At 66.9% G+C, this 55987-nt stretch carries 51 protein-coding genes, 4 tRNA genes and 1 pseudogene (1 of these 56 only partly in view); 25 read left to right on the top strand and 31 right to left on the bottom strand.

The genetic code is table 11. From position 1 onward, the window contains the following. The 5 genes from CAL29_RS10485 to CAL29_RS10465 all read left to right on the top strand — a co-directional run. Positions 1-135, top strand: partial view of an amidohydrolase family protein gene (locus CAL29_RS10485; protein WP_094852986.1) — the 3' end only. The gene continues 894 nt to the left of window position 1, outside the view; only the last 135 of its 1029 coding nucleotides appear in the window; its start codon lies beyond the left edge, outside the window; the stop codon is at positions 133-135. Positions 136-198: 63 nt separating this feature from the next. After that, complete coding sequence (locus CAL29_RS10480; RefSeq protein ID WP_094852985.1) at positions 199-1185, top strand: Bug family tripartite tricarboxylate transporter substrate binding protein; 987 nt, start codon at positions 199-201, stop codon at positions 1183-1185. A gap of 23 nt (positions 1186-1208) precedes the next feature. Continuing rightward, complete coding sequence (locus CAL29_RS10475) at positions 1209-2561, top strand: cation:dicarboxylate symporter family transporter (protein WP_256977341.1); 1353 nt, start codon at positions 1209-1211, stop codon at positions 2559-2561. Between the two features lie 37 nt (positions 2562-2598). Continuing rightward, positions 2599-3510 (top strand): NAD(P)-dependent oxidoreductase, encoded by a 912-nt coding sequence (locus CAL29_RS10470; RefSeq protein WP_094852984.1) that lies wholly within the window; start codon positions 2599-2601, stop codon positions 3508-3510. Positions 3511-3594: 84 nt separating this feature from the next. Next, a complete protein-coding gene (locus tag CAL29_RS10465; RefSeq protein ID WP_094852983.1) occupies positions 3595-4125 on the top strand; it encodes a GNAT family N-acetyltransferase in 531 nt (176 codons plus the stop codon). Between the two features lie 91 nt (positions 4126-4216). On the opposite strand, the gene CAL29_RS10460 is transcribed toward CAL29_RS10465, so the two are convergent. Next, positions 4217-5197 carry a Bug family tripartite tricarboxylate transporter substrate binding protein gene (locus CAL29_RS10460; RefSeq protein WP_094852982.1) on the bottom strand — a complete coding sequence of 327 codons (981 nt, stop codon included), beginning with the start codon at positions 5195-5197 and terminating at the stop codon, positions 4217-4219. A gap of 187 nt (positions 5198-5384) precedes the next feature. Between CAL29_RS10460 and CAL29_RS10455 the strand changes: the two genes are divergently transcribed. Then, positions 5385-6065 (top strand): GntR family transcriptional regulator, encoded by a 681-nt coding sequence (locus tag CAL29_RS10455; RefSeq protein ID WP_256977340.1) that lies wholly within the window; start codon positions 5385-5387, stop codon positions 6063-6065. A gap of 55 nt (positions 6066-6120) precedes the next feature. Here CAL29_RS10455 and CAL29_RS10450 read toward each other — a convergent pair. The 6 genes from CAL29_RS10450 to rnr form a co-directional block, all read right to left on the bottom strand. After that, positions 6121-6196 (bottom strand) — tRNA-Val (locus CAL29_RS10450). A 359-nt stretch (positions 6197-6555) separates the two neighbouring features. Beyond that, positions 6556-6828, bottom strand: a complete 273-nt coding sequence (locus CAL29_RS10445) for an HU family DNA-binding protein (RefSeq protein WP_057650488.1) — start codon at positions 6826-6828, stop codon at positions 6556-6558. Between the two features lie 303 nt (positions 6829-7131). Beyond that, the gene (locus CAL29_RS10440; RefSeq protein WP_094852981.1) at positions 7132-8373 is read right to left on the bottom strand and encodes a cystathionine gamma-synthase family protein; all 1242 of its coding nucleotides are present in this window, start codon (positions 8371-8373) and stop codon (positions 7132-7134) included. 172 nt (positions 8374-8545) lie between these two features. Continuing rightward, positions 8546-10561: a hypothetical protein gene (locus CAL29_RS10435; RefSeq protein WP_143277654.1), complete on the bottom strand. Its 2016-nt coding sequence runs from the start codon at positions 10559-10561 to the stop codon at positions 8546-8548. 191 nt (positions 10562-10752) lie between these two features. Continuing rightward, on the bottom strand, positions 10753-11493 hold the full coding sequence (rlmB, locus tag CAL29_RS10430) for a 23S rRNA (guanosine(2251)-2'-O)-methyltransferase RlmB (protein ID WP_094852979.1): 741 nt from the start codon (positions 11491-11493) through the stop codon (positions 10753-10755). Between the two features lie 278 nt (positions 11494-11771). Then, positions 11772-14222, bottom strand: a complete 2451-nt coding sequence (gene rnr, locus CAL29_RS10425) for a ribonuclease R (RefSeq protein ID WP_094852978.1) — start codon at positions 14220-14222, stop codon at positions 11772-11774. Between the two features lie 94 nt (positions 14223-14316). Here rnr and CAL29_RS10420 point away from each other — a divergent pair. After that, positions 14317-14401, top strand: a tRNA-Leu gene (locus CAL29_RS10420). Between the two features lie 271 nt (positions 14402-14672). Further along, positions 14673-14757 (top strand) — tRNA-Leu (locus tag CAL29_RS10415). 181 nt (positions 14758-14938) lie between these two features. Here the strand turns inward: CAL29_RS10415 and CAL29_RS10410 are convergent. After that, on the bottom strand, positions 14939-15373 hold the full coding sequence (locus CAL29_RS10410) for a GNAT family N-acetyltransferase (RefSeq protein ID WP_094852977.1): 435 nt from the start codon (positions 15371-15373) through the stop codon (positions 14939-14941). Positions 15374-15519: 146 nt separating this feature from the next. On the opposite strand from CAL29_RS10410, the gene CAL29_RS10405 reads away from it, so the two are divergent. From CAL29_RS10405 to CAL29_RS10390, 4 genes are all read left to right on the top strand, one after another. Further along, positions 15520-16470: an AEC family transporter gene (locus tag CAL29_RS10405; protein WP_094852976.1), complete on the top strand. Its 951-nt coding sequence runs from the start codon at positions 15520-15522 to the stop codon at positions 16468-16470. Between the two features lie 62 nt (positions 16471-16532). Then, entirely contained in the window at positions 16533-17810 is a 1278-nt protein-coding gene (locus CAL29_RS10400; RefSeq protein WP_094852975.1) for an arsenic transporter, read from the top strand. 248 nt (positions 17811-18058) lie between these two features. Continuing rightward, positions 18059-19285 (top strand): YeeE/YedE family protein, encoded by a 1227-nt coding sequence (locus tag CAL29_RS10395; RefSeq protein WP_094852974.1) that lies wholly within the window; start codon positions 18059-18061, stop codon positions 19283-19285. A 204-nt stretch (positions 19286-19489) separates the two neighbouring features. Beyond that, on the top strand, positions 19490-21151 hold the full coding sequence (locus tag CAL29_RS10390) for an FMN-binding glutamate synthase family protein (protein WP_094852973.1): 1662 nt from the start codon (positions 19490-19492) through the stop codon (positions 21149-21151). 96 nt (positions 21152-21247) lie between these two features. Here CAL29_RS10390 and CAL29_RS10385 read toward each other — a convergent pair whose 3' ends face one another. After that, positions 21248-22198 carry a LysR family transcriptional regulator gene (locus CAL29_RS10385; protein ID WP_094852972.1) on the bottom strand — a complete coding sequence of 317 codons (951 nt, stop codon included), beginning with the start codon at positions 22196-22198 and terminating at the stop codon, positions 21248-21250. A gap of 140 nt (positions 22199-22338) precedes the next feature. On the opposite strand from CAL29_RS10385, the gene CAL29_RS10380 reads away from it, so the two are divergent. From CAL29_RS10380 to CAL29_RS10370, 3 genes are all read left to right on the top strand, one after another. Next, positions 22339-23427, top strand: a complete 1089-nt coding sequence (locus CAL29_RS10380) for a tartrate dehydrogenase (protein WP_094852971.1) — start codon at positions 22339-22341, stop codon at positions 23425-23427. Between the two features lie 105 nt (positions 23428-23532). Continuing rightward, a complete protein-coding gene (locus CAL29_RS10375; RefSeq protein WP_094852970.1) occupies positions 23533-24534 on the top strand; it encodes a tripartite tricarboxylate transporter substrate binding protein in 1002 nt (333 codons plus the stop codon). Positions 24535-24693: 159 nt separating this feature from the next. Beyond that, the gene (locus CAL29_RS10370; protein WP_256977339.1) at positions 24694-25077 is read left to right on the top strand and encodes a hypothetical protein; all 384 of its coding nucleotides are present in this window, start codon (positions 24694-24696) and stop codon (positions 25075-25077) included. A gap of 37 nt (positions 25078-25114) precedes the next feature. Here CAL29_RS10370 and CAL29_RS10365 read toward each other — a convergent pair whose 3' ends face one another. Further along, positions 25115-25669: a type 1 glutamine amidotransferase domain-containing protein gene (locus tag CAL29_RS10365; protein ID WP_094852969.1), complete on the bottom strand. Its 555-nt coding sequence runs from the start codon at positions 25667-25669 to the stop codon at positions 25115-25117. A 173-nt stretch (positions 25670-25842) separates the two neighbouring features. Continuing rightward, positions 25843-27234 (bottom strand): sigma-54-dependent transcriptional regulator, encoded by a 1392-nt coding sequence (locus CAL29_RS10360; protein WP_094852968.1) that lies wholly within the window; start codon positions 27232-27234, stop codon positions 25843-25845. Between the two features lie 317 nt (positions 27235-27551). Between CAL29_RS10360 and CAL29_RS10355 the strand changes: the two genes are divergently transcribed. Beyond that, positions 27552-28559, top strand: coding sequence for a sigma-54 interaction domain-containing protein (locus CAL29_RS10355; RefSeq protein WP_094852967.1), 1008 nt, complete (start codon positions 27552-27554; stop codon positions 28557-28559). Between the two features lie 49 nt (positions 28560-28608). Here CAL29_RS10355 and CAL29_RS10350 read toward each other — a convergent pair whose 3' ends face one another. Further along, the gene (locus CAL29_RS10350) at positions 28609-29112 is read right to left on the bottom strand and encodes a PRC-barrel domain-containing protein (protein WP_094852966.1); all 504 of its coding nucleotides are present in this window, start codon (positions 29110-29112) and stop codon (positions 28609-28611) included. A gap of 295 nt (positions 29113-29407) precedes the next feature. On the opposite strand from CAL29_RS10350, the gene CAL29_RS10345 reads away from it, so the two are divergent. Together CAL29_RS10345 and CAL29_RS10340 are read left to right on the top strand one after the other, a co-directional pair. Next, positions 29408-30895 carry an RNA polymerase factor sigma-54 gene (locus CAL29_RS10345; RefSeq protein ID WP_256977338.1) on the top strand — a complete coding sequence of 496 codons (1488 nt, stop codon included), beginning with the start codon at positions 29408-29410 and terminating at the stop codon, positions 30893-30895. Between the two features lie 284 nt (positions 30896-31179). Further along, on the top strand, positions 31180-31542 hold the full coding sequence (locus CAL29_RS10340) for a hypothetical protein (protein WP_094852964.1): 363 nt from the start codon (positions 31180-31182) through the stop codon (positions 31540-31542). A 136-nt stretch (positions 31543-31678) separates the two neighbouring features. On the opposite strand, the gene CAL29_RS10335 is transcribed toward CAL29_RS10340, so the two are convergent. The 4 genes from CAL29_RS10335 to CAL29_RS10320 all read right to left on the bottom strand — a co-directional run bounded on the left by CAL29_RS10335 (position 31679) and on the right by CAL29_RS10320 (position 34516). Next, positions 31679-33115 carry a phospholipase D-like domain-containing protein gene (locus tag CAL29_RS10335; RefSeq protein WP_256977337.1) on the bottom strand — a complete coding sequence of 479 codons (1437 nt, stop codon included), beginning with the start codon at positions 33113-33115 and terminating at the stop codon, positions 31679-31681. Positions 33116-33232: 117 nt separating this feature from the next. Further along, positions 33233-33550 carry a hypothetical protein gene (locus CAL29_RS10330; protein ID WP_094852963.1) on the bottom strand — a complete coding sequence of 106 codons (318 nt, stop codon included), beginning with the start codon at positions 33548-33550 and terminating at the stop codon, positions 33233-33235. A gap of 1 nt (position 33551) precedes the next feature. Next, entirely contained in the window at positions 33552-34091 is a 540-nt protein-coding gene (locus tag CAL29_RS10325; RefSeq protein ID WP_094852962.1) for a hypothetical protein, read from the bottom strand. 89 nt (positions 34092-34180) lie between these two features. Beyond that, on the bottom strand, positions 34181-34516 hold the full coding sequence (locus tag CAL29_RS10320) for a DUF883 family protein (protein ID WP_094852961.1): 336 nt from the start codon (positions 34514-34516) through the stop codon (positions 34181-34183). Between the two features lie 326 nt (positions 34517-34842). Here CAL29_RS10320 and egtD point away from each other — a divergent pair, with 326 nt between their 5' ends. The 5 genes from egtD (at position 34843) to CAL29_RS10295 (ending at position 40354) form a co-directional block, all read left to right on the top strand. Then, positions 34843-35850 (top strand): L-histidine N(alpha)-methyltransferase, encoded by a 1008-nt coding sequence (gene egtD / locus CAL29_RS10315; RefSeq protein ID WP_094852960.1) that lies wholly within the window; start codon positions 34843-34845, stop codon positions 35848-35850. Positions 35851-36009: 159 nt separating this feature from the next. Next, positions 36010-36086, top strand: a tRNA-Met gene (locus CAL29_RS10310). A gap of 175 nt (positions 36087-36261) precedes the next feature. Next, on the top strand, positions 36262-36762 hold the full coding sequence (locus CAL29_RS10305; RefSeq protein WP_094852959.1) for a sigma-70 family RNA polymerase sigma factor: 501 nt from the start codon (positions 36262-36264) through the stop codon (positions 36760-36762). A gap of 24 nt (positions 36763-36786) precedes the next feature. Continuing rightward, positions 36787-37785, top strand: a complete 999-nt coding sequence (locus tag CAL29_RS10300; protein ID WP_143277653.1) for a FecR domain-containing protein — start codon at positions 36787-36789, stop codon at positions 37783-37785. Between the two features lie 103 nt (positions 37786-37888). Further along, the gene (locus CAL29_RS10295; protein ID WP_094852957.1) at positions 37889-40354 is read left to right on the top strand and encodes a TonB-dependent siderophore receptor; all 2466 of its coding nucleotides are present in this window, start codon (positions 37889-37891) and stop codon (positions 40352-40354) included. A 208-nt stretch (positions 40355-40562) separates the two neighbouring features. Here the strand turns inward: CAL29_RS10295 and CAL29_RS10285 are convergent, their stop codons facing one another. The 11 genes and pseudogenes from CAL29_RS10285 to CAL29_RS10240 all read right to left on the bottom strand — a co-directional run bounded on the left by CAL29_RS10285 (position 40563) and on the right by CAL29_RS10240 (position 51394). Beyond that, on the bottom strand, positions 40563-41372 hold the full coding sequence (locus CAL29_RS10285; RefSeq protein WP_094852955.1) for an amino acid ABC transporter ATP-binding protein: 810 nt from the start codon (positions 41370-41372) through the stop codon (positions 40563-40565). Further along, a complete protein-coding gene (locus CAL29_RS10280; RefSeq protein ID WP_094852954.1) occupies positions 41353-42285 on the bottom strand; it encodes an amino acid ABC transporter permease in 933 nt (310 codons plus the stop codon). Before CAL29_RS10280 ends, CAL29_RS10285 begins: the two co-directional genes overlap by 20 nt. Beyond that, positions 42285-43211 (bottom strand): ABC transporter substrate-binding protein, encoded by a 927-nt coding sequence (locus CAL29_RS10275; protein ID WP_094852953.1) that lies wholly within the window; start codon positions 43209-43211, stop codon positions 42285-42287. The genes CAL29_RS10280 and CAL29_RS10275 overlap by 1 nt, the downstream gene beginning before the upstream one ends. 254 nt (positions 43212-43465) lie before the next feature. Then, the gene (locus tag CAL29_RS10270) at positions 43466-43786 is read right to left on the bottom strand and encodes a DUF3325 domain-containing protein (RefSeq protein WP_094852952.1); all 321 of its coding nucleotides are present in this window, start codon (positions 43784-43786) and stop codon (positions 43466-43468) included. After that, positions 43779-45506 (bottom strand): PepSY-associated TM helix domain-containing protein, encoded by a 1728-nt coding sequence (locus tag CAL29_RS10265; protein ID WP_094852951.1) that lies wholly within the window; start codon positions 45504-45506, stop codon positions 43779-43781. Before CAL29_RS10265 ends, CAL29_RS10270 begins: the two co-directional genes overlap by 8 nt. Continuing rightward, positions 45503-45868: a hypothetical protein gene (locus tag CAL29_RS10260; protein ID WP_094852950.1), complete on the bottom strand. Its 366-nt coding sequence runs from the start codon at positions 45866-45868 to the stop codon at positions 45503-45505. The genes CAL29_RS10265 and CAL29_RS10260 overlap by 4 nt, the downstream gene beginning before the upstream one ends. Positions 45869-45897: 29 nt before the next feature. Next, positions 45898-48354, bottom strand: a complete 2457-nt coding sequence (locus CAL29_RS10255) for a TonB-dependent receptor domain-containing protein (protein WP_094852949.1) — start codon at positions 48352-48354, stop codon at positions 45898-45900. 343 nt (positions 48355-48697) lie between these two features. Then, entirely contained in the window at positions 48698-49288 is a 591-nt protein-coding gene (locus CAL29_RS32185; protein WP_306430682.1) for a FecR family protein, read from the bottom strand. Further along, a pseudogene (locus CAL29_RS32180) lies at positions 49278-49724 on the bottom strand (DUF4880 domain-containing protein); the annotation flags it as partial. The pseudogene CAL29_RS32180 and the gene CAL29_RS32185, both read right to left, overlap by 11 nt. Before the next feature lie 41 nt (positions 49725-49765). After that, entirely contained in the window at positions 49766-50353 is a 588-nt protein-coding gene (locus CAL29_RS10245; protein ID WP_179283976.1) for a sigma-70 family RNA polymerase sigma factor, read from the bottom strand. A 123-nt stretch (positions 50354-50476) separates the two neighbouring features. Beyond that, a complete protein-coding gene (locus CAL29_RS10240) occupies positions 50477-51394 on the bottom strand; it encodes a bifunctional helix-turn-helix transcriptional regulator/GNAT family N-acetyltransferase (protein WP_094852948.1) in 918 nt (305 codons plus the stop codon). Positions 51395-51673: 279 nt separating this feature from the next. Between CAL29_RS10240 and CAL29_RS10235 the strand changes: the two genes are divergently transcribed. Then, positions 51674-53221 (top strand): methyl-accepting chemotaxis protein, encoded by a 1548-nt coding sequence (locus tag CAL29_RS10235; protein WP_094852947.1) that lies wholly within the window; start codon positions 51674-51676, stop codon positions 53219-53221. A gap of 260 nt (positions 53222-53481) precedes the next feature. On the opposite strand, the gene CAL29_RS10230 is transcribed toward CAL29_RS10235, so the two are convergent. Continuing rightward, positions 53482-53811, bottom strand: a complete 330-nt coding sequence (locus CAL29_RS10230) for a hypothetical protein (RefSeq protein WP_143277652.1) — start codon at positions 53809-53811, stop codon at positions 53482-53484. Positions 53812-54065: 254 nt separating this feature from the next. Beyond that, positions 54066-54272 (bottom strand): cold-shock protein, encoded by a 207-nt coding sequence (locus CAL29_RS10225; RefSeq protein WP_179283975.1) that lies wholly within the window; start codon positions 54270-54272, stop codon positions 54066-54068. Positions 54273-54636: 364 nt separating this feature from the next. On the opposite strand from CAL29_RS10225, the gene CAL29_RS10220 reads away from it, so the two are divergent. After that, positions 54637-54972 (top strand): hypothetical protein, encoded by a 336-nt coding sequence (locus tag CAL29_RS10220; protein ID WP_094852944.1) that lies wholly within the window; start codon positions 54637-54639, stop codon positions 54970-54972. Between the two features lie 397 nt (positions 54973-55369). Here CAL29_RS10220 and CAL29_RS10215 read toward each other — a convergent pair whose 3' ends face one another. Both CAL29_RS10215 and CAL29_RS10210 read right to left on the bottom strand, forming a co-directional pair. Beyond that, a complete protein-coding gene (locus CAL29_RS10215; protein ID WP_256977333.1) occupies positions 55370-55675 on the bottom strand; it encodes a hypothetical protein in 306 nt (101 codons plus the stop codon). A 94-nt stretch (positions 55676-55769) separates the two neighbouring features. Beyond that, positions 55770-55949: a hypothetical protein gene (locus CAL29_RS10210; protein ID WP_143277651.1), complete on the bottom strand. Its 180-nt coding sequence runs from the start codon at positions 55947-55949 to the stop codon at positions 55770-55772. Positions 55950-55987 lie beyond the last annotated feature (38 nt).

Genomic DNA, 55987 nt, shown 5'->3' with positions numbered 1-55987 from the left:
CACTACGACGATACGCGGCGCTACATCGACGCGGCGCCGCATCTCACCGACGCCGACCGGCGCCTGATCTACGAAGGCAACGCGCGGCGCGTCTACCCGCGCCTGGACGCCGCGCTCAAGGCCAGAGGCAGATAACGCCCACCGAAGCACCGAAGCACCGGCACACCCGCACACGCCGGAACGACAAAGGAAGAGACAATGAAAACATCCCGCCGCGAATTCGTCCTCGGCGCGGCCGGCGCCTTGGCCGCCGCCCTGCTGCCCCCCCTGGCCCGGGCCGCCGGCTTCCCCGACCGCCCGCTACGCCTGATCGTCCCCTTCGCCCCGGGCGGCAACGTCGACGCCACCGCGCGCGTGGTCGGCGCGGGGCTGACGCAAGCCCTGGGCGTGTCGGCCGTGGTGGAAAACAAGCCCGGCGCGGGTGGCAGCATCGGCGCGGACATGGTCGCGCGCGCGCCCGCCGACGGCTACACGCTGCTGGTCGGGTCCAACGGTCCCCTGACGGTCAATCCCTTCATCCAGGCCCGCCTGCCGTACGACCCGCTGCGCGACTTCGCGCCGGTCGCCCTGTTCGGCTACGTGCCGCACGTGATCGTGGTCAATCCCTCGATACCCGCGCACACCCTGGCCGAGCTCGTCGCCCTGTCCAGGCAGCGGCGCATCAACACCGGCACCTCCGGCATCGGCAGCGCCACGCACCTGAGCCTGATGCGCCTGAACGCGCTGTCCGGCGCCAAACTGGTCCACGTGCCCTATCGGGGCGGCGGCGCGCTGATCCCGGACCTGCTGGGCGGCAGCCTGGACGCCACCATGACGGAATTCTCCACCGTGCTCCCGCTGCTGCGCGCCGGCAAGGTCCGCGTCATCGCCGTCGCGGCCAGGCAGCGCATGGCGCTGGCGCCCGCCATTCCCTCCTTCATCGAGGCGGGCGTGCCCGACTTCGTCGCCTCCAGCTACGTCGGCCTGCTGGCGCCCGCGAAGACGCCGGAGCCGGTGGTCGCGTCCTTGCAGCAAGGCGTATCGGCCAGCCTCGCCAGCGCCGCCGTCGCCGGCAAGCTCGCCGACCTCGGCGTGGTCGTCGCGTCCGGGCAGCAGAGAACCGCCGGCGGCTTCGGCGAATTCCTGCGCGCCGAATACGAAAACGCCAGGCAGGCGGTGGCGCTCGCGGGCATCAAGCCCGAGTGATCCGCCGCGCCCATGAATCGACGATGAACGCCGTGAAAACGCTTGGCAAACTCTACGTCCAGGTGCTCATCGCCATCGCCCTGGCCATCGTGTTCGGACTGCTCTCGCCGCGCCACGCGGTGCAGATGAAGCCCCTGGGCGAAGGCTTCATCGCCCTGCTGAAAATGATGCTGGGGCCGATCATCTTCTGCACGGTCGTGCACGGCGTCGGGCACGTCAAGGACTTTCGCCGGCTGGGCCGGCTCGGCGTGAAGACGCTGCTTTATTTCGAGGTCGTCAGCACCCTGGCCATGCTGGTGGGTTTCATCGTCGTCAACGTCCTGCGCCCGGGCGACGGCCTGCATGCCTCGGCCCTGGACGCGGCGGGGGCGGGACACGCCACGGACAGCATCCTGAAGGCGAGCAGCGCGGACTTCTCGTTGACGCACTTCCTGCTATCCATCATCCCGCGCACGCTGTTCTCGGCCTTCACGTCGGGCGACATCCTGCCGGTGCTGTTCGTTTCCCTGCTGGTCGGCGCCGCGCTGAGCCTGGCCGGCAAGCCCGACTGGATCGCCTACAAGCTGCTCGACGAGGCGCAGGCCATCGTCTTCCGGATACTCGGCTTCATCATGCGCCTGTCGCCCCTCGGCGCCTTCGGCGCCATGGCCGCCGCCGTCGGCAGCTATGGCGGCGCGACGCTGCTGTACCTGCTGCGCTACATCCTCACCTATTACGCCAGCGCCGTGATCTTCATCCTGCTGGTCCTGGGGTCGGTGGCCGCCCTCGCCGGCCTGTCCATCTTCCGCATCCTCTCGGTGATCAAGGACGAGGCCGTCATCGCCATGGGCACGGCCGCCAGCGAAGCCGCGTTTCCGCGCCTGGTGGCCAAGCTGGGCCAGGCGGGCTGCGACGAGGCCGTGGTCGGCTTCGTGCTGCCGGCGGGCTACAGCTTCAACATCGACGGCGCCTGCCTCTACATGGCCTGCGGCGTCGGCTTCATTGCGCAGGCCACCGACACGCCGCTGCCGCTGTCGCAGCAACTGGCCCTGCTGGCGGTGATGCTGGTGACGTCCAAGGGTGGCGCCGGCGCGGCAGGCGGCGCCCTGGTCAAGCTGACGGCCACGCTGCAGTCGACGCGCGCGCTGCCGCTGAGCGGCGTGGGCCTGCTGTTCGGCATCGACCGCATCCTCGCCATCGCCACCTCGACCACCAACGTGATCGGCAACAGCGTGGCGGTGTTCGTGCTGTCCAGATGGGAAGGCATGTTCGACCGCCGCCGCTTCGACGCCTACGGGCGCGAGGAAGGCCCCTCGCCCGCGTCGCCCACGCCACCCGAGCCGGCGCCGGCCCAGGCGCGCGCCATCGAAGCGCCCGCCGGCGACCGCCTGACCTGATTCCCATCCGTCTCATCCCGCATTCCGGAGAACCCTCATGCAACGACACCCCTCGAACGCCGCGCACGCCATCGCCATCATCGGTTTCGGCGAGGTCGGCCCCATCCTCGCGCAAGCGCTCGTCGAGCAAGGCTGCGCGGTGACGGCCTACGACACCAAGCTCGGCCACGCCGCCACGCGGGCGCAGATCCAGGCGCGCGCCGAACGCAGCGGCGCCCGGCTCGCCGACACGCTGGCCGGCGCGCTGGCGGACGCGCAATGGGTGCTGTCGGCGGTCACCGCCAGCCAGGCCGAAGCCGTGGCGACGGCGGCCGCCCCGCTCATGAAGCCGGGCCAGACTTTCATCGACCTGAACTCCGTATCGCCCAAGGTCAAGCAGCGCAATTGCGCGCACATCGAACGCGCCGGCGCCGACTATGTCGAAGCGGCCGTCATGGCGCCGGTGCCGCCGCAAGGCATACGCGTGCCCATGCTGCTGGGCGGCCGCCGCGCGCGCGCGATCTCCGAAGAACTCAACGCGCTGGGCCTGCGCACGCAGGCCGTCGCCGACGACGTCGGCCTGGCCTCGGCCATCAAGCTCTGCCGCAGCATCATGATCAAGGGCACCGAAGCGCTGTGCGTGCAATCCATGCTCGCGGCCCGCCATTTCGGCGTCGACGACCACGTGCTGGCCTCGCTCGCCGCGACCTTCCCGGGCGTGGGCTGGGACCAGGGCTACGAGGCATACCTGATCGGCCGCGTCGCCGAACATGGGCAGCGCCGTTCGGAAGAAATGCGCGAAGCCGCCGCGATGCTGGGCGAGCTCGGCATGGACGGCAGCCTGGCCACCGCCATCGCCGACGTGCAGGAAAAGCTGGCGCGCAAGGGCCTGTCGCTGCGCGGCGACCTGGACGAACAGGGCCGGCTGCCCGAGTGGCGCACGCTGCTGGCGAACGCCGATATCGGGTGAGCGAAACCCGCCGGGGAATCCACGGCAAGGCCGGCATGGCGATCCTTGTATCATCGGAAGATGAATCGGCACGAGGAATCGGCAATGTCGCCCATGACTTTCGAAGGATTGGTTTTCCGTGGCTTTCGCGACAGCGACGCAACAGAGTACGCCAGCGCGGTGCGCGCCTCCGTCGACACGGTAGGACGATGGATGTCGTGGTGCACGCCCGCGTTTTCCGAACGCGATGCGCTCGCCTGGTTCAAGGAATGCCGCGCCAGCAGGCGAGCCAGGACAGGATACGAGGTGGGCGTGTTTTCACAGGAAACGGGCGAACTCCTCGGCGGCGCGGGGCTCAACGCGATCAATCGCCAGAATCTCTTCTGCAACCTGGGATACTGGGTAAAACAGTCGGCCCAGCGGCAGCACGTCGCGCTGCGCACGGTGCGGGCCCTGGTGCCCTACGCGTTCAATACGCTGGGCATGCAACGCGTCGAAATCGTGATCGCCGCGGGCAACGCGGCAAGCGAGGCCGTGGCCCGCAAATATGGCGCGGAATTCGAAGGCGTGGCGCGCAATCGCATCCAGTTGCATGGGGCGCCGGTTCCCGCGTTGATGTTCTCGATCGTGCCCTGATCCGATTCACGCGCGGCGGCGCCCCTTGCCGCCGGAAGCCCCCGCGTCCCGCGTGGCCGCGGAGGCGCGGGGCGCGACATTCGCCGCCGGCTTACTGCATCGTCACGCCGGACTGCTTGATCAACTGCTCGGTGCGGGGAATTTCGCTCTTGATGTAGGCGGCGAACTCCGCGCGCGTGCCGCCCTGGGGCTCGGCGCCCGCCTCGGCCAGCTTGTCGCGCAGCTTGGGATCGGCCAGCGCCTTGTTCACGGCCGCATTCAGCTTGTCGACGATGGCCTGCGGGGTGCCGTGCGGCGCCACCAGGCCATACCACGGGGCGATGTCGTAGCCGGGATAGCCCTGCTCGGCGATGGTCGGGATGTTGGGCGCCAGCGCCGAACGCTTGCTGTTGGACATGCCCAGCGCCACCAGCGCGCCGCTCTTGACCTGCGGCAGGCCCGTCATGATGGTGTCGAAGTACATCGTCACCTGCCCGCCCAGCAAGGCGGGAATGGCCTCGCCCGCGCCCTTGTAGGGAACGTGCACCAGCTCGATGCCCGCCGTCTTCTTCAGCAGTTCGCCCGCCAGGTGCGAGGTGGTGCCGGTGCCGAAGGACGCATAGGTCAGCACGCCCGGATGAGCCTTGGCGTAGGCGACCATTTCCGGCAAGGTCTTGAAGGGCTGGTTGGGCGTGGTCAGCAGCACGTTCGGCGTGATGGCGACCATGGAGATCAGCTCGAACTTGTCCGGGTCGTAGCTGAGGTTCTTCTGCATGAAGCGGTTGGTGACCAGCGCCGCCGGCCCGCCCATCAACAGCGTGTAGCCGTCGGCTTCCGCGCGCGCCACCACCGTCGAGCCGATGGCCGCCGCCGCGCCGGGACGCGCCTCCACCACGAAGGACTGGCCCAGCTCGGTGGACAGGGCCGCGCCCAATTGGCGCGAGATCAGGTCCGTCGCCGACCCCGCCTGGAACGGCACGACGATCTTGACGGGACGCTGCGGCCAGGAGGCGGCGTCTTCCGCATGGGCGGCGCCGGTGGCGGCGACGGCCAGCGCGCCCAGGCCCAGCAAGGATTTGAGAATACGGTTCATGCGTTCCCCTTGGTTCGGATCGATGGAAGGCGCGGCCCGTGTCCGAATCGGGCCGGCGCGAAGCCGCCATTTAAAGCGTCATTGCGGCGGCGCACCATAGGGGTTTGCATTAGTGGATAATTGGATCCAATTTTTTATATGCTCACGCCTGCGGGTGGAAAAGGTATCCTCACCGCCGGCGGTCACGATGACGCCGCACCCGAACCAGGACGACGGCGGCATGGCGTACAACAAGGTGGCGGTTTCCGCCGAAGAAGAAGCCTATCAATATGTCCAACAGGAAATCCGCCTGGGACGGCTGCTGCCCGGCCAACGCGTCGTCACCGAGACCATCGCCGCGCGCATCGGCACCAGCCGCATGCCGGTGCGGGGCGCCCTGCGCCGCCTGGCGTCCGAAGGCCTGCTGGACATCCGCGCCAACCGCGGCGCGGTGGTGCGCAGCCTGAACGCGCAGGAGTTGCGCGAGGTCTTCGAGATCCGTTCCGTGCTGGAGGGGCTGGCGGTGCGCAATGCCGTGCGCAACATGGAGCCGGGCCACCTGCGCAGGCTGGCGGGCATGATCGACCATATCGAACGGGGCAGCGGCGATTACCTGGACTGGACGACCTCGCACCGCGAATTCCACGAGTACCTCTGCGGCTTCTGCGGACAACCGCGCCTGCTGGCGCAATTGGCCGACCTGCATTCCGTGATGGAGCCGTACATGCGCATGTGGGCCACGCAGCCCGGCCGGGTCCCGCGCATGCGCGAGGCGCACGAAGAACTGGTCACGGCCTTGCAGACGGGCGATCCCGATCTCTGCGAGGCGACGATGCGCCGGCACGTGATGAATACCGTCGACGCCCTGCTGCCCTACCTGCCGGCATGACGCGAGCAAGGACAAGGGCAACGGTTCAGGAGACCGCTTTGTAACGAGGGAGGTGTGGTGGGTGCTACAGGGGTCGAACCTGTGACCTACGCCTTGTAAGGGCGCCGCTCTACCAACTGAGCTAAGCACCCGGATCCGTGCGGGATGCAATGCGATGCTTGCACTGCTGCACGACTGCGCGGGTAGCCACGCCTTGATTTCGATGTCGCGCCGGGGACGCAGGCGCTGGGTCGAACAAGAAGAGGCGCATTATATCTGCCCGCGTCGGCCACTGCAAACCGCGCGCCGCGGCATATCAGGACCTGAATGAGCTATATGACCTGGATGGTCCAAATGGTCTGAATGGCCTGGAATAGCTCACATGCCCCGGACGGCCCGAATGGTCCCGACGGCCCGAATGGTCCCACGGCTCAAATGAAAATGGCGAGCATCTTATTGCTCGCCATTGTGCCGTCTCGATGACGGCGTCCTTCAGGACCTTCCAGAGGACTCAGTTCACGGCGTCCTTCAGGGCCTTGCCCGGACGGAACTTCGGCACCTTGCCCTTCTTGATCTTGATCGCTTCACCCGTGCGCGGGTTGCGGCCCGTGCGAGCGGCGCGCGTGGTCACGGCGAAAGTGCCGAAACCGACCAGCGTGACCGTGCCACCCTTCTTCAGCGTGCCCTTGACGGCGCCGATCAGCGCATCCAAGGCACGACCGGCGGCGGCCTTCGAAATGTCGGCCTTGCCGGCGATGTGGTCGATGAGCTCAGTCTTATTCATTCAGTTCTACCCCTCACAGGTAAATAGAAGTCCACCGGCCTGCGGCTGGCAATGCGGCCGGCAAAACATTCGAACGGGTTTCTTCAAGCGAGTTTGCACTGCAAAGCACTACATTCAGTGCCACGCCGCCTGGTCTGCACGCGCTGATCAACCGCAAAGGGAGCGCCGACGGCGTAGAGGCGTATTAGGCCTCGCTGCGCATGGACTGTCAAGGGTGATCACCCCTCAAAAGCCGCGTCGTTACTAGGTTTGCCGGGCATTCATTGACGTCGCGACATCCTTGTGCCTAATACATACAAGTGATTACTTCAGACAGCCGCGCAGGGCCTGGTCGAAGTCGCCCAGCAGATCCTCTTCGTCCTCGATGCCGACGGAGATCCGCAGGAAGCTGTCGGCGATGCCCATTTGCGCGCGGCGCGCCGGACCCATTTCGTAATAGATCGTGTGCGCGGCCGGCAAGGCCAGCGTGCGGGTGTCGCCCAGGTGCGTCGCCAGGATCACCACGTCGAGCCGGTTCAGGAAGTCGAAACAATCGATGCCGTCGACCAGCTCCACGCCCATCAATGCGCCGTAGTGGCCGCCGAACAGATCCTTGGCGCGCGCATGCTGGGGATGATCTTCCAGGCCCGGGTAGTACACCTTGGAAACGCCGTCGTGGGCTTGCAGGAAACGCGCCAGCGCCAGCGCGTTGTCGCAATGCTTGCGCATGCGCAGCGCCAGCGTCTCGGCGCCCATCGCGATGCGGTGGGCGGGCTCGGCCGCCAGCGTCCCGCCCATGTCGCGCAGGCCCTTCTTCTTGATCTGCAACAAACCCCAGCTCGTCGGCGCGCCCTTCTTGTAGGCGTCGTGGATGGCCGGGTATTGCGACCAGTCATAAAGGCCGGTGTCCGTCACCGTACCGCCCAGCGCATTGCCATGGCCGCCGATGTATTTCGACAGCGAGTTCATCACCAGCGAAGCGCCGGCGTCGATGCCGCGGAACAGCCAGGGCGAGGTCAGGGTATTGTCGATGACGTAGACCAGGCCGTGCTGCTTGCACAACGCGCCGATGCCGCGCAGGTCCGCCACCTGGGTGCCGGGATTCGCCACGGTCTCGGTAAAGACCATGCGGGTATTGGGCCGCAGCGCGGCGCGCACCTGCTCGACGTCGGTGGCGTCGACGAAGCTCACTTCCACGCCCAGCGCGGCCATGGTGCCCAGCAGGCTGGTCGTATTGCCGAAGACGAACTGGCTGGAAACCAGATGGTCGCCGGCGCGCAGCAAGGTGCCGAAGATGGCCGACAGCGCCGCCATGCCGGTGGCGAAGCTGACCGTGGAGACGCCGCCTTCCATGCCGGTGATCTTGGCCTCGAGCGCCGTGGTCGTCGGCGTGCCCTGGCGCGCATAGGTAAAGCCCGCCTTGCCCTGGAACACCGCGGCCAGCTCGCGCGCGTCTTCGTAACCGTATTCCGATGCGGTGTGCATGGGCTTGTGCACGGCGCCGTGTTCGATGGGGCTGCGTCGGTCGGAATGCAGGATGGAAGTGGTGAAGCCGTTCTTTTTCATGGTGCGGTATGGGACGGTAGCTGCGGGGGGAATGGCCACGGAGGCCGAAGACAGCGGCCAGGGCGGCGCGCGGAAGAACCGCGGCCCGGAAAGGCCTAGGCATTCTACCGCCGACGCCGCCTTCCCGTCGCCTGCCGCGCCGCGCGCGCCGGCGGGCGTCGTGGCGGCCGGATCAATTGCCGGTGCGGAACATGGCCTGCAACGCCAGGTCGCGCGTGGCCGGCGGCTGCTTGAGCAAGGTTTCGTAGAAGGCGATATTGGCGTCGCAGCGCAGGCTGTCGCGGTCCGCCTGGGCCTGCTGCCCGCCCTTGTCTTCGTCCTGCTCGTCCGCAAGCGCGGCGCGCAGCGGCGGCGGCATGGTGCCCACGACGGCGCTCAAGGCCTGATGCGCTTTCCGGACGTCGGGCGGCGGCGTGGTGGTCGGCGGCGCGGCCAGCAGTTGCGTCACCACGGTCATTTCCTCTTGCATGATGGCCGGCGGCAGCGCCCGCGTGATGTCCAGCGTGCCTTCCGACGCCTGGATGCACGCCCGCGGGCTGACGGCGCGGGCCGCGTTCAATTCCGTCAGCACCAGGCGGGCGAAGCGCGCGAGCCCCGGCGTGTCCGTCTCGCGCAGCAAGGCCGGCAGGGTCGAAGCCACCACGCCGCGCATCGCCGTCATGATCTCGCCGTCGTTGCCGCCGCGCTGCTGCACGGCCCACCCCTGGTCCACGGCCTTGTCGATGGTGCCCGGGAAGCGCCGCTCATAGGCCATGAAGATGGGCTCGCGCCGCGTGGACTGCAGCAGGCCGTCCCGGTCCTTGAAAAAGGCGAGACGGCTGGCTTCGCTGCCCAGCGACACGCGCGTCACCACCTTGGCGTCGGCCAACTGCTGCTCGGTCGGATACCAGACCGATTCGCTCGGCGTCTTCTCGACCTGCTTGATGAACCAGTCGGGCAGCCCGGCTTCGCGATAGCGTTTCATCATGTCCTCGCTGGCGAGGAGGCCGATGGTCTGCCCGCCGAACGGCGAATACGGGCGATGGAATCCGATGCGCGCATTGGGCGTGGCCGCGCGCTCGCGGCCGGCCAGGAAGGCATAGGTGCATGCGCTGGCGCAATACTCGTCGACGTAGGTGTCCAGGCCCCGCGCGCGCACCAGGTTGGCGAGCAGTTCGCCTTCCTGCAACCGTCCCCCCGGCGAAGTCAGCACCAGCGTCCTGGCTTGCGGCGCCGTATCGAGCGCCTGGCGCACACGCTCGGCCGCGCCCTGGTGCAGGAAACCGGTGAGGATCACGGACTTGCCGTCCGGCGATGCCGCGACGGCCAGGTCGCCGCCCAGCACGTCCTTGCCGATGGCCAGCATGGCCAGGTCCTTGAGCGGCCCCAGCGGCGCCGTGGTCACGATTTCCAGCGTGGTCCAGGCCAGGCACACCAGCATGACCTGCACCGCGACGGCCCGCTTCCTGGCCCGGCCGGCCGCGAGACGGATATCGGCGCAACGCCACAGGCCCACGACCCACCAGACCAGTCCGAGCAAGGCGAGCGCCAGGGCGACCACGCTTTCCAGGGACAGCAATTGCAGGGAGGAATGGCCCTTCAGCCTCAGGGAGAGATAGCCGTGCGCGAACAGGAACAGCAGGCCGAACACGACGCCGTTGATCCAGAACGTCAGCCACAACGGCAACTGGCCGCGCCAATGACGCAGGAAGTAATTGCCGCGCCGGGGCGGGACCGGCATGGCGTCCGAGATGGCGGGCGCGCCAGTCTCGGTCACCGCCGGCGTCGGCGCGCCTGTCTCATCGACCGGCGCCGGATGCGCGACCTGCTGCGTCCGGAGGCCGGCACGGCGCAATGCCCAGGTATTGAAGACCCCCAGCACGCCGCACACGACCACGAAGGCCAACCCCACCCAGGACGTGATTTTCGCCGCGGCCTGCGGCGAAAGCAGCAGCACCACGCAGTCCAGGAGAACGAACATCGTCACCGCCAGATTGGCGGCCACGGCGGCCCTTCGCAAGCCGGGCCGCGCGGCGGGACGCAATCCCGCCCACGCGGTGAGCGCCGCCAGTCCGCAGAACACCGCGTCGCTCATCGAATTCCAGGCCTGGCCACCCCGCAGGGACACCCAGATCGAAAGCGCCACCATGAAAACCAGATTCAGCGCATCGAGGCGCCGCATGAGACGGACAAACCGGGATTCCAGCATGCTGTGCTGCCTGTTCTTGTGATTTCTTACAGGGGAGCTTACCGCAATGCCTGACTGCGATGTCTTACCGTAATGTCATATCCGTAACGTCATATCCGTAACGCCCTGCCGGAGCGCCCCTGCCGCGATGCGATGCCGCATCGCCTTATCCCTATCGCGCCCCGAGGGACCGGCCCGCCGGCCGCAGTCCCCTACTTCGCGCCGCGCTGCCGCACCGATTCGTAGAGGCACACGGCGCTCGCCACGCTGACGTTCAGGCTCTCCACCGAACCCAGCATGGGAATGTGCACCAACTGATCGCAGGTCTCGCGGGTCAGCCGGCGCATGCCTTCGCCTTCGGCGCCCATCACCCAGGCCATGGATTGCCGGGCGTCGACGGCATGCATCGGCTCGCCGGCCTGGTCGTCGGTGCCCACCAGCCAGACGCCGCGGTCCTTCAGGCCGCGCATGGTGCGCGCCAGGTTCGTGACCATCAGGTAGGGCACGGTATCGGCGGCGCCGCAGGCGACGCGCTGCACGGTCGTGTTCAGGCCGACGGCGCGGTCGCGCGGCGCGATCACCGCATGCACGCCCGCCGCGTCGGCGGTGCGCAGGCAGGCGCCGAGGTTGTGCGGATCGGTCACGCCGTCGAGGATCAGCAGCAGCGCCGGCCCTTCGATCACATCCAGCACCTCGTCGACGTCGACCGCCAACTGGCGTTGTTCGGCCAGCGCCACCACGCCCTGGTGCCGGGTGCCGCGCGCCAGGCCTTCCAGCCGGTCCACGGCCACCGGGTGCACCTTGCAGCCCGCGTTGCCGGCCTGCTCGATCAGCGCGGCCATGCGCTTGTCGCGGCGGTTGGCCTCGACGTAGATATCCTTGATGGAATCCGGCGCGTGGCGCAGACGCGCCACCACTGCGTGAAACCCCGCGAGAACCTGGGTTGACGCCATATACGAACCTCTCGAAAAAATGTCTTTGTGCCGCTTGGCGACCGCCGCTTCCGACGGCTGCCGCCCGCGCCGCAAGAAAAGCTTTCCGCCCTGGCGGAAATTCAGTCTTGCCCTTGCGCGCCCCGCAAGACGGGGGGCGCATTATTCATCATTTGGCCGGGGACGCCTAGTTGGGGACGCCCAGTCGGGGACGCCCGGTCGGGGGCGCCCAGGCGCGAGCGGCCAGGCGTGGGGCGACGCGCCCCCTTACGCCCGAGCGCGCTCAAGCCCCGCCTGCCTCAACGCCGCTTGCGCGCCGCCGACGCCGGCCGCGCGGCCGCCTGGCTGGCCTTCTTGGCCTCGGCGCGCCGCACCTTGGCGGTCTGGCCCTTCAATGCCGCGGGCTTGGTGCCGGCCGCCTTCTTGATGCGGCGCGGCGGCTCTTCCGGCCCGCGCGCGGCGGCCTTGCGCAAGGAATCGAAGCTGGTGCCCTTGACCAGGCGGAACTCGATGCGGCGCGCCTCCAGGTCGACGCGCGCCACCTGCACCTGGACCTTGTCGGTCAGGCGATAGCGCATGCCGGTCCGCTCGCCGCGCAGCTCGTGCAATGCATCGTTGAACTGGAAGTACTCACCGCCCAGTTCGGAGACGTGCACCAGGCCTTCGACGTGCAGCGTATCCAGCGTCACGAAAATGCCGAAGCTGGCCACGCCGGTGACCGTCCCGCTGAAGTCCTCGCCCACGCGTTCCTTGACGAACCAGCACTTGAGCCAGGCCTCGACGTCGCGCGAGGCTTCGTCCGCGCGGCGCTCGGTGGCCGAAAGAAGCAGCCCCAGCTTCTCCCAGATGGCGTGTTCCTGTTCCTTGTGCGAGCGCCCCACCGCCACCGGCTGGTCCTCCAGCGTGGGCACGTAGCGCTTGCCTTCCAGCAGGCTCTTGATGACGCGGTGCGTCAGCAGGTCCGGGTAGCGCCGGATCGGCGACGTAAAGTGCGTGTAGGCCGGATAGGCCAGGCCGAAGTGGCCGACGTTGTCGGGGCTGTACATCGCCTGCTGCATGGAGCGCAGGCACATGGTCTGCAACAGCGGATAGTCCGGCCGCGCCCGCACGCTATCGAGGAATTCGCCGTAGTCCTTGGCCGTCGGCTCGTCGCCGCCGCCCAGCGACAGGCCCATGGTGCGCAGGAATTCGCGCAGCGACTGCAGGCGGTCGAAGGTCGGCCCTTCGTGGATGCGGTACAGGCCGGGATGCTTGCTGCGCGCCATGAAATCCGCGGCGCAGGTATTGGCCGCCAGCATGCATTCCTCGATCAGCTTGTGGGCGTCGTTGCGCACCACGCCGACGATCTGCTCGATGCGCCCCAGCTCGTTGCAGACGATCTTGGTCTCGACGGTATCGAAATCGATGGCGCCGCGCTTGCGGCGCGCCTGCGCCAGCAACTGGAACAGCTCGTACAGATGCTGGACCTGCGGCATGACCGCGCGCATGGCCTGCGCCGTCGGCCCCGTGGGCTGCTGCAAGGCGGCCCACACGTTGGTGTAGGTCGTGCGCGCATGCGAATGCATGACGGCGTTGTAGAACTGGTAGGCCGTGACCGTGCCGGCCTTGGCCCCGGTGGCGGGGATGACCATGTCGCACACCAGCACCAGGCGGTCCACATTGGGATTGAGCGAACACAATCCATTGGACAGCGATTCCGGCAGCATGGGGATGACCCGGCGCGGGAAGTAGACGCTGGTGCCGCGTTCGACGGCGTCGTCGTCCAGGGCGTCGTTGGGCGTGACGTAATGGCTGACGTCGGCGATGGCCACCAGCAGGCGCCAGGCCGGGCGCTTGCGCTGCCCCGCCCCCAGCTCCACCGGCTCGCAGTAGACGGCGTCGTCGAAGTCGCGCGCGTCCTCGCCGTCGATGGTGATCAGCGGCACGTCGCGCAGGTCGATGCGGTCTTTCAGGTCGCTCTTGCGCACCACCTCGGGCAGGCGCGCGGCCTGCTTGCGCGCGGGCTCCGAGAACTCGACGGGCACGTCGAACTTGCGCACGGCGATCTCGATTTCCATGCCCGGATCGTCGATCTCGCCCAGCACCTCGTCGACGCGGCCCAGCGGCTGCGTGTGGCGGGTCGGCTGCTCCATGATCTGCACCGACACCACCTGCCCGTGCTGCGCCCCATTGGTGTCGCCGGGCGGAATCAGGATGTCGTGCTTGATGCGCTGGTCCTCGGGCACCACGATGGACAGGCCGTGTTCATGCAAAAAGCGGCCCACCAGCTTGTTGGTGCGCCGCTCGATGACTTCGACGATGACCCCTTCCGGCTTGCCGCGATACTCGCCGCCCGGCTTGACCAGGACGCGGTCGCCGTGCAGCACCTTGAGCATTTCGCGCGGCGACAGGAAGATGTCCGGACCGCCGTCGTCGCGCAGCAGGAAACCGAAGCCGTCCCGATGCCCCTGGACGCGGCCCGGCACGAAGTCCAGCTTGGTGGCCAGCAGCAGCACGCCCTTGCGATTCGGCAGCAATTGGCCATCGCGTTCCATGGCGCCCAGGCGCCGTTCGAAACCCACCAGGGTGGAGTCGCGCTCGACGCCCATGCGTTCGGCCAGCTCGGAGGGCGACAAGGGGCTGCCCGCGGAACGCAGGGCGCGCAGTATCGCTTCGCGGCTGGGAACATCCGGATCGAAGTCGGGGGGCGCCTGTGGCACGACAGCAGGTCTGTTCTTGTTATTGGAGTCGTTGCTTGATCGTTTTGCCAAAGCTAAAAATCCTGTTTATAATGCGCAGCTTCTGTGGCTCGCCCACTGGATGTGCTGCAAAGCGGTATTCTAACTAAATACGGCTTTAAATAGTGCCCAGGTGGCGGAATTGGTAGACGCGCATGGTTCAGGTCCATGTGCCGCAAGGTGTGGAGGTTCGAGTCCTCTCCTGGGCACCACGGAATATAGAAACCCCCGTTGGCGGAAACGCCTGCGGGGGTTTCGCTTTTGGCGGGGTTTCGCGTACGGCAGGTTTCGCTTTTCTGCCGCGAGACCCGACCTTGCCGTCCAACCGCTTACCCGCGAGAAGACGGCAGGAGAAATCGTCGCCTGCAATCGCCGCCGGCCGGGTTGGCATAAAAAAGTTGTGTCGAACTTGCACAGCTTTAAAAAAGTGTGCATAATTCAATTCTTCGCTGAACGACGCGCAAGCAACGAGATAGCGATAGTGCCCAGGTGGCGGAATTGGTAGACGCGCATGGTTCAGGTCCATGTGCCGCAAGGTGTGGAGGTTCGAGTCCTCTCCTGGGCACCATAGTTTTCCGCAAGCAGTACACGGTAGTAATAAGCAGAGACCCAAGCAGAGACCCCGTAAACCATGCGTTTCCGGGGTTTTTTGTCGCCGGGCCGCCCCAAGGCAAAAAAGCCCCCTTGGGGGGCAGCAAGCGGCGATAGCCGCGCGGCGTGGGGGCTTTTTTGTTTGGCGAACGCCGCCGCTATACCAGCCGCAACCGCATGGCCACGTGAGGGATGCCGGCATCCTGGAAGGTGTCGCCGAAGGCGACGAAGCCCTGCGCTTCGTAGAAGCCGGTGGCGTGGACCTGCGCGTTGAGCAGCAGCTCCCCGTGCCCGGCGTCGCGCCCCATTTCGATCAACGCGCCCAGAATGGCGCCGCCGACACCGGCGCCGCGGGCGCGCTTGTGCACGGCCATGCGGCCGATATGGCCGTCGGGCAGCAGGCGGCCCGTGCCGAGCGGCGCGTCGTCCGGACCATAGGCGACGACGTGCACGCAACGCGCGTCCTCGTCGTCCATCTCCAGCTCGGGCGGCACGCCCTGCTCCTCCACGAAGACCGCCTGGCGCACCGACGAGGCATCGCGCGCGAGGCCGGCCCAGTCGCCGATTTCGATGCGTAGCGGGATTTCCTTCATGGTCGCGTCCTTCCTTGCTTATTTATGTCGATGTCAGGCGCCATTCTGACAGGCCCGCGCGACGCGAGCCAAGTCCCGGGCGCGCGGCCCGCATCGCCGCCGCCCTGCAAGTAGAATGTGCAGCTTTCGCCCACGACACACATTCCATGCTGGCCGTCATCAATGCCACCCTGCCCGTCTTCGCACTGATCCTGGCGGGCTGGCTGTCCGCGCGCCGGCAGCTCCTGGGCCCCGCCGGCGGCGACGTCCTCAACCGCTTCGTCATCTACCTGGCGCTGCCCGCGCTGCTCTTTCACGCCATGACGCAAGTGCAGCCCGAGCAATTGGCGCATGGCGGCTACGTGCTGTCGGTGATCGCCGGCATCGTGGTTCCCTTCGCCATCGCCTTTTGCGTGAAGCGCCCGCGCGACGCGCGCCGCACCGACGTGGCCATCGAGGCCCTGGCCAATGCCTACGCCAATTCCGGCTTCATGGGCATTCCCCTCTGCCTGGTCGTGCTGGGCCCCGAGAGCCTGGCGCCCGCCATCATCGCCGTGCTGATGACGGCCTGCGTCCTGTTCGGCGTCACCATCACCCTCATCGAATTCGACCAGCACCAGGGCCAGCACCCGCTGCGCACCGTCCTGAAGACCGGCCGCGCCCTCCTGCGCAATCCGCTGCTCATCGCGCCGGTGCTGGGGCTGGCCTGGAGCTTCACCGGCCTGCAACTGCCGCAGGCGGCGGACCGCTTCATCGTGCTCCTGGGCAACGCCGCCAGCCCTTGCGCGCTGGTCGCCATCGGCCTGTTCCTGGCGCAGGCCGGCGCGGGCGGGGCGCCGGCGACGGTGGCGCGCATCGTGTTCGCCAAGCTCGCCGTGCAGCCCGTGGTGACGGCCGTCCTGGTCCTGTACGTCTTCGACATGCCGCCCGTCTGGGCGTGGACGGCCATACTCATGGGCGCCCTGCCGATCGGCACCGGTCCCTTCATGCTGGCGCAGATGTACCGCCGCGACGCGCAGGCGGCGTCGCGCGCCATCCTGGTGTCCACGGTCATTTCGGTGCTGACGATTTCCCTGCTGATCGCGCTGATCCAGCATCAGGGCATGCTGCGGCCATAACGTCTTTCACGTCTTCACGTCTTTCGCGCCTTTCCTTTTCCCTCGCCCCCCACCCACACCCCATGCTCGCCCTCGCCATCTTCATCGCTACCCTGGCGCTCGTCGTCATCCAGCCGCGCGGCCTGGGCGTGGGCTGGAGCGCCAGCGCCGGCGCCATCGTCGCGCTGCTGCTGGGCGTGGTGCACCTGGCCGACGTGGTCGCCGTCTGGCGCATCGTATGGAACGCCACCGCCACCTTCATCGCCATCATCGTCACCAGCCTGATCCTGGACGAGGCCGGCTTCTTCAAATGGTGCGCGCTGCACGTGGCGCGCTGGGGGCGCGGCCACGGCCTGCGCCTGTTCACGCTGATCGTGCTGCTCGGCGCGGCGGTGACCGCCCTGTTCGCCAACGACGGCGCGGCCCTCATCCTCACGCCCATCGTCATGGAAATGCTGCTGGCGCTGGGCCTGTCGCGTCCGGCCATGCTGGCCTTCGTGATGGCCGCCGGCTTCATCGCCGACACGGGCAGCCTGCCGCTGATCGTCTCCAATCTCGTGAACATCGTGTCGGCGGACTACTTCCACATCGGCTTCGAGCGCTATGCCGCCGTCATGGTGCCGGTCAATTTCATGGCGGTGGCGGCCTCGCTGGGCATGCTGCTGCTGGTATTCCGCCGCGACATCCCCAAGACCTACGAGGACGGCAACCTGCCGGACCCGGCCAGCGCCATCCGCGATCCCCTCACCTTCAAGGCCGGCTGGATCGTGCTGACGCTGTTGCTCGCCGGCTTCTTCCTGCTGGAGCCCCTGGGCGTGCCGGTCTGCGCGATCGCCGCCGCCGGCGCGCTGGGCCTGCTGCTGGTGGCCGGACGCTCGCACATCGTGGGCACGCGCCGCATCATGAAGCATGCCCCCTGGAACATCGTCGTCTTCTCGCTGGGCATGTACCTGGTGGTCTACGGCCTGCGCAATGCCGGCCTGACCGAGTACCTGGCGCGCTTCCTGGCCTGGTGCGCCCAGGGCGGCGTGTGGGGCGCCGCGTTCGGCGCGGGCGGCGCGGCGGCCCTGCTGTCCTCCGTCATGAACAACCTGCCCGCCGTGCTGGTCGGCGCCTTGTCCATCGCCGACGCGCACGTCAGCGGGGCGGTCAAGGATGCCATGATCTACGCCAACGTCATCGGCAGCGACCTCGGCCCCAAGATCACGCCCATCGGCAGCCTGGCGACCCTGCTGTGGCTGCACGTCCTGGCGCGCAAGGGCCTGGCCATCGGATGGGGCTATTACTTCCGTATCGGCATCGCGCTGACCCTGCCCGTGCTGGCGGCGACCCTGGCCGCGCTGGCGTGGCGGCTGTCGTAGAGGGCCACGCCGGGGCGGCGGCCATCGTCCCCGCCGGCACGGCATAGGGCACGGAACAGGGCCCGAACCGCGGCGCGGCACACGGCGGCCTATCTATATATCTAAAAGAAATTAAAAAATGACTATCAATTTCTTTTATTAATTTTGAATTCCCACTACATTGCCGGTTTTCTCCCCCGGTTTCATGCGGGCGCCGCGCGAAGGTCCACGCCGACGCGCCTCCCGCCGACTCCCCCACTTCCCCCATCATGTCCGCCAACGCCTCCTCCCTGGATTTCGCCCCGGCCGTCCCGCCCGTGCGCACGAACCGCGCGCCGCTCTGGCTTTCCCTCCTGCTGCTGCTCGCCGGCGTTTTCTACTTCAATGACCTGGCCGGCTGGCGCCAGGCGGCGCTCTGGATCGTCGGCGCGCTGCTCGGCGTCACGCTGTATCACGCCTCCTTCGGCTTCACCCAGGCCTGGCGCGTCTTCGTCTCCGACCGCCGCGCCGCCGGCCTGCGCGCGCAGATGCTGATGCTGGGCGTCGGCGTGCTGCTGTTCTTCCCCGTCCTCTCGCAGGGCACGCTGTTCGGCCATTCCGTCGTCGGCCTGGTCTCGCCGGCCGGCGTCTCGGTGCTGCTGGGCGCCTTCCTGTTCGGCATCGGCATGCAACTGGGCGGCGGCTGCGCGTCCGGCACCCTGTTCGCGGTCGGCGGCGGCAACACCCGCATGGTGGTGACGCTGCTGTTCTTCGTGATCGGTTCGGTCCTCGGGACCTACTTCTTCCCGTGGTGGTCGGCCCTGCCCGCCATCAAGCCGACGTCCATGGTGCTGGCCTGGGGTCCCCTGCCCGCCATCGCGGCCAACCTCGCGGTGTTCGCCCTGATCGCCTGGATCGCCACCCGCCTCGAACGCCGCCGCCACGGCGCCGTGGTGTCCTTCGCCAGCCGCACGGCGCGGCCCGCCAGCCTGCTGCGCGGCCCCTGGCCGCTGGTGTGGGGCGGCATCGCCCTGGTCGTGTTGAACTTCGCCACCCTGGCGCTTTCCGGCCGCCCCTGGGGCATCACCTCGGCCTTCGCGCTGTGGGGCGCCAAGGCGGTGGCCGCCTTCGGCGTCGACGTCGGTAGCTGGGCCTACTGGGTCAAGCAGCAAAAGGCCCTGGCCGCGCCGGTGGGCATGGACGTCACCAGCGTCATGGACATCGGCCTGATGCTGGGCGCATTGGCCGCCGCGTCGGTCGCGGGCAAGTTCGCCCCCGTGTGGAAACTGCCGCTGCGTTCGCTGCTGGGCGCCATCGTCGGCGGCCTCCTGCTGGGCTTCGGCGCCCGCATGGCCTACGGCTGCAACATCGGCGCGTACTTCAGCGGCATCGTGTCGGGCAGCCTGCACGCCTGGCTGTGGCTGCCGGCCGCCTTCGCGGGCAGCGCCCTGGGCGTGCACCTGCGCCCGTGGTTCGGCCTGAACGTGGAAAAGTCCGCCGCGCCGACGGTCTGCTGATCATCCCACGCCTTGCCGCGGCCTTCCCGGCCGCGGCACTCCTGCCACGCGGTCACTTGCCCTCCCGGCGCAAACAGGAACATCCCCGCCGTCCGGGGAAAACAGACCGCCGCCTCCCCCCGTATTTCCCGTCATTGCTTTCTGGTATGGTTGCCGGCGACACATGAACGGCCGCGCGCCGGCCCGGGTTCCGGAGATCCGCCTATGCATTGGTTGGCAATACGCTTTTCGACACTGGCCCTGGTGGCGCTCGGCTTCGTCGTCACCGCAATCCTGTCCGTCACGGACTCGGCCTGGTGGCTGTGGGCCGCGGCGCCCCTGCTGGCCCTGCTCTGCCTGGGCGTCTACGACCTGATCCAGACCCGCCACGCGATCCGCCGCAACTATCCCATCCTCGGCAACCTGCGCTTCCTCTTCGAAGCCATCCGCCCGGAAATCCGCCAGTACTTCCTCGAAGACGACACCCAGGCCGCGCCCTTCTCGCGCGCCCAGCGCTCCATCGTCTACCAGCGCGCGAAGAAGGAAATAGACAAGCGCCCCTTCGGCACGCAGAAAGACGTCTACGACGACCGCTACGAATGGATCAACCATTCGCTGGCGCCAGCCCACGTGGCCGACAGCGACTTCCGCATCACGGTCGGCGGCCCGGACTGCACTCAGCCCTATTCGCTGTCCGCCTTCAATATTTCCGCGATGAGCTTCGGCGCCCTGTCCGCCAATGCCGTCCTGGCCCTGAACGAGGGCGCGCGCCTGGGCAACTTCGCGCACGACACCGGCGAAGGCGGCATCAGCAGCTACCATCGCAAACCGGGCGGCGCGCTGATCTGGAATATCGGCTCGGGCTACTTCGGCTGCCGGGACGAGCAAGGCCATTTCTCGCCCGAGGCCTTCGTCCGCAATGCCTGTACGCCGCAGGTGAAGATGATAGAAATCAAGCTGTCGCAAGGCGCCAAGCCCGGCCACGGCGGCATCCTGCCCGGCGCCAAGGTCACGCCGGAAATCGCCGCCGCGCGCGGCGTGGCCGTCGGCCAGGACTGCAATTCGCCCGCCGGCCACAGCGCCTTCGACAGCCCCATCGGCCTGATGCATTTCGTCGCCCGCCTGCGCGAGCTGTCCGAGGGCAAGCCGGTGGGATTCAAGATGTGCGTGGGCCATCCGTGGGAATGGTTCGCCATCGTCAAGGCCATGCTCGAAACCGGGATCACGCCCGACTTCATCGTGGTCGACGGCGCCGAGGGCGGCACCGGCGCGGCGCCGGTGGAATTCGTCGACCACGTGGGCACGCCCTTGCGGGAAGCGCTGCGCCTGGTCCACAACACGCTGGTCGGCGTCAACCTGCGCGAACGCATCCGCATCGGCGCGTCGGGCAAGATCATCACCGCCTTCGACATGGCGCGCGCCATGGCCATGGGCGCCGACTGGTGCAATGCCGCGCGCGGCTTCATGTTCGCGGTCGGCTGCATCCAGGCGCAGGCCTGCCACACCGACAAGTGCCCCACCGGCGTGACCACCCAGGATCCCCTGCGCCAGCGCGCGCTGGTGGTGCCGGACAAGGCGCGCCGCGTCGCCAACTTCCACGACAACACCCTGCACGCCCTGGCCGAGCTGCTGGGCGCCGCCGGCCTCACCCACCCCAGCGAACTGCGGCCGCACCACATCGCGCGCCGCATCTCGCCGTCCGAGGTGCGCCTGCTGTCCTCGCTCTTCCCCGAGCTGGCGCCGGGCGAATTGCTGGAAGGCAAGTTTCGCCACCAGGTCTTCGAAGTCAACTGGGCCATGGCGCGCGCGGACTCCTTCCAGCCCGCGCGGGACATCACCGCCAGCATCGCACGCGAATCGCAGCCGCCCGAGCCCGTGCCGGCCTGATCGCGCGCCGGCTCGCGCGGGCTCTTGCCGCTCATGCGCCGCGGACGTTCATGCCACCCATGAAACCGGCGCATGCGCGCGCGGCGCCGGCCTCCTTCAGCCGCGCCGCCCCAGCTCCCGAAAGCGTTCGCCCAGGAAATCGACGAAGCTGCGCACCCGCGACACCATCTGGTGCCGCGGGTGGTACACCGCATAGATATCCGCCTCCGGCGTGGCGTAGTTCGGCAGCACCGGCACCAGCCGGCCGCTGGCCAGGTAGCGCTGGATGTCCCACTCCGCCCGCATGACGATGCCGTGCCCGTCCAGGGCCCAACTGACGGCGATCTCCCCGTCGTTGGTCGTGAGATTGCCGCGCACGCGCACCGTCTCCGCGCGCGGCGCGGCGCCGCCGGCCCTGGCGCGCGCGCGCCGCGCCGGCGTCAGGCGCCACACGCCGTAGGCGTCGCTGCCCTGCCGGATGCCGATGCAGTTGTGCCGCGCCAGGTCGGACGGCGTCTGCGGCACGCCATGCTCGCGCAGATACCTGGGCGAGGCGCACAACAGGCGCCGGTTGGGCGCCAGCGACCGGGCCACGCAGCGCGCGTCGGGCGGCGCGCCGAAACGCACGCAGACGTCGAAGGCGTCGTCCACCAGGGCCGGCGGGTCGGCCGACAACTGCAACTGCACCTCGACTTCCGGGTAGCGCTTGCTGTAGTCGGAGATGACGGGCGCCACGTGCATGCGCCCGAAGCCCAGCGTGGCGTTGACCCGCAGCAGGCCGCTCGGCCTGTCCTTGGCCCGCCCCAGCAACTGCCGCAGATCGTCGATCTCGCCCAGGATGGCGCGCGACCGTTCCAGCAGCACCTCGCCTTCGGGCGTCACGCCGCTGCGGCGCGTGGTCCGCACCAGCAAGGGCAGGCCCAGCCGGTTTTCCATCAGGGCCAGGCGCTTGCTCACGGCGGCGGTGGTGATGCCCAGGTCGCGCGCCGCCGCGCTGAGGCTGCCGGCCGTCGCCACCGCCACGAAAAATCCCAGGTCCGCGGGCTGGATTCCGGCGCCATGATTCATGGATGTCTCCGAACGATCGTCGACTTGGATCGTCGACTTCAGATTGTCAACTTCAGGTTAATGATGGTTCAACTTTAGCCCCGTCCGTAAACGCCGTCCACGCGACAGAATCGAGGCCGGTCATTCATCGGGAGCTGAACATGAAGACGTACAAGATCGCCACCATCCCCGGCGACGGCATCGGCAAGGAAGTCGTGCCCGCCGGGCGCATCGTCATGGAGGCGGTGGCCGCCACGCAGGGCGGCCTGCGCTTCGAATTCGAGGATTTCGACTGGGGCGGCGACTACTATCGCAAGCATGGCGTGATGATGCCGGAAGACGGCCTGGACGCCCTGCGCGGCAAGGACGCCATCCTGTTCGGCTCGGCGGGCGACGCCGATATCCCGGACCACGTCACCCTGTGGGGCCTGCGCCTGAAAATCTGCCAGGGCCTGGACCAATACGCCAACGTGCGTCCCACCCGCATCCTGCCGGGCATCGACGGTCCCTTGAAGCGCTGCGCGCCGGAGGACCTGGACTGGGTCATCGTGCGCGAGAACTCCGAAGGCGAGTATTCGGGCGTGGGGGGCCGCGTCCACCAGGGCCATCCCATCGAAGCCGCCACCGACGTTTCCATCATGACGCGGGTCGGCGTCGAACGCATCCTGCGCTTCGCCTTCCGCCTGGCGCAATCGCGGCCGCGCAAGCAGTTGACGGTGATCACCAAGTCCAACGCCCAGCGCCACGCCATGGTGATGTGGGACGAAGTCGCCGCGCAGGTCGCGCGCGAATTCCCCGACGTCGCCTGGGACAAGGAACTGGTCGACGCCGCCACGGCGCGCATGGTCAACCGCCCGCGCACCCTGGACACCATCGTGGCCACCAACCTGCACGCCGACATCCTCAGCGACCTGGCGGCGGCGCTGGCCGGCAGCCTGGGCATCGCGCCCACCGGCAACATCGACCCGGAACGGCGCTATCCCTCCATGTTCGAGCCCATCCACGGCTCGGCCTTCGACATCATGGGCAAGGGCTGGGCCAATCCCGTGGGCACGTTCTGGTCGGTGGTCATGCTGCTGGAACACCTGGGCGAGACCGCCGCCGCGCGCCGCGTCATGGCCGCCATCGAGGCCGTCACCGCCAACCCCGCCCTGCACACCCGCGACCTCGGCGGCCAGGCCGGCACCGACGACGTCACCCGCGCCGTCTGCGCGCACCTGGCGCAAAACGACGCCGCGCGCGCCGCCTGAAGAACCGGACGAAAACCGGACCAAAGCCGGACCAAAGCGGCCAGAACCAGCCGAACCCCCGGCGTCCCGCATCGGACGCCGGATAACGATAACGAGGAGACCCCGATGCGCCTGTCCCTACCCCTATCCCTGTTCCGGCGGACCTGCGCCGTCGCCCTGCTGGGCGCAAGCCTGGCCGGCGGCGCGGCCGGCGCGGCCGGCCAGGCCGATTGGCCCACGCACCCCATCACCCTGATCGTGCCCTTCCCGACCGGCGGCACCACCGACGTGCTGGCGCGCGCCCTGGGCGACGAATTGTCCCGCAAGCTGGGACAGCCCGTCATCGTCGAGAACCGGCCCGGCGCGGGCGCCACCATCGGGGCGGACTACGTCGCCAAGTCCAAACCGGATGGCTACACCCTGCTGATGGGTGCCGTCCACCACACCATCGCCACCAGCGTCTACAAGTCGCTGGGCTACGACTTCCAGAAGGACCTGGCGCCGATCGCCCCCATCGCCATGGTGCCCAACGTCCTGACCGTCAACCCGGCCTATACGCCGGCGCGCGACGTGGCGGAGCTGGTGAAGCTGGCCAAGCAGGCCCCGCACGGCCTGACCTACGGCTCGAACGGCTACGGCACCGCCCAGCACCTGATCGGCACGCAATTCCAGGCCGCCACCGGCGCGCCGCTGCTGCACGTTCCCTACAAAGGCAGCGGCCCCCTGACCACCGACCTGCTCGGCGGCCAGGTGGCGATGTCCTTCGACACCATCACCACGGTGCTGCCCCACATCAAGGCCGGCAAGCTGCGCGCCCTGGCCGTGACCACCGCGCGGCGCAGCGACGCGCTGCCCGACGTGCCGACCCTGCAACAGGCCGGCCTGGCGGGTTTCGACATCGGCACCTGGTTCGGCGTCTTCGCGCCCGCGGCCACGCCCCAGCCCGTGCTGGCGCGCCTGAGCAGCGAGGTCGAAGGGATCACTTCCAGACCGACGTTCCGGCAACGCATGGCCGCCGCCGGCGCCGAACCGATGAACGAAACGCCGGCGCAATTCGGCCAGCGCATCGCCGAGGAAACCCGCAAGTTCGCCAAGCTGGTCAAGGAAGGAAACGTGACCGTCGAGTAGGCCTTCCGGCATCGAGGCGAGAGGGTCCTGCCGCCCCGGGCGCCGCGACAGGACATGCTGTCGCCGCCCCCCGGGGCATAGGTCTTGCTGGGGCAAAAACGACCCCGGCCCGCGCGCCGGCCCTCAATGACCGCGGCCCCGCGCCGCAGGAAGGCAGCCATGGCACCCCGCAAACCCATCTACCAGGCCAACCCGGACCAGGACAACGACGCCCAGGACAACGACGAGGAGTTATACGACGACGATCCCGTGGGCGTGGTCGATCCGCTGGACACGGCGGACATCGCCGACGCCGCGGCCGGCCTGCCGCCGGGCCACGGCAACCGGGCGCTCGGTCCCGGCGACTCCTCGGATTCGGGCAGCGACCTCGGCCCCGATGCGCCCGATACCGACACCGACTCCATGGGCACGGGCGAACGCGCCGACGTCGAGAACGACCAGGGCGACAGCCCGGCCCGCGACATCGGCATGGACCGGGTGGTCGGCGACGAGGACGCCGGCCTGGCCCATACGCGGCCCAATCCCGTGCGCAACGGCGGTTGAGCCACTGAACGGGAACGGGAACGGGAGCGGGGACGGCTCAGGCCGCCTGCGCCGCTCCCTGCAACTGCTTGAGCAATTCCCGGTTGAACGCCGGCAGGTCATCGGGCTTGCGGCTGCTGATCCAGTTCCCGTCGACCACCACTTCCTTGTCTTCCCACTTCGCGCCGGCATTGCGCAGGTCGTCCTGCAGCGAGGGCCAGCTCGTCAGGGTGCGGCCGCGCACCAGATCCGCCGAGACCAGCAGCCAGGCCCCGTGGCAGATCACGGCCAGCGGCTTGCCCGTGTCCTGCATGCGCTTCACGAAGTCCCGCGCCTTGGGATCCATGCGGATGGCGTCCGCGTTGACCACGCCGCCCGGCAGCACCACCGCCGCGAACCGGTCGGGGTCGGCCTCCGCGAAGGTCTGGTCGACCTCGACCTGCTCGCCCTTGTCGGTGTGCCGGAAACCCTGGATCTTGCCCTTGCCGGCGGAAATCACCGCCACGCGCGCGCCGGCCGCCTGCAGCGCCTTGCGCGGCTCCAGCAATTCCGCCTGTTCGAAACCGTCCACCGCCAGAATGGCGACGGCCACGTTGTTCAATGCTTCGGCCATGTTGCACCTCCGTTGTGCGTTCGTGCGGGCCGCCGCGCGCGTCATGGCGCGGCGGCTGGAGGTGGGAAAACAGCAAGCGGGATGCCGGCGCCGGAAACGAACGGGGCGGCCATCGAGCCGCCCCGCGATCCAGTTTCAGCGCCGTACGCCTTGCCCGCCTGTACGCGGCCGGGCTATTTCGACTCGCTCAACGCGGTCTCGCCCTTGCCGGCGCCGTCGGACACCTTGGGGAAGTAGCCGGCCGCCGCATACTCTTCCAGGCGGTTGTAGAGGGTCTTCAGGCTGATGCCCAGGATCTCCGCGGCGTGCTTCTTGACCCCGCCGCACTGCTCCAGCGTGGCGAAAATCAACTGGCGGTCGGCATCGGCCAGGGGCACGCCCACCGGCACGGTGATCTGCGTGCCCGCCGACGCCTTTTCCGGCGCCATCTGCAAGGGCACGACATTGGCGCGGATCTCGTTGTCATCGGCCAGGATGAAGGCGCGATGCACGTAGTTCTTCAGTTCCCGCACGTTGCCCGGCCAGGCGTGCCGGCGCATGGCGTCCAGCGTGCCCGAGGTGAACTTCTTATCCGCGCCGCGCTCCTTGTTGAGGATGTCCAGGTAGCGCTGCGCGATGAGCAGGACGTCGTCGCCGCGCTCGCGCAACGGCGGCAATTCCACCGGAAACACATTCAGGCGGTGATAGAGGTCCTCCCGCAGCTTGCCTTCGGCCACGGCTTCCTCGGGATTGCGGTTGGTCGCCGCCACCACGCGCACGTCGCTGGCGATCTCCCGGTTGGTGCCGACGCGCATGAACAGCCCGGTCTCCAGCACCCGCAGCAGCTTGACCTGCAGGTCGACCGGCATTTCGGTGATCTCGTCCAGGAACAGGGTGCCGCCCGCGGCCCTTTCGAAATATCCCTTGTGCTGCCGGTCGGCGCCCGTGAAACTGCCGCGCTCGTGGCCGAACATCTCGCTTTCGATCAGGTTGGGCGAAATGGCCCCACAGTTCACGGGCAGGAAAGGCCCCTTGCGGCGCGCGCTCAACTCGTGGATGGCCTGCGCCGCCAGCTCCTTGCCGGTGCCGCTATCGCCCATCAGCAGCACCGTCGCCTCCGTCGGCGCGACCTTGGCGATCTGCTTGTACAGCAGCTTCATCGGCTCGGACCGGCCCAGCATCTTGCCGAAGCGGCCGTCCTCCTCGAAGGGGCCGCCCCAGGGCGACAGGTCCGCGTTGCGCGGCATGCGGCCCAGCACCATTTTCAGGCGCTGGATATTCACCGGCTTGAGCAGGTAGTCGATAGCGCCCAGACGCAGGGCATCCACCGCGCTTTCCACGCTCGCATGCCCCGTAATGAACACCACGTCCACATTGGGCGAGCTGAGCGCCTGGAAAATGTCCAGACCATTGCCATCGGGAAGCTGGAGATCGGACAGCACCAGGTCCGGCGCCTGTCTCAATATCTGTATCTTCGCTTCGCGCAAGTCACTGGCCTGCGCAACGGTGAAACCCTCGTCTTTGACAATTTCCGCCAGTGCGGTCCGCACGGGCGATTCATCATCGACGATCAAAACATGTGGCATGCGCAATATTTCCCTGGAATACGATCTTTTTCTCCCCTGCCGCGCGCGTCTTCCGTCCGCGCGGGAGGAATACCATCTGGTATTTTAGCCGGTCGGCGTCTCTGCCCACCGCTAGCCAAATGGGTGTCACAGACGCAATCCGCAGCGAAGCTTATCTTGGCGCTAGCCCAATAATCGTAATCAATTCGTACAGATGGCTAAGATTTTCATCTGCTTTCAAGTGCTTGCAATGACAGGTATTCTTGATGAGTACGATGAACAAGATAGTCCCGCCATATAAGCAGGCGGGTATAGCATCCAGGAAAGGTTCAAACCCCATGCCCAGCTCCTCTTCGACGCGCAGGAACGCGTCGCGCGTCGACCGCCCCGCCGTTCCCGAACCCGCCGCCATGGGCCGCTGTCCCGCAATGCAGCAACTGGCGCAGCAGATCGAGAAGGTCGCCACCACGGAGGCGAGCGTCCTCGTCGTGGGCGAGAGCGGTTGCGGCAAGGAACTGGTGGCGCGGGCCATCCACACGGGCAGCCAGCGCGCCGGCCAGCCTTTCGTTCCCGTCAACTGTGGCGCCATTCCGCCCTCGCTGATCGAGGCGGAATTGTTCGGCCATGAAAAAGGCAGCTTCACCGGGGCGGTGGCGCAGAACATCGGCTATTTCGAGCATGCCACGGGCGGCACCCTGTTCCTGGACGAAGTCACGGAAATGCCGCTGGACATGCAGGTCCAATTGCTGCGCGTGCTGGAAACCGGGGTGTTCCACCGGGTGGGCGGCCTGCACCCGGTCGAGGTGGACGTGCGCATCGTCGCGGCCACCAACCGGGACCCCTACGCCGCGGTGGAACAGGGCCAGTTCCGCGAAGACCTGCTTTACCGCCTGGCGGTAGTGCCCCTGCGGGTGCCGCCGCTGCGCGAGCGCATGGAGGACGTGCCCTACCTGGCGCAGCGCTTCCTGGACGGATTCAATGCCGCCGAAGGCAGCGCCAAGGTGTTCGCCAAGGGCAGCATGGAGGCCCTGGCCGCCTACGACTGGCCGGGCAACGTGCGCGAGCTGAAGAATACCGTGCACCGGGCCTTCATCATGGCGGACGACGAGGTGGAAATCCCGGCCCTGGCCGCCGCGCGCAAGCCCGCGAAGGCGGCCGCGACGGAAACCGGCAGCGTGCGGATGGCCGTCGGCACGTCGCTGATGCAGGCCCAGCAGGACCTGATCCTCGCCACCCTGGCCCACCATCAGGGCGACAAGCGGCGCACCGCGCGCACCCTGGGCATCAGCCTGAAGACGCTATACAACCGGCTGGGCACCTACGAGACGGCCGCCTCGCGCGGCTGATCCCGGCCGAATAGCTGTTCCTCAGTCGCTGGCCCTCAGGCGCTATTCCTCAGTCGAATATCTGCCCGGGGTCGGCGCCCGATCCCACCGGCCCTTGCCCCGGGGATGCTGGGGATGCCGCCCCTCCCGCTGCTCCCCCTTTCAACGCCGCCCACGCCTCGTCCGCCGAAGCGGGCCAGTTGTCCTTGTCGAAGCCGGCGGCCTGCCGCAGCCGTTCCAGGTCCATATCGAGCAGGAAGCACTTGCGGTCGGTGTCCAGGGTCAGGGCGGTCCACGGAATCGCGAAAAGCTTGTCGCCGATGCCCATGATGCCGCCCCGCTCCAGCACCGCGTAGGCGATGCGGCCGCTGGGGACATCCAGCATGATCTCCTGCAATACCCCCAGCTTCTCGCCGGCAAGATTCAGCACGTCGTTGCCTTCCAGGGTCCGAGCCGCCATGACGGCCGGCCCGGGCCCGGTGGACGAGCGCTTGCCGGATCCCACGATGCGGCTCTCGGCCGGCGTGCCCACGGGCACCGGGCCGCGCCCGGGTTCGATCTGCTTGTCTGTCATGGCGAGCTCCCGCGCCAGGGGCCGCGCCACCCATGGCCCCTGCCGCCGCTGATTGCTGAAGTTCTTACACGGACGTGGTAATTCCGCCAGCCCGCGAATGGCCGGCCGGCGTTCCCGGCGCCCCTCCTGGTGCCCGGCCAGCATCCGCCGTGCCGCGCAAAGCCAGCATTGGCGCGGGTTTGCCGCGATCCGCCCAAAAATCCAAGGGCGTTTTGAAAATTGGCATGAACCTTGCTTTAAGTCTTTGACAGACGTCGGTGAAAGCGTTTCCCGACCCGCTTTACGGAGACAGCAATTGGCACAAGCCACTTACGAGTTGAGGGCCCGGCAGCAGACCAGCCTGACCCCCCGCTTGCAGCAGTCCGTAAAACTGCTGCAAATGTCCGCGCTTGAATTCACCCACGAAATCGAACAAGCGTTGGCCACCAATCCCTTCCTGGAAGAAGTGGAAGACGACGGCCCCCCGCAAGCGGATGCGCCCGCCGGCGAGGCCGAACAGGCGATCGCCGTGGAGGCCCTGGCTACCCCGTCGGCCGTGGCGGACATGGACGGCATAACCGTCTCGACCGCCGAGATTCCCGCCGAAGCGGTGACCGAACTACCCGAATTGCCGGACCCGCAGACGGAGTATTCCGGCGACTATCCGGCCGCGCGCGGCACCGGCGACGGCGAGACCGACGTCGGCCAATGGGCGCGCAGCATCCTCGACCTGCGCGACCACCTGAGCAACGAATTGTGCAGCTACCGCCTGGCCGAACGCGACCGCCTGCTGGCCGCCTACGTCATCGAGGGCCTGGACGAGGACGGCTATCTGCGCACCGATCTCGAGGAACTGGCCGGCGAAGGCGCCTTCGATCCGCCGCCGGAGCGCGAAGAGTGGGAAGTCGCGTTGAAGCTGGTGCAGCAACTGGACGTGCCCGGCATCGCCGCGCGCAACCTGGCGGAGTGCCTGACCTTGCAATTGCAGGCCTTGCCGCCGGAAACCGACGGGCGGGAACTGGCGCTGCACATCGTGGCCAACGAACTGGAACGCCTCGGCAAGCACGACTTCTCCGGCCTGGGCCGCACCTGCCAATGCAGCGACGACGACCTGCGCGGCGCCTGCGCCCTGATCCGCAGTCTCGATCCCCGTCCCGGCCTGCGCTACGCCAAGCCCGACTCCAGCTATATCGTGCCGGACGTGATGGTGCACAAATTCAACGGGCAATGGATCGTCACGCCCAATCGCGCCTCCATGCCGCGCGCGCGCCTGCATCGCGCCTATGCCGACCTGTTCCGCAGCGCGCGCTACAGCGATCGCTCGCCGATGGCGCAGGAGCTGCAGGAAGCGCGCTGGCTGATCCGCAACGTCGAGCAGCGCTACAGCACCATACAGCGCGTGGCCGAGGCCATCGTGCTGCGCCAGCAGACCTTCTTCGAATACGGGGAAATCGCGCTGCGGCCGCTGATGCTGCGCGAGATCGCCGACGAACTGGAGATCCACGAATCGACGGTCTCGCGCGCCACCAGCAACAAGTACATGGCGACGCCGCGCGGCATCTTCGAGTTCAAGCACTTCTTCTCGCGCGAGCTGTACACCGACACCGGCGGCAGTTGCTCGGCCGCCGCGGTGCGCGCCCTGATCAAGGAAATGATCGACGGCGAAGACAGCAATTCGCCTTTGTCCGACGTCGACCTCGCGCAGAAGCTCGGCGAGCAAGGCGTCGTGGTCGCGCGCCGCACGGTGTCCAAGTATCGCGGCCAACTGAAGTATCCGCCCGCCGAAATGCGGCGCCAGTATTGATCTGCCGCCAACCGGACCCGAGGGCCGGACGAGAGGCGCCGTTTCGACGGCGCCTCTTTTTTTGCCGCCGGGCCGCCCCAAGGCAAAAAGCCCCCTTGGGGGCAGCAAGCGGCGATAGCCGCGCGGCGTGGGGGCTTTTTTTGTTCCGCCTGCGCGGCCGCGCCGCGCATGGGCATGGGGGTTGCTTGAAGGGAGGCGAGCCGGCGCCACGCCGTGCATTGATGAGCCGAGGCCAGTTCGGGATGCGCCTGCCTGGCGCCACGGCAGACAAAAAGGAGAAGCACATGAACATCGTCAAACCCACGCTCGCGGCCGCCCTGCTCGGCCTGTCCGCGCTGTCCTGCGCCGTCCAGGCACAGAGCGTCATGACGCCGCAGGAAATCGACACGCAATACAAGGCCGACCAGAAGCGGTGCGATGCGCTCAAGGGCAACGACAAGGACGTCTGCCAGCAGCAGGCCAAGGCCACGCGCGACAATGCCAAGGCCGATGCCAAGCAGGCCAAGAAACAGGCCGAGGCGCGCCACGATGCGACCAAGGAAAAACGCGACAATGACTACAAGGTCGCGAAGGAAAAATGCGACACCATGTCCGGCAACGCGAAGGATGCGTGCATGGCCGACGCCAAGACGCGCTACGGCAAGTAAGTCCGGTCCGGAAAGCCACATCGATGAGTTAGCGAATGTGGCCTCCTGGAAGTTTGCGGCGTCCCGGAAGTTCGCACCCATGCAGCCTCCGGGACGCGACACCAGAGCCAGCGCTCGAACAGGCTGAAGCCAGCGTTTAAAGCCAGCGCTCGAACAGGCGCGCGAAGGCTTCCATGAAGCGATCTTCGAATCCGCGCTTGGCCCACCCCTCCGCCGTGACGGGCGTGGCCTCCGCCACGTCGCGCTCGAACAGCGCCTCCATTTCGCCGCCGAAGTCCGGCCCCAGGATGACCGCGTTCAACTCATAGTTCAGGGCGAAGCTGCGCCAGTCCATATTGCTGGACCCCACCGTGGACCACACCCCGTCGATGACCGCCGTCTTGGCGTGCAGCAAGGCGTCGCGGCGTTCATACAGGTGCGCGCCCGCCTCCAGCAACTGCGTGTAGTACGACCGGCCGGCGTGCCAGACGAGCGACGAATCGCTGAAGCCGGGCAGGACCATGCCGACGTCCACCCCGCGCTGCGCCGCCTCGGTCAAGGCCTGCACGAAGGCGGGATCGGGAACGAAGTACGCCATGGTGATGTGGATGGAACGCTGCGCGCTCTTGATGGCGGAAATCAAGGTCAGGTACAGCGTATAGCCGTCCTTGTCGCCCGGCCGGTTGGCGACGATGCGCACCATCGTCGGCCCCACCGGCGTCGAGCGGGGATAGTATTCGCGCGCATCGAGCGGCGGGCCGTGCTGCTCGGTCCACCCTTGCTGCATGACGCGCTCGATTTCACCGACCGCCGGGCCCTCGACACGGATATGCGTGTCGCGCCACGGCGCGGTCTCGGCATCCGGCTTGGCGCCGTCGGCCTTCCCGCCGCGCGAAAACGAAAGCGCCGAGCCTGCGCTGCCGCCGCGCGAAGGCGCCGACGCGTATACCCCGCTGATGTTGATGCCGCCCAGGAAGCCGACCTTGCCGTCCACCACCAGCAGCTTGCGATGGTCGCGGTTGTTCGGCGCCCAGCCGGCCTTGGCGCGCACGGGATTGACGGGATTGAACACCACCACTTTCACGCCGGCATCGCGCATGCGCTTGAACAATGCATCCGGGGTGCCGATGGTGCCCACGCCGTCGACCATCAACGCCACGGCCACGCCCTCTTCGCGCTTGGCGATGAAGGCATCGGCGAACATCCGCCCGACCTCGTCGTCGTCGAAGATATAGCTTTCCATGTGGATGTACTGGCGCGCCGCACGTATGTCGCGCAGCATCGCCGCGTAGGTCCGGGGCCCGTCGGCCAGCAGGGTGACGCGGTTGCCTATCGTCAGCGGCGCGCCGCTGATGGCTTCCTCCACCTTCAGGTGGCGGGCGAGGAAGTCGCCCTGCGCCGTGGCGGCGGGCTGCTCGTCGAGCTGCTTGACGATGTCCTGGCCGCGCCGGTAGTTCAGCCACCCTGAATCGGTGGCGAGCCGGATCTGGCTTTCAGCGCCGGAAAGATGGTCGGTGTCGGGCACGCTGGCGCAACCGCCGAGCAGGCCGGCCGCGATGGCCGCCATGCCCAGCAAGCGTCCCAGCCGTTGCATACGGGCTCCTTTCCTACGGTCTGGGCCTGACCCGATGTCATACGGGACGGCCGCCGCGGGTTAATTATTTCTTCTGGTCCTGCATTCCGGTCCGGGATTCTTGTGCCCACCCACGTCCTACTTCTTGTTCTCGCCCTTTGCCGGCTCCTTGCCGCTGGCGGCGGGCAGGCCTTCGTCCTTGGCGGGCTTGAAACCGAAATCGCGGTTCTCGTACTTGCCCTGGTCGTAGTCGCCCTTGTATCCGCCCTGGTCGCCGCGCTGGTATCCCTTGTCGCGCGCGGCGTCGTCCCATTGCTCCTTGCGGTCGAGTTCATGCGGAACCCGCGCCGGCCCTTCCCGCTCGGTCTGGTTGCGCTTGCGATCCGGCGTCTCCGCGCTCCCCTTGGTATTGCCCGAAGCGGGTATCTTGTGCTCGTCGTTATGCGTGGCTGCCATCCTAGCCTCCCTTTGCCTTGACCAATCGAAAGTCCCGGCTTTTCCCGTGACTGCCCTGATATGCGCCGGCGGTGGCCGCGCGCACCCATCCTTGCCAGCGCGCGCCGTGCCGCGGCACGCCGACGCCGCCCGCGTCCGAAAGGAGCTGCGCGCCCTGCCTTTCCTCGCCTTCCTCGGCCAGCACCGCCACCAGCGCCATGCGGCGCGGGCCGCCCGGCCAGTTGCGGCGCAATACCGAGAGCAACGCCGCAAGGCCCGCGCCCGCCAGCGCGCCCAGGGCGGCCGCGGCGATGGCGAGCGCGTCCGGAATGTCGACGTACATCACGCCGGCCGCGGCCAGGGCGGCGCCGGCGGCGGACAGGATGGCGCAATGCAGCACGGCACCGCGCGCGGCGCCGCGCAGGCCCACGAGGTACCTGGCGTCGCCGTCCACCTTGAAAACGTGCACGACGTCATCGCCGAAGCCCTCGGCCAGCAACGCGTGCATGGCGCTCTCGGCGGCCTCGACGCTTTCGAATCCCGCGACGATGATGGACGACATGATGGAAAGCCCCCACGCGCCCCGCCCGGCGCCCTGTCCCGGAGACGTTTACCCGTCTCCGCGACGCGGCGCCCGGGGCGCGCACCGCCTCAGCGGCGGTCGCCCGAGCTCAGGCAGGCGCCCAGCAGCAGGCCCACCAGGGCGGCCACCCCGATCGACTTCCAGGCGTTCTCGTGGACGTACTGGTCCGTCAGCTCGGAGGCGCGTCGATAGCGTTCCGACGCGGACTGCTCCCATTCGCCTGCCATGCCGCGCGCCGTTTCCAGTTGGCGGCGCAGGCGCCGGCGCGCCTCTTCGACCTCTTCGCCCGTATAGGAGGCGGTCGAACGCAACAAATCCTCCGTGCCGGCCACGAGTTCCCGGAAGCTGGCCGCAACCTTTTCCTTGTTGGCGACGATCTCGGCGGTATGCGAATTCGATCTCATGGCGACTCCTTTTTAGGGATTCCTCCGCTTTCCCGGGCGGGAAACGCGGCGACGGGCCGAACGCCCGTCCTACGCATCCATTGTGGCGGCGCTGTGTTAGCGCTTTGTTTTGTATTGGCAACCAGCGGTAAAGCGCTATTTCATCGTGCACGCTCGAAACCAGGACAGGGTATCGTCCTATCGTCCGTGGATCCCCGGCGGCGGCGCCCCCGACAGGCACGGGGGTTGCTGCCCCGGGCGATTCTCGCGATTCTCGATTCAAGCGATCCAGTCCATCTCGATCCAGCGCATCGCCGTTTGCAGGAACCCCACCTCCGAGGCCGACCATGTACAACCCGTCTTACTCGCCGTACGTTCCCGCCAGCGAGCCTTGCATCAAGGCCGCGGCATCCCCGCGCTTTCACCAGTTGCATTCCGAGGACGACGACGCCGTACGGACCGAAATAGAACGCGGCCTGCGCGCCGACCGTCCCAGCATCAGCCCCAAGTACCTGTACGACGAACTGGGCTCCAACCTGTTCACGGCGATCACGCAACTGCCGGAGTACTACCCCACCCGTTGCGAACGCGAAATCGTCGAACGCCATGCGACGGAGATCGCGCGCCACGTCGGCCCCGTGCGCAGTCTCATCGACCTCGGCGCGGGCGATTGCGCCAAGGCCGAACGGCTATTTCCCTATCTGGCGCCGGCCCAATACGTGCCCGTGGACATCTCCGTCGAATACCTGCGGCAGGCGGTCGACCGTCTCGGCGCCCGCTACACGGAGCTGGACCTGGTGGCCGTCGGCACTGATTTCTTCGAAACGCTGAGCCTGCCGCCGGACGTCGGCGAAACGGAGCGCCTGTTCTTCTACCCCGGCTCCAGCATCGGCAACCTGGCGCCCGACCATGCCGCCGGCCTGTTGAAGCGCATCCGCGAGGCCTGTGCCGGCGGCGGTCTCCTGATCGGCGTGGACCTGGTGAAGTCGCGCGCCCTGCTCGAACCCGCCTACGACGACCCGCTGGGCGTCACCGCCGCCTTCAACCTGAACACCTTGCGGCACGCCAACCGCATCATCGACGCCGATTTCGACGTCGCCCAGTGGTCTCACGTCGCCTTCTACAACGAAGCGCAGGCGCGCATCGAAATGCACCTGCAGGCCGAGACCGACCTCACCGTGACCTGGCCGCGCGGCCAGCGCAGCTTCGCCCGAGGCCAGCGCATCCACACCGAAAACTCGTACAAGTACTGGCCGTCCACCTTCAAGGCCATGCTGGAGCGCGCGGGTTTCCACAACGTGCGCTACTGGACCGACGAACGGGAATGGTTCGCCCTGTTCGGCGCCCGCGCATAAAAGAATCGCTGGCGGCCTTGTTGAAACCAATTTTTCCGTGCTAGAATTTCGTTCTTTCCAAGGCACGCCCTGGATCGCTAACGCAGGCAACACGGCAGCGCAAGCAACCGTGATGAAAGCGGGCAGCACCCAGGAACACAGCGAGCCGCACAGGAAAATGGCGCATTAGCTCAGCCGGTTAGAGCGACGGAATCATAATCCGCAGGTCCCCTGTTCGAATCAGGGATGCGCCACCAAGGAATTCAAGGCCTCCGCAAACGCGGAGGCCTTTTTGTTTGCGCCGCGAAATCAACGCGGCGCCGCAACGCTGGCCGCCGCCTTCGCCATACTTCCTTGATGCTAGAATAAAAACCATTCTCATCATTATCTGGTTGTCGGAAGTGTCTGGCGCCGCAGGCGCGACCTTGCTCCATGTCCATCGTCCCGCCGCCTGTACACGCCGAACTCGGCGCCCTGTATGACCAGCATCATGGGTGGCTGCACGCGTGGCTGCGCGGCAAGCTGGGCAATTCCCACGATGCCGCCGACCTCGCTCACGACGTCTTTTTGCGGCTGCTGGTGCAAGAAGACCCCTCGCCGATGCGCGAGCCGCGCGCCTTTCTGACGACCGTCGCCAAGCGGGTCTTGTCCAATTTCCGGCGCCGGCTCAGGGTCGAGTCCGTCTACCTGGAGTCGCTGCGGGCGTTGCCCGCCCATCATGCGCCCGATCCCGAGGCCCGCGCCCTCGCCATCGAACTGCTGTGCGAGATCGACCGCCGCCTGGACAGCCTGGCGCCGCGCGCGCGCCGGGCCTTCCTGATGTCGCAGGTCGACGAGATGAAGCAGGGCGACATCGCCGCCGCGCTGGGCGTTTCCCTGGCCACGGTGCAGCGCGACATCGCCAACGCCGTCCATGCCTGTTTCTTCGGCTGAAGCGGTTTGCCCGGCGCCCACGACATGACCGACGGCACGTTCGCCTCCCGCCTCGTCCCCCCAGGCCCTCCCATTCCTCCCGCGGTCAGCCGCCAGGCCGTGGCGTGGATGGTCGCCTTGCAGGCCGACGCGGTGCCGGACGACGCGCGCGCCGATTGGCAAGCCTGGCTCCAGGCGCATCCCGACCATCGCCGCGCCTGGGAGCATTTGCAAACGGCGGGCAAGCTGCTGCACGGCTTGCCGCCGGCCGCGGCGCACGGCGTGTTGCGAGGGCGGCTTGCGAATCCCGACAGGCGCCGGGCGCTCAAGCGCCTGGGCATCGTGTCGGCTGGCGGCCTGCTACTGGCCACGGCCGCCTATCGCCATCAGGCAGGCCGAGAGCGCTACGCCACCCGCACCGGCGAGCGCCGGGAAGTCATGCTGGCCGACGGGACGCGGGTCCTGCTCAATACGTGCAGCGCCATCGAAGCCTGTGTCGACGAGCGCCAGCGGCTGATCGCGCACACCGCGGGTGAGATCCTGGTCACCACGGCCCCGCGCGCGGCGCCGCGGCCGCCGCTGTGGGTGGACACCCCCCAAGGCAGATTGAGTTCCCTGGACGCGCGCTTTGCCGTGCGCCTGTACGACGACTATGCCCGCCTGGACGTGTACGAGGGCGCGGTGGAAGTGCGACCGGCGCTGCTGCCGGATTCGCCCACTCTGATCCGGCAGGGCGCGCAAGTCCGCTACACAGCCGGATCGGTGGACCTGCCCCAACCGCTGTCCATCGATACCCTGGCCTGGACGAGCGGCATGCTGGTGGCGGACCGGATGCGGCTGGACAATTTCCTCAACGAACTGGCGCGCTATCGCCCGGGCTACTTGCGCTGTGCGCTGGAGGTGGCCGCCTTGCAGGTGTCCGGCAGCTATCCCGTGGCCGATACGGACAGGGTGCTGGACATGCTGGCGCGCACGCTGCCCGTGCGCATCGAGCGATTCTCGCGCTACTGGGTAACGGTGAAGCCGAGGGCGGAGCGGGCCTGAGCCAAATGTAAAAAATCGCAAGAAGAATGAGGGGTTTGCCGTCGCAGCGGGACATGGGGATAAAGCGCCACGAAAAATCCCTTACCGCAAAGGAAATGCCCTCATGACCGCGCCCCGCCCGGCAAAGCCCACCCGTCCGATTCGCCCCGCTCGTCCGCGGACGGCGCTACGGCGCTTCTCGCGCGCCCTGCCCGCGCCGATGCTGAGCGTCGCCATCCTGTGCGCCGCCGGGCTGGCCTGGCAGGCGCCGGCCGATGCAGCCGAAACCGGCGCGCCGCGTCGCGCCTACGACCTCGCCGCCGGCCCGCTCGATGCCGTGCTGCGTGCTTTCGGCGCCCAGAGCGGCGCCATGATCTCCTTCGACGCCGACCTGGTGGCGGGACGCCATAGCCCGGGACTGCGCGGCAGCTATACCGAACCCGAGGCCATGCAGGCCCTGCTGGCCGGCTCGCGATTGCAGGCCGTGTCCCAGCCCAACGGCGGCTACATCATTCGCGCGCTGCCGGCCCCCAACGCGGCGGCCGTGCAACTCGAACCCGTCACCGTCACCGGTAGCGTGGAAACCGCCCGCGGCCCCGTGACGGGCTACGTGGCGCACCGCAGCGCCACCGGCACCAAGACCGACACCTCGCTCATGGAAACCCCGCAGGCCATCTCGGTGATTCCGCGGGCGCAGTTGCGCGACCAGGCGGTGCAGTCGGTCAGCGACGCGCTCAAGTACACCGCTGGCGTCAACGCCGATCCCTACGGTTCGGACGCCCGGTCCGACTGGTTCTACGTGCGCGGCTTCAGCGCCGACGTGTATTGGGACGGCCTGCGCGTGCCGCAGATCGCCAACCGTCCGGGCAGCTATGCGGCCTTGCGGGTCGACCCGTTCTCCCTGGAGCGCGTCGAGGTGCTGCGCGGTCCCGCCTCCATCCTGTATGGCGCGGGCAACCTGGGCGGGCTGGTCAACCTGGTCAGCAAGGAGCCGAGCGCCGACCCCTACCATGAACTGGCGGTGGACTATGGTTCCCACGATCGGCGCCAGGTGCGCGCGGACTTTACCGGCGCGCTCAACGACAGCGGCACCCTGCTCTACCGCTTCAACGGCCTGGGCCGCCTGAGCGGCACGCAAGTCAGGAATGTCTCGGACGACCGGCTCAATCTCAACCCCTCCATCACCTGGCAGCCCGACGCGGACACGCGCCTGACCCTGTCGGCCACCTATATGCGCGACGTCGCGGACTCGGCGGCCAGCTACGGCCCCATGGTCGGCATGGTGGAGGAAAGCCCCTACGGCCGCATTCCGCGCAGGCTGCTCACCGGCGACCCGGATTTCGACCGCTACGACAAGACGCAGAAAACCATAGGCTACCGGTTCGAGCATCGCTTCAACGACCGGGTGTCGTTCAGCCAGAGCGTGCGCTACACGCACATGGACCTCGACTACCGCACGCTCTTCGGCAGCAAGCTGCTGGCCAATGAGCGCACCTTGACGCGCACCATCTACCAGGCCCGCCCTGTCCTGAACGGCGTGCAGATCGACAACCACCTGCAGTTCGACGCCCGCACCGGCCCCCTGGCCCACAAGCTCGTGGCGGGCGTGGACTTTCAACGCCAAAGCTTCGAGAACCGCGTGTGGAGCGGCGCCGGCACCAGCCTGGACCTGTATTCGCCCGTCTACGGCAACCCCGGAACGCTGCCGTCCAAGGCCACCACCAACACCGACCAGACCCAGAAGCAACTGGGAATGTATTTGCAGGACCAGATGCGCTGGAACAATTGGATCCTGACGCTGGGCGGCCGCCAGGACCTGACCTGGGCCACCACCCGGAACAACAACACCGGCGCCACCAACAAGCAGGACCCCGGCCGCTTCACCTATCGCGCCGGCCTGCTCTATGCCTCGCCGCTGGGCTTCTCGCCCTACGCCAGCTACTCGACGTCGTTCCTGCCCACGCTGAGCACCAACAAGGCCGGCGATCCGCTCCAGCCCACGCTGGGCAAGCAGTACGAGGCCGGCATCAAGTACCAGCCGCCCGGCACCGAGGCCATGGTCACGCTGGCCGCCTTTCACCTGACCCAGACCAATGTCTCCACGGTCGACCCCAACGATGCGGCCAACACCATCCAGACCGGGGAAATCCGCACGCGCGGCATCGAGCTGGAAGGCCGGGCCAGCCTGAGCGACCGCCTGAACATGGTCGCCACCTATACCTACCAGCAACCGGAGGTCACGCGCAGCAACGGCGCCGACCTGCACAAGCGCCCGTATGGCGTGCCCCGCAACATGGCCTCGCTGTGGCTCGACTACACGGTGCCGGTAAACGAGGACTATCGCGTGGGCGGCGGCGTCGGCGTCCGCTACCTGGGCGACACGGCGGGCGATTCCAGCAATTCCTTCCAGGTCCCCTCGGCCACCCTGGTGGACCTGGCGCTGCACGCCGACATCGACAAGCATTGGCGCTTGCAGCTCAACGTCTCCAACCTGTTCGACCGTTTCTACGTGGCGGGTTGCAATACCACGACGCAGTGCTACTACGGCAACGGGCGCACCGTGCTGGGGTCGGTGTCATACAAGTGGTGAGCCAGGTGGCGAGCCGCCTGGGCTTTCATCCCGCGTCCCACGCCGGCGGGACGCGCCCGCCGGCCGAAGTTCTCCACCACGCCGCCAGCCAAGCGGATGGCATCGGCGTAAAGGGAGTACGTCGGGTTCTCGATGAGTACCGCGTCGCCGGGATTGATGAGCCCCAGGATGCCGCACATCACTTGGCGCGGGGGAATCGCCGGCGGCCTCACGCCCTGGCGTTGAAGCGGCCCAGGAAAGCGCGCGTGCGTTCCGCCTTGGGGTTGTCCAGCACGTCGCCCGGGACGCCCTGCTCCACGATGCCCCCGTCCGCCATGAAAACCACCCGATCGCAGACGTCGTGCGCGAACTGGATCTCGTGCGTGACGACGATCATCGTCATGCCCGATTCCGCGATCTCGCGCATGACCGCCAGCACCTCGCCCACCAGCTCCGGATCGAGCGCCGACGTGGGCTCGTCGAACAACATCACGTCCGGATCGGTGGCCAGCGCCCGGGCAATGGCGACGCGCTGCTGCTGGCCGCCCGACAATTGCGCGGGATAGGCGTCGGCGCGCTCGGCCAGGCCGACACGCGCCAGCAGATCGCGCGCGCGCGCCTTCGCCACCGGGATGGCCACGCCCTTGACGTGGACCGGGCTCTCGATGATGTTTTCCAGCGCGGTCTTATGCGAGTAGAGATTGAAATTCTGGAAGACCATGCCCGTATGCGCGCGCTGCCGGGCCAGCTCCTTGCCGCCGATTTCACGCAGGACATCGCCCTTGCGGCGATAGCCGATATATTCGCCGCAGACCTTGATGGTGCCGCCGGTCGGTTTTTCCAGATGATTGATACAGCGCAGCAGCGTGGACTTGCCCGAGCCGGACGGCCCGATGATCGCCAGCACCTCGCCCGCCGACACGTTCAGCGAAATGCCGTTCAACACGACGTTGTCGCCGAAGGCCTTGACCAGGCCATCGATTTCGACTGGATACCGGTACGCCTGCTGGCTCGTCGGCTTAGGCCTGGCCTGATCCATCGGGTAGGTTTCCTTGCAGCTTGCGGACGGCAGAAGCGCCGTGCCCCTTGCCGACCGCGCGCTCCAGATACGTCTGGCCGATCGTCGCGATCGTCACGAGCGCCAGGTACCACAGGCTGGCCACCACCAGCAGGGGTATCACGGCAAAATTCACGGAATAGATATCGGCGACGTTGCTCAACAGGTCGCCGCCCGATATGAACGCGACCAGCGAGGTCGCCTTCATCAAATTGATCGCCTGGTTGCCCGTGGGGGGAATGATGACCCGCATGGCCTGCGGCAATATCACGCGCCGCATGGCTTGCGCCTCGGTCATGCCGGTGGACAGCGCGGCTTCCTTCTGCCCCGTGCTGACCGACAGGATGCCGGCGCGGACGATTTCGGCCATGTAGGCGGCCTCATGCAGCGAAAAACCCAGGATGGCCGCGGTAAACCCGGAAATCAGCGTATTGGTCGAAATGACCTCATGGTAGCTGGTGAAGGGAATGCCCAGGACGAGGTGCGGGAACAAGGCGGCGATGTTGTACCAGAATATCAATTGCACCAGCAGCGGCGTGCCCCGGAAAAGCCACAGGTAGCCCACCGCCACCGGCATCATCACGCGGCTGCCGGACAGGCGCATGACCGCGACGATCGTCCCGATGATGACGGCCAGGATCTGGCACAGGACGGTCAGTCCCAGCGTGACGAGGACGCCGTGCAGCACATGCTGATCGAACAGATAGCCGATCACCACGTGCCACTGCATATTCTTGTTGTTGAGCAGGCTGTTCCCGATCAGGACCAGGAAGACCAGCACCGCCAGCCCGATGAGCAGTTGTATCGGATGGCGGCGCGGCGCGTACACCAGCTTGCGATTGCCCCCGGATCCCGGGCTGGCCTCGGAAGACACCGTGTTCGCCTTGGCAGGCATCACTTATGTGCCGTCATCGCATTGATCGCGGGCGCGTCCATTATCATCTGCGAGACATCCCACTTCGCCAGGATTTTCTCGGCGGCGCCCTGCTTGTAGATGCTCTGGAAGGCCTTGAGCAGCGCGTCGCGCAACTGCGGATTGTCCTTGGGCAGGGCGGCCCCGTGATAGCCCAGCGCGAACAGCTCGCCCGCCAGCTCCAGCTTGCCGTTGGACGCCTTGGCCTGGTGCGCGGCAATCGCATAGTCGATGCCGGACGCGTCCACGCGGCCATTCTCCAGCGCCAGGTACGTGTCGGCGCCGCTCGGATACCTCTTCACGTCGACGGGCTTCTTGCCGTCGGCCACGCACTTGGTGGACTGCTGGTCCGCGAGCTGCACCGAGAGGCTGCCGGTGGGCCCGGCGGCGACGTGGCCGCACAAGTCCGCCACGGAATGGATATTCAAGGGATTGCCCTTGGCCACGATCAGCATCTGGCCGGTCTTCGTGTAGTCGACGAAATCCACCTGCTGCTCGCGCTCGACCGTGTCCGAGAAGTCCGACATCGCCACGTCCACGCGCTTGGACAGCAAGCCGATGATCATGGAGCTGAAGCCGGTGTTGATCACGTTGATCTTGACGTCCAGCACCTTTTCCAGCGCCTGCATGAAGTCGGCCTCGATGCCGGTGATCTTGCCGTCCTGCCGGAACAGGTAAGGCGCCAGGGTCGTTTCGCCCCCGATCGTCAATGTCTTCCTGCTCTTGATATCCGGCGGCAAGGCATCGATGGCGTCCTGGTCCGGCTTCAGGGTGGACAGGAAGTCCGTCGCCAGGAATTCGGTTCCGCCGCCCGCCGGCGCATCGGCCGCGTGCGCGCCCTGGAGAGCGAGGCAAGCGAACGACAAGGACATCGCCGCAGCCGAAATGCAGAGCTTCTTGGTAAACATCGTCTCTCCGGATAAATGGTGGGACAGATCGGTTTACGGCTGCCCGCCCGGAAATACGGAAGCGGGCAGGGAATGCGCCGGCAATGAAGGCCGCCAGGCGTATTGGGATGCTTGCAATACAAAACGCGATAGGCGGCTGAGGATAGCATGAGGGTTCGCGCTGTCGCAATGATCGCCCGGCCCTGTCAACGCCGACTGGAAGTGTCCTACGTTCTGCCAGGTAGCGCCTTTCCATGGGCTGTAGCGCCCTTCCCTTACCCCCGCCCCCACGGCCACAGCAAGCCCAACACGCGCGCGCGCCATGTCAAGGTCAAGGCGACGAAGATGGCGGCGCCCGCCAGCATCATCGTCCAGACCAGGACGGCCATGGACGGTGGATCGGCCATCAGGCAGCAGAGGAAGGACAGGACCAGGGCCGCGGCCCCGAAGCGGCGCAACGGCCGGCGAACGGCGGCGGCCGTTTTCGGCGGGCGCTGCATTGCCTGCGCCCAGTGCGCGTCCTTCGCCAGGGCCAGCCACCCCATGCCGGCCAGATTCAGGACGGCCGCCAGTGACAGCCACAACGCTTCAGGCATGATGCACCTCCGACGCGGGCGGCATGGCCTTGCCCTGCATGCCGCCGCGTTCGCGCAGCGCGAGCTTGCGCGCAGCGCGGACGGCCAGCGCCGCGGCGGCCAACAGGCTCAGGTCCACCCCGGCCACCTGCCAATAGGGCTCCGTGAACATGGTCTTGATCAGGTGGTCGCCGGTCGTGACCCAGTTCAGGACGACCGCGGCCACCGAGAGCGCGACGATGGCCCAGCATTGCTCCCGCCATGCGCGCAGGTAACCCTGCCCCGGATGCGTCAGGACCCGGACCGCCGCGTGCAACGCGCACAGCAGCCACACGCCATAGAAGGCATAGACTTCCAGATCGCGGCCGGCCATGCCGGCGAGTTGGCCTTTATCGCCCACACAGCGATTGGCGAGCAGGAAGGCCCCCGTCGCGGCGATGATGCCGGTGACCGCCGCCACATTCATCACGTTCATCAGCGCGACGTTCAGGCGCGCGCCCCGGCTGCCCTTGTTGCGCGCCTGCGTCCAGTGGAACAGCCCCGTGGCGATCATCGCGCAGGCGCCGAGCCCGCCGAGAAAATATAGCCAGCGCAGCAGCCAGTTGCTGAACTGGAGGTAGTGCATCCCGCCGATGAAGTTCCATACGTTCACCGTGGGCGAAGCCTGGAACGACTTGACCGGATCTCCGGTGGCCAGGGAGAAACGCCTGTTGTCGATGTACTTCGTGACGCTATCCTCGCTGCTCATGCGCAGCGCCACGATGCCGCCGGCGTCGCCGGGATTGTTGGCCCGCACCATGTAGACGGCGCCCGCGCCCCACTCGCGTTCGGCGGCGTCGATCATCGCGTCGATCGACGCCATGCCGGCCGGCTCGCCGGCCTTCGGCGGCCGGACGCGTCCCAGCGCCTCGGCCAGGAACCGGCGCCGGGCCGCGCCCTGGGCGCCCTCGCCGCCGCGCCCGGCCTCTCCCTCCTGGGCGCGCGGGGCGCGGCCCGACGGCTGTCCCGGCGTCGCCGCGGCGGCCCGGGGCCTGGCCTGCGCGCCGGACGCCGACGCCGCCGGACGATCCTGCAGGACGGCATCCGGCGCCTGCGGGAAATAGATCAAGTGCGCGATGACCAGCCCCGACAAGGTGATCATGATGGTGAAAGGCAGCAGCACGACGCCCGTGACGTTGTGCAGGTCCAGGTTCGCCCGCCCGAAACTGCGAAGCAGCCTGAGGGTGAAGAACTCGGCGAATATCTTGCGATGGATCACGATGCCGGAGATCAACAGGACCAGCATGCCCATGCCAGCGATACCCACCAGCCACGCGCCGACATTGTCTTGCCGCAGGGTCAGGTTGTGGTGAAACGGATAGATGAAGTTGCTCGCGCCGCGCGTGTTCGATGCCGGAAGCGGCGCCAGCGTGGCGGGATGGAACCGCTCCCGGACCGGTATGTGCGAGGCCGGCGAGTCGTAGCTCAGTCCCAGGTAAGGGGTGCGCTCGCTGGGCAGGATGATGCTCCAGGCGGAAGCCGCGCGCGCCCGCTCCGCCAGCAGCGGCATGACGTCGCGGTCCACCGACAATGCGGGGAAATCGTGCATGCCGATCCGGGTTACCGGCATCATCCAGCGATCGATCTCCTTGTCGAATACGGACAGCGTTCCCGTCCAGAAGATCGCGAACAACAAGGCGCTCAACACCAGCCCGGCCCAGGTATGAAGTATGCCCATCCGGGCGCGGAATCCCTCTTTCATGCCATCTCTCCCGCCATCCAGGCCGCCGCCATGGCCGCGCCGGCCAGGCCGCCGACGCTCAACCATGCGCGGGCGATGCTCCGCTGCGCGAACGCCCACATCAGGATGACCCACAAGTACAGGAAGCCCGCCATGCTCGCCGCCATCACGGCGTCGGTATCCTTCATGCCCATGCGATGCAGCAGCACGCCCGTCACGTCGACCAGGCGGGAACTCGCGAGGTAGGCCAGCAGGCAGATGGCGATGACGTGCGCGACCAGGCCCAGGCGCCCGATCGCGGCGATCGCGGCCCCCTTCCCGTTCCCCTTCCCCTTTCCGTTCCCCTTCCCGTCCGCGCGCGCGAGCTTGTTTGAATGCGCCATGATTTCCAATCCGATCGAATGGGTGAGGCTCAGAACCGGCCCCGGACGCTGGCGTAGTAGCTGCGGCCGCGCTCCGAATAGCGATAGGCGCCGGTGTCGTTGTTCACCTTGAAGCGCTTGGCGTCGGTAATGTTGTCCACCGTGAAGTTGAACGAGAGGTATTTGGTCAGCGCATAGGTCACGCCCGCATCGAGGGTGATCAGGTCCTTGTCGCTCTTGTCGACGGTGTTGTTCTCGAAGCTGACCGCGGTGATCTGCCCTTCGTAGTTCAGGCGCAGGAAACCCGACAACACGTCGCTGGGACGATAGTTGAGCGTCACCGAACCGTTGTGCCTGGGAATGCCGACCAGCGAATTGCCGTCCAGCTTTGCCAGCGTGTCGCCGAAGGAGCGCGGGCCCGCCGGCGTGTTGATGGTCACGTTGCCCGCGTTGATGCGCGAATCGGTGAAGGTGTAGTTGCCTTTCAGGCTCAGCACCTTGCTGATGTCCCACTTCCCGTCCAGTTCGACACCGCGGATCTTCGCGGTCTTCATGTTCAGCCACGTTCCCCAGGCGGGACAATTCCGGGTTCCGACCGAGCCTGACGTGCAGTACGCCGAAATCCGCCCGCCGCTCCCGTCGTCGAAGAAGTAGGAGTTGGTGTTGATGATCTTGTTGTCGAAGTCGTTGTAGAACAGCGTCAGGCCGCCGCTCAGCGACTCGTCGTCGGTATAGCGCGCGCCGATTTCATAGTTCGTGCTGGTCTCCGGCTTCAGGTCGGGATTGCCCACGATCAGGAACTGGCTGGTGCCGCCGCCGCGCTGCGAGGCCGTCGTGCCGTCGATCTGCGTGATCTTGGGACTCTTGTAGCCTGTCGCTACGCCGCCCTTGAAGGTCCAGTGGCTGTCGTGGTTGAAGACCAGATAGGCGCGCGGCGACACCTGGTTGCCGAAGAACTCGTTGTCGGTAAGGCGCGTGCCCAGCGTCAGGAAAAGCTTTTCGCGCATCAACTCCCATTCGTCTTCCGCGAAATAGGCCCGCTCCGTCGCCTTGCGGGTGCCGTAGCTGCCGCTGCGTCCGCCGCCCAGGTCGCTGTTCGTCAGCCTGTCGTTCGTCCATTGGGAGCCGAGGCTCAACATGTGGCTGCCCAGGCCGGTGACGAACCGGGCGTCGCCCACCTTGTTCGTCGAACCGGTCGTATAGGTGCTGCTGGCCGGATAGGTGAGTCTTTCGTAGTCTTCCTGGTAGTACTTCAGCTCCAGCCTGCCCGCGTCGAATTGCCCCGTATACGCCACGCCCCAGTTTTCCCGGGTCCATTTCCTGTCCGCGATGCTGGCGGTGGAAAGCAGCGTGCCGTCGGGATTGCCGACGTAGTGCTGGCTGGATTTCGCGTAGTTCACGGTGAGGTCATGGTTCCGGTTCGGCGTCAGCCGCAGCTTGCCGCCCGCCGTGCGCCGCGTGGATTCCTGATAGCCGCCGTAGTAATGGTCCTCGTCCTGGTGCGTCTCGTTTCCCCACAGGGAAAGCCCGATCAGATCGCTGACGATGGGGCCGGAAAGATAGAGGTTCTTTTGCTGCTGGTTGCCCATCGAACCGCTGTCCGGCGCCCGGAAGCCGTATTCGACGCTGCCGCTCCATTTCTCGGGCGTCTTCTTCGTGATGACGTTGATGACGCCGCCCATCGCATCGCTGCCGTAGAGCGAACTCATCGGCCCGCGCACGACCTCGATCCGGTCTATCGACGAAAGCGGAGGAATGAAGTTGCTGTCCAGGTCCTCGTTGTTCAGTTCTCTCGGGTTGCCCGTTTCCGATCGCACCCGCATGCCGTCGACCAGCACCAGCGTGTAGCCTTTCTCCATGCCGCGAATCGACAGGCCGCTCTGCCGCCCCGAACCGATCACCGCGACGCCGGGCACTTCCCGGGCGATGTCCTGCAGGGAACTGAACTGGCGATTCTCCAGTTCCTGGCTGGTGATGACGCTGATGCTCGCGGGCGCGTTCCTGATGTCCTGCTCGAAGCCGGAGGCGCTGACCACGGTGACCGGCAATGTCGTGACGTCGTCCATGGCCTCGCGCAGAATGAACTGCCCCTGCGCGTTGCGCGCCGCTTCCAGTCCCGTGCCCGCCAGCAGCCTGTCCAGCGCGGCCTGGGCGCCGAACGTGCCGCGCACCCCGGGACTGGTCCTGCCGCCCACCTGCTCCGGGGTCGTGGCCAGCAGCGCGCCCGATTCCCGGGCGAATCGCGCCAGCACCTCGCCTAGGGACCCGGGGGGAATGTCGTAGGCGCGCCTGTCCTCGGACCGGGCCGAGTCCGCCACGGGCTCCGGCCTCTGCTCCGGCGCTTGCGCGAAGGCAGCGGGGTCTCCCGCCGTCAGCAGGCCGCCGAGCACGGCGAACCGAAGGGCCGCGGCGATCCGCGCGGGACGCCGCCCCTGGCGCCCCCGCCCGGCCTTGCTGGATACAGGGAATGCTCGCCCATGGGAAAGATGGGATAGGCGACGTGACATGACGGACGATGCTCCTCGGACAGGCAGGTTGACGAAACGGAGTCACGCCGTTTCGTCCGTCGAACCGGTTTCCGGGCGCCCCGCGGCGGGCGCGGACGGCAGGAGGGTCGTGGACGTCTTGGTGATCTCTCATCCCTTAATCGAACAAGGGACAAAAACCATGAACCGATTTCGGGGAAAAAGAAGAAATTTTTCGGCGATGGCGCTTGTTCGGTCGCTCGTTCGCCTGTTCGCCTGTTCGCCTGTTCGCCTGTTCGCCTGTGCGCCTGTGCGCCTGTGCGCCTGTGCGCTTGTTCGTTCGCCCGTTCGCCTGTTCGCCCATGCGTGGGCGGCGCCGCCGGCTTCAGCGGCCCGTCGCGGACGGCTTCCTGGCCTCGATGCTGACCCACCACGGCAAGGGACGGCGCACCCGGATGGGCATGACGCTTTCCAGCATGGCCAGCGCCTGGTCGGGATCGTTGGCGGGATAGCTGCCGAAGACCCGCAGCCCGGCCGCCTCGGGCGCCAGGTTCAGGTAGCCCCGGTAGTGCCGGCGCAGCTCGTCCACCACGTCGGCCAGCGGCACGTTCTGGGCGATGAGCACGCCCCGGGTCCAGGCTTCCCGCGCGAGATCGGCGGGCGCGGCGGCGGATACGCCGTCCGCGTCGTAGCGCACCTGGCTGCCGGCGCGAACGATGGCGGTGGCGCCCGCCCGCGTATGCACCTCGACCGCCCCCTCGTAGACGGCGAGCCGGGTCTGCGCGCCAGCGCCCTGCCGCACGTCGAAGCGCGTGCCCAGGGCGCGCAGCCGGCCATGGGCGGTATCGACGTAGAAAGGCCGCTGCCGCGGGTCCTGGGCGGTGTCGATGAGGATTTCCCCCCCGCACCAGATGCAGCAGGCGCTGGCTCGGCTGGTAGTCCTGGTTGAACGCGCTTTCGGCGTTGAGCCAGACATGCGTGCCGTCCGCCAGGCGCACCGCCCGGATCTCGCCGGTGCCGGTGCGGTAGTCGGCCAGCCAGGCCGCCGTCATGCCGGGCAGCGGCGTATGGCGCCACGATGCCCAGCCCAGGACGCCCGTGCCGGCCACGCCGGCGATGACCAGCAGCGCCTGGCGCCGCCGGCCGAGCTTGCTGCTGGACTGCCGGTAGGCGGACGCGGCGAGGCGCGATTCCTGGCTGGTCTTGATGGGCGCGAGCCGCTGGCTGAGGTTTTCGATGTAGGCCCAGGCCTGCCCGTGCTCCTCCGAGGCCGAGAGCCAGTCCTCCCAGCGGCGGCGCTCGGCGGCGGTGGCCTCGCCCGACAGCAGCAGCGCGAACCAGTCGGCGGCCTGCTTCAGCGCCTGGTGCGAAGGCCTGGACGCGGGCGGATCGAGGGACGTGGTGGTGTTCACGGCGAGAGCGGCAGGTTAAAGCAGCAGCGCGGGCCGCGCCGTCAGCGAGCGACGGAAAGCGGGTCGCAGCCGGATGGCATCGGCTCGCCGCCGGCAGCCGTTTCCGCCGTCTGCCCCAGCTCCAGATGCAGGCAGTGCAGCGTCGCCCTGGCCACGTACTTGGCGACCATGCGCACCGACACGCCCAGTTCCTTGGCGACCTCCGGGTAAGTCATGCCGCAGGCCGCGGCCATGACGAAGGCCTGCGCCACCTTGGGCGGCAGGCTGCGCAACAGGGTATCGATCTCGTACAACGCTTCGAGCACGATGGACTGGTGCTCGACCGAGGGCGCCACCGCCTCGGGCTGGGCCGCGAGGGTATCGAGCCACGCTTGCTCGATGCCGCGCCGCCGCCAGAGGTCCACGCACAGGCCTCCCGCCATGGTGCGCAGGTAGCTTCGGGCCGCCGGCACGCTGTCGAAGCGGCACGGCTTCACGAGCAGCCGCACGAACGCATCGTGCGCAAGATCCGCGGCGTCCGCCGCATCGCCCAGGCGCCGGGCGAGCCACCCCAGCAGCCAGGCATGATGGTCGCCATAGAGCGTCTCGACGGTCGGAGAGGACGCATAGTCCGCAGTATTCAAAGCCATTTCCCCGCCCCACGCCTCGATTCCGGACGCACACGAACACTAAATGATAATAGAAATTATTCCTGATTATCTATAACTTTCCGCCGTATGGCAATCCGCGCGTATGGACGAGCGCCCGCGCGCTCACAGGTCGCGGGCCAGGACCTGGCCGACGAGGTCCTGGCCGAAACTATGGTGCGGCGCCTCCTCCACCAGGCGGAATCCGGCCTTGTCGTAGATCCGGCGCGCCGCGGTCAGCACGCTGTTGGTCCATAGGACCATCTTCCGGTAGCCGGCCTGGCGGGCGAAGCGCAGGCATTCCTCCACCAGGCGGCCGCCGATGCCGAGGCCGCGGGCGCAGGGATCGACGTAGAGCAGACGCAGCTTCGCGGTGGTCTCGTCCTGGCGCACGATGAATACCGATCCGACGACCTGGCCGTCCTTTTCCGCGATCCAGCAGCGCTCGCAAGCAGGATCGAACTCGCGCACGAATCTGGCCGTGATTTCGGCGACCAGCGCTTCGTATTCGTTGTTCCAGCCGTATTCCTGTGCATAGAGCACGGCCTGCCGGTGGATGATCCAGCCCATGTCGCCCGCTTGCGGGCCGCGCAAGAGATAGCTTGCCGAGGGCTCGCCGAGCACCGCCTGGATCCGGGCCATCGCATCGATCAACGATTGCTGGGCGGCCTCCGGCAAGCGCTCCAGCATGGCCATGACCTCGCGGCGCGCGCCCTCGTTCAAGGGCGCGAACATCTCCCGTCCCGCGTCCGTGAGTTCCAGCCGCGCGACGCGCGCATCGGCCGGCGAACGCGTCTTGGCAATCAGCCCCTTGCGCTCGAACCGGGAAATCACCCGGCTCACATAACCCGCGTTGAGGCCGAGCTCATGGCACAGGTCGGTGCTGGCGAGCGACGGCCGATGCGCGAGCTCATACAGGATGCGCACCTCCGTCAGCGAAAACTCGCTGTCCAGCAAATGCTCATGAAGCACGCCTATCTGGCGGGTGTAGAAGCGGTTGAAGCGCCTGACGGCGTCGGCCCGGCTTGCCATTCGGTCGGTCATGTCTGTCTCCTCAATTAGTTGCTTTAGGCAAATTATTTATTGCCTGGAGCAATTATGTCAACCACTGGGCCGCCCTGTCCCATCACTTGTCCTATCACCTGCCCAATCGCCGAAATAGCGGATCGATAACGCTTGATATGGATCAGATAGCCCCATCCTCGCCGGATATAAGATCTACCGCCGCGTTGCGTCGACGCCCGCAAGCGAAGGCTCGCCGCTTGTTCGTCGCCGCCGGACGCGCGCGCAAAAACTCAAAGAAACAGTTGATAAGGCAGGAAAGTGAAAATCGAAAATCTGAAGATCGGGATCAGGCTGGCAATCAGCTTCGGCGTCATCCTGGCGCTATCGGTCGTGCTGGTCATGCTCGCAACCTCGTACCTGTCGCGCATCGGGCAACTCAACGGTTCGATCGTCAACAAGGAATGGCCCAAGGCGGACGCCGGCGCCAAGATCAGCGCCTTGATGCGCTCCAATGCCAGGAGAACGCTGGAATTGCTCGTTTTCACCGATGCCGCCGCGCGCGACGACGCGCTTGCCCGGATCGCCAGGAACAAACAGAGCATCGACAACCTCATCCAGACACTGGAGGGGCTGCTCTATACCGCCGACGGAAAATCCTTTCTCGCCGGCTTCAAGACCGCGCGCACCAAGTACGTGGAATCCTTCACCGCCGTGGGCGAGCTGGTGAAGGCCGGCAAGATGGACGAGGCCCGGCGGCTCGCCCAGAGCGAAACGATGCCGCGCCTGGACGCGGCCATCGCGCACATCGATAAGCTGGTGGGCCTGCAAGGCGAGCTGTTCGCGCAGCGTGGAGAAGAAACGACGCAGACCATCGCCACCGCGCTAAAGCAGTTGCTTGCCGTCAGCGGCCTGGTGATATTGCTGGGCGCGGCGCTCGCCTTCTGGATTACGCGCTCCATCACCGCGCCGATCAGGGAAGCGGTCGGCGTCGCCGTGAAGGTGTCGCAGGGCGACCTCACGCAACGCATCGAGGTCAAGCGGCGCGACGAGATGGGCCAGTTGCTGGGCGCCCTGCGCGACATGAACGAAAGCCTGCGCCACATCGTCGACGACGTGCGCCAGGGCTCGGACATGATCGCCACGGCGACCAGCCAGATCGCCGCGGGCAATACCGACCTCAGCGCCCGCACCGAGGAACAGGCCGCCTCGCTGGAGCAAACCGCCGCGAGCATGGAAGAACTGACGGCGACGGTGCGCCAGAACGCCGAGAGCGCCAGGCAGGGAAATGCCTTGGCGATGGACGCGTCGGGCGTGGCAACACGCAGCGGCGAGGCGATCGGCCGCGTGGTGCACACCATGCGCGAGATCTCGGACAGTTCGTCGAGGGTCGCCGACATCATCGGCACCATCGAAGGCATCGCCTTCCAGACCAACATCCTTGCCTTGAACGCGGCCGTCGAGGCGGCGCGGGCGGGCGAACAGGGCAAGGGATTCGCCGTCGTGGCCACCGAGGTGCGCACGCTGGCGCAGCGCTCGGCCTCCGCGGCCAGGGAAATCAAGGAATTGATCGACGAGTCGGTCAGCCGCGTGCAGGCCGGCGAGGCCCAGGTCAACGAGGCGGGCGGCACGATCAACGACGTCGTCGCGGCCGTGCGCCGGGTCACCGATTTGATGGGAGAGATCACGGCGGCGTCGGCGGAACAGCACCAGGGCATCGAGCAGGTGGGCCAGGCCGTGGCCCAGATGGACCAGGTCACGCAACAGAACGCCGCCCTGGTCGAACAGGCCGCCGCCGCGGCGCAGTCGTTGCAGGAACAGGCATCGCGCCTGGTGGCCCAGGTCGGCGTATTCAGGCTGGCTGCCTGAACGCGCTGGCCTGCCCGGTTTCCGGATGACGCCGCGGAGACGCCGTCATCCGAAAATACCGTGTCCGTATTATGGACCTTTCAAAATCGCCCGAAATCCTGAAAGCGCGGTTTCCCCGGCGCGCGGCCACGCATGGCGGAGGTATTTCCCGATTATCCGGGGAGCGCTGAATTTACGTATGGAAACGCGCCGTTCACTACCAAAGTATTATTTGTATTCGACTAAAGACATTATCTCGGCGTGACGTCTTCGGCGTAATTCTATTTGGCGCCCGGATCGTAGAAAGCCGCCAGCAGTATCCCCAGGACCGAGGCGCCGAAGGCGATTTTCACCAGCAGGCGCAGTTCCATATTGGTCAGCGTATGGGGCAGGTACTGGTTCACCAAGGGGCCGGGGAACCACAGGCGCAATCCCTGGGGAAACAGGACGACGGCGCCCACGATGACGAGCCGCCCCACCCACAGGAGCTGGCGGGGCCAGGCATGGCGGCGCAGCCAGGCCTCGGTCAGCCAGGCCAGCACCGTTCCGGCGATCAAGCCCCATATCCCCGTGCTCAAGGCCGCTCCAAGCGTGCCCGTCATGCTCATCACGACCTATGCTCCAATCCCATGAATTTTTCTCATTATGACCGAGCCGGGGGCTGGCGCCCGGGCTGACGGGATAGACTAGGCGGTAAGCGTAACGTGACCGGTCGCGGCGTTGTAAAAAAGCAGCGATGGCGGAGGCTGGCCGTATGGCCAGCGCGGTCCGCGCGCGGACGGCGGGCAATAAAAAAGCCCCAGCAATTGCGGGGCTTCCCACCCTTCAGCAGCCGGCAAGGCCGCCGAGGCTAGTCATCAGCAGCTTATTGCGGCTGAATCTTGGTAGCTTGCGGACCCTTGGGGCCGTTGGCGACAACGTAGCTCACGCGCTGGTTCTCTTCCAGCGAGCGGAAGCCCGAGCCCTGGATTTCGGAGAAGTGCGCGAACAAGTCCTTGCCACCCGCGTCCGGGGTGATGAAGCCATAACCCTTTTCAGAGTTGAACCACTTAACGATGCCGGTTTCTTCCATACCGTCGTTTCCTTGCATAAATGGGCGATCAGAAGCCCGGGATAGGAGCGCATTCAAGCAAGGGACGGGACAATGGGGAGACCGCGAAGAACTCGACAACTGTACAGATACCGCACGCTTGAAAACCTCGACGACACTATGAATCGGTCGGGGATTTAAGTCAAAAACATTTTAGTGGAAAATCGCTTTAATTGAAACTGGATGCTACAACCGCCTGCAAACTAACGGTCACACTTACTGAGCGTTGCACCTAGAGCCGCTTATTACGGCACCTTTGATGAATATGTCACTACATCCCGCGGTAACGCAGCCTGTTTTTCAGGCGGCGCATCGCGGGATACCCGAAACTTACCCAGGTGAACTCATGGAAATCATCAGTACCCGCCGCCAGGACATCGTCGGCGGCATGGCCCTGCACACCACGCTCGACGGCGAGCCCATCCGCGCCTATGCGGTGATCAGCGCGCCGGATTTGAATGCAATCGCGCATATCGTTCCACCCGAGGAAGTGGAGGCCGGCGGCGAAATACACGCCACCGCCGTGACCGACGCGGAGAGCGCCGAGAGCCAGGTGGCCGACGTGCTGGACAACATCAATCCCCACGACATCGCCGTGTTCCTGTGCGCCGACGATGCCGCCTATGCGGCCGCGCTCGCCGTGCTGGGCCTGCGCGACGGGCAGGACGCCGGCCTGCATTGAGGCCGCGGAAGGGACGGGCACGCGCCTTGCCTATTGCCGGACGAGCCGGTCATTACCGACCGGCATTGCATAAGGAGACCGACATGCGCGGCATTCTGCTTTGGCTATTGGGCATTCCCATTCCCGTCATTATCCTGCTCTGGCTTTTTCACGTGATCTGACCGCCGCGCGGTAATCGCCTTCCCTTCGGAAACAAACCCATCCACGCCGCGCGGCTTATGCCGCGTGTCGCCTCCAGGGCGCTTTTCCTGGAGGCGGCCCGGCGGCAAAAAAGCCACGCATCGCGTGGCTTTTTTCTTCCCCTGCAACCCGGCGCGGCGATGGCGGCATACTGCGTCGCAGTCCTTTCATGCCGCCCGCCATTCAACCGGGATTTAATCCATACGCATCATTCCCCTCAGCCCGCCGGCACCTGGTAAATACGCTTTTCCGCCATGCGCGCCGGGGTTTCCGTATATATGAAATTCGGCCGCGCGCCCGTTTGCACCGGGGCCAGGCGAAACCCCATATCCATGCCCCAGCGGTCGGTTTCGCGCACCCACTGCGTATGGCAGCAGGAGCAGCGATAACGGTCCTCGCGGTGGTTTTCGCGGTGCTTCTCCGTGGGCCGGACAAAGCCCTCGTGCACCAGGCTGGGATGGGCTTGCAACCCGGAAGTCGCAACGGCAATGCTCTGGCAAGGCAGGCACATCATGGCACTCATATTATTCTCCATGTATTGAGGTAGATATAAACGGAAGCGGCAGCTCGCCTCCGTCCGCAGCGAAAAGAAGACGGAAAAAACGGGAATGCATAAATCAGGTCAAATCGTCGGGCGACAGGATTTCCAGCACGGCCCTGCCATCGTCGATACTTTCCCCGACGGATGCGAAACACACGGGCGAGACGATGAAACGGACCGACGGCGGCGCGCAGCGCCGGTCTTCCACCAGGATTCGCCAGTTGTATTTCCCGTTCTCCGCCGGATCGACCAGCAAGGTGGCCCCCCACCCATTCGAATTTTTTGCAAAAACTT

The organism is Bordetella genomosp. 10 (genome assembly GCF_002261225.1).
In the GTDB taxonomy this organism is placed as follows: Bacteria; Pseudomonadota; Gammaproteobacteria; order Burkholderiales; family Burkholderiaceae_B; genus Bordetella_C.
This window is presented reverse-complemented; position numbering and strand designations above follow the sequence as displayed.

What these genes read in the sequence shown, in the direction of transcription:
- CAL29_RS10285 (WP_094852955.1), bottom strand. Translation starts at nt 41,372, where the DNA reads ATGGATCAGGCCAGGCCTAAGCCGACGAGCCAGCAGGCGTACCGGTAT.
- CAL29_RS10455 (WP_256977340.1), top strand. Translation starts at nt 5,385, where the DNA reads ATGACGCCGCACCCGAACCAGGACGACGGCGGCATGGCGTACAACAAG.
- CAL29_RS10245 (WP_179283976.1), bottom strand. Translation starts at nt 50,353, where the DNA reads ATGGCTTTGAATACTGCGGACTATGCGTCCTCTCCGACCGTCGAGACG.
- CAL29_RS10270 (WP_094852952.1), bottom strand. Translation starts at nt 43,786, where the DNA reads ATGCCTGAAGCGTTGTGGCTGTCACTGGCGGCCGTCCTGAATCTGGCC.
- CAL29_RS10380 (WP_094852971.1), top strand. Translation starts at nt 22,339, where the DNA reads ATGAAGACGTACAAGATCGCCACCATCCCCGGCGACGGCATCGGCAAG.
- CAL29_RS10350 (WP_094852966.1), bottom strand. Translation starts at nt 29,112, where the DNA reads ATGACAGACAAGCAGATCGAACCCGGGCGCGGCCCGGTGCCCGTGGGC.
- CAL29_RS10320 (WP_094852961.1), bottom strand. Translation starts at nt 34,516, where the DNA reads ATGAGATCGAATTCGCATACCGCCGAGATCGTCGCCAACAAGGAAAAG.
- CAL29_RS10435 (WP_143277654.1), bottom strand. Translation starts at nt 10,561, where the DNA reads ATGCTGGAATCCCGGTTTGTCCGTCTCATGCGGCGCCTCGATGCGCTG.
- CAL29_RS10265 (WP_094852951.1), bottom strand. Translation starts at nt 45,506, where the DNA reads ATGAAAGAGGGATTCCGCGCCCGGATGGGCATACTTCATACCTGGGCC.
- CAL29_RS10255 (WP_094852949.1), bottom strand. Translation starts at nt 48,354, where the DNA reads ATGTCACGTCGCCTATCCCATCTTTCCCATGGGCGAGCATTCCCTGTA.
- CAL29_RS10440 (WP_094852981.1), bottom strand. Translation starts at nt 8,373, where the DNA reads ATGAAAAAGAACGGCTTCACCACTTCCATCCTGCATTCCGACCGACGC.
- CAL29_RS10215 (WP_256977333.1), bottom strand. Translation starts at nt 55,675, where the DNA reads ATGAGTGCCATGATGTGCCTGCCTTGCCAGAGCATTGCCGTTGCGACT.
- CAL29_RS10260 (WP_094852950.1), bottom strand. Translation starts at nt 45,868, where the DNA reads ATGGCGCATTCAAACAAGCTCGCGCGCGCGGACGGGAAGGGGAACGGA.
- CAL29_RS10385 (WP_094852972.1), bottom strand. Translation starts at nt 22,198, where the DNA reads ATGAATCATGGCGCCGGAATCCAGCCCGCGGACCTGGGATTTTTCGTG.
- CAL29_RS10240 (WP_094852948.1), bottom strand. Translation starts at nt 51,394, where the DNA reads ATGACCGACCGAATGGCAAGCCGGGCCGACGCCGTCAGGCGCTTCAAC.
- CAL29_RS10460 (WP_094852982.1), bottom strand. Translation starts at nt 5,197, where the DNA reads ATGAACCGTATTCTCAAATCCTTGCTGGGCCTGGGCGCGCTGGCCGTC.
- CAL29_RS10330 (WP_094852963.1), bottom strand. Translation starts at nt 33,550, where the DNA reads ATGGCAGCCACGCATAACGACGAGCACAAGATACCCGCTTCGGGCAAT.
- CAL29_RS10300 (WP_143277653.1), top strand. Translation starts at nt 36,787, where the DNA reads ATGACCGACGGCACGTTCGCCTCCCGCCTCGTCCCCCCAGGCCCTCCC.
- CAL29_RS10395 (WP_094852974.1), top strand. Translation starts at nt 18,059, where the DNA reads ATGTCCGCCAACGCCTCCTCCCTGGATTTCGCCCCGGCCGTCCCGCCC.
- CAL29_RS10470 (WP_094852984.1), top strand. Translation starts at nt 2,599, where the DNA reads ATGCAACGACACCCCTCGAACGCCGCGCACGCCATCGCCATCATCGGT.
- CAL29_RS10295 (WP_094852957.1), top strand. Translation starts at nt 37,889, where the DNA reads ATGACCGCGCCCCGCCCGGCAAAGCCCACCCGTCCGATTCGCCCCGCT.
- CAL29_RS10340 (WP_094852964.1), top strand. Translation starts at nt 31,180, where the DNA reads ATGAACATCGTCAAACCCACGCTCGCGGCCGCCCTGCTCGGCCTGTCC.
- CAL29_RS32185 (WP_306430682.1), bottom strand. Translation starts at nt 49,288, where the DNA reads ATGTCTGGCTCAACGCCGAAAGCGCGTTCAACCAGGACTACCAGCCGA.
- CAL29_RS10220 (WP_094852944.1), top strand. Translation starts at nt 54,637, where the DNA reads ATGGAAATCATCAGTACCCGCCGCCAGGACATCGTCGGCGGCATGGCC.
- CAL29_RS10400 (WP_094852975.1), top strand. Translation starts at nt 16,533, where the DNA reads ATGCTCGCCCTCGCCATCTTCATCGCTACCCTGGCGCTCGTCGTCATC.
- CAL29_RS10465 (WP_094852983.1), top strand. Translation starts at nt 3,595, where the DNA reads ATGTCGCCCATGACTTTCGAAGGATTGGTTTTCCGTGGCTTTCGCGAC.
- CAL29_RS10475 (WP_256977341.1), top strand. Translation starts at nt 1,209, where the DNA reads ATGAACGCCGTGAAAACGCTTGGCAAACTCTACGTCCAGGTGCTCATC.
- CAL29_RS10335 (WP_256977337.1), bottom strand. Translation starts at nt 33,115, where the DNA reads ATGCAACGGCTGGGACGCTTGCTGGGCATGGCGGCCATCGCGGCCGGC.
- CAL29_RS10355 (WP_094852967.1), top strand. Translation starts at nt 27,552, where the DNA reads ATGCCCAGCTCCTCTTCGACGCGCAGGAACGCGTCGCGCGTCGACCGC.
- CAL29_RS10275 (WP_094852953.1), bottom strand. Translation starts at nt 43,211, where the DNA reads ATGTTTACCAAGAAGCTCTGCATTTCGGCTGCGGCGATGTCCTTGTCG.
- CAL29_RS10390 (WP_094852973.1), top strand. Translation starts at nt 19,490, where the DNA reads ATGCATTGGTTGGCAATACGCTTTTCGACACTGGCCCTGGTGGCGCTC.
- CAL29_RS10375 (WP_094852970.1), top strand. Translation starts at nt 23,533, where the DNA reads ATGCGCCTGTCCCTACCCCTATCCCTGTTCCGGCGGACCTGCGCCGTC.
- CAL29_RS10370 (WP_256977339.1), top strand. Translation starts at nt 24,694, where the DNA reads ATGGCACCCCGCAAACCCATCTACCAGGCCAACCCGGACCAGGACAAC.
- CAL29_RS10325 (WP_094852962.1), bottom strand. Translation starts at nt 34,091, where the DNA reads ATGTCGTCCATCATCGTCGCGGGATTCGAAAGCGTCGAGGCCGCCGAG.
- CAL29_RS10410 (WP_094852977.1), bottom strand. Translation starts at nt 15,373, where the DNA reads ATGAAGGAAATCCCGCTACGCATCGAAATCGGCGACTGGGCCGGCCTC.
- CAL29_RS10365 (WP_094852969.1), bottom strand. Translation starts at nt 25,669, where the DNA reads ATGGCCGAAGCATTGAACAACGTGGCCGTCGCCATTCTGGCGGTGGAC.
- CAL29_RS10225 (WP_179283975.1), bottom strand. Translation starts at nt 54,272, where the DNA reads ATGGAAGAAACCGGCATCGTTAAGTGGTTCAACTCTGAAAAGGGTTAT.
- CAL29_RS10360 (WP_094852968.1), bottom strand. Translation starts at nt 27,234, where the DNA reads ATGCCACATGTTTTGATCGTCGATGATGAATCGCCCGTGCGGACCGCA.
- CAL29_RS10280 (WP_094852954.1), bottom strand. Translation starts at nt 42,285, where the DNA reads ATGCCTGCCAAGGCGAACACGGTGTCTTCCGAGGCCAGCCCGGGATCC.
- CAL29_RS10480 (WP_094852985.1), top strand. Translation starts at nt 199, where the DNA reads ATGAAAACATCCCGCCGCGAATTCGTCCTCGGCGCGGCCGGCGCCTTG.
- egtD (WP_094852960.1), top strand. Translation starts at nt 34,843, where the DNA reads ATGTACAACCCGTCTTACTCGCCGTACGTTCCCGCCAGCGAGCCTTGC.
- rlmB (WP_094852979.1), bottom strand. Translation starts at nt 11,493, where the DNA reads ATGGCGTCAACCCAGGTTCTCGCGGGGTTTCACGCAGTGGTGGCGCGT.
- CAL29_RS10445 (WP_057650488.1), bottom strand. Translation starts at nt 6,828, where the DNA reads ATGAATAAGACTGAGCTCATCGACCACATCGCCGGCAAGGCCGACATT.
- CAL29_RS10405 (WP_094852976.1), top strand. Translation starts at nt 15,520, where the DNA reads ATGCTGGCCGTCATCAATGCCACCCTGCCCGTCTTCGCACTGATCCTG.
- CAL29_RS10305 (WP_094852959.1), top strand. Translation starts at nt 36,262, where the DNA reads ATGTCCATCGTCCCGCCGCCTGTACACGCCGAACTCGGCGCCCTGTAT.